Below are 56,746 nucleotides of genomic sequence, written 5' to 3'. Positions count from 1 at the left end.
CCGGCCGGCGCTCAGGGCCGCGACCAGGGCAGGCTCGTCGATCACTTCGCCGCGGGCGGTATTGATCAGCAATGCGTCCGCGGGCAGGGCGGCGAGTTCGGCGCTACCTATCAGGCCACGGGTTTGCGGCGTCAACGGGATGTGCAGCGATAGCACCTGGCTGAGGGGCAGCAGCTCCGCCAGCGTCGCGACCCGTCGCGCCCCCTGCAGATCGGCAGCGGCCGGTAGGAAGGGATCGTAGACGACCGCCTGCATCCCCAGCGCCTGGCAGGCGCGCCAGAGCCTACGGGCAACCTGGCCGAAGCCGACGAGGCCGAGGGTACGGCCGTTCAGTTCCAGGCCGTCCTGGGCACGCGACCAGCGACCGGCGCGGAGCTCGGCGTCCATCCAGCTGATCCGACGAGACGCGGCCAGGAGCAGGCCAAGCGCCATCTCCGCTACGGATTGGGCATTGGCGCCGGGGGTGACATAGACCGGAATGCCCCGTGCCGTCGCGGCCTCCACGGCGATATTGCTCACCCCGACGCCGTGCTTGCTGATCACCTTGAGGTGCCGGGCGGCAGCGATCGCGGCGGGGGTCAGGTCGAGGGTGCGGGAGATGATGGCGTCGACCGGCTCCTGGGCCAGTAACCGCTCGATATCGGCGGGGCCCTGTCCCTGGGGGATGTAGAGCACCCGATGGTGACCGGCGTCGAGCAGGGCGCGTCCGGCGGGCGCCAAGGTGGGCGCCGTGACGAGGAGGGTGTAGGGCATGAGTGAGCTCCGGCTGTCGTTCTTGTCAGCCGAGTATTGCGGCACTCATCCTTCGATTCCATTGGCGATTTCTCACTTAACCTTTCCTGCAGGGAAAGGGTCAGGCAGAGGCACTCAGTAATTCGATGAACCTGGTGGTCGCCGGGGAAAGGTAGCTGCCTGCTCGACGGAGGATGCCGAAGCGGCGTTCCAGGGTCAGGGCATTGGCTGCGACCGCCACCTCGACCAGGTCGTAGGCGCGGCCGAAGGTGCTGAGGTTGCGCCGCGAAATGAAACTCAGCAGCCCGGTTTCCGCGATCAGTTGCGGTGCGGCCGCGATCGAGTTGGTGACGATCGCCACGGCCGGGGGCGGCTGGCCGTGGCGGACGAAGGCCGCGTCCAGCCACTGGCGCGTGGCAACGGTGGGCGGCGACAGCAACCAGCGGTGGTGGGCGAAGCGGCTGAGCGCGACGGCTACGCCGGTCGAGAGTGGATGGTCGCGATGGGCGACCACCACCACTTCGTCCGCACTGATCGGCTGCTCGTGCAGCTCTTCATCATCCTGCCCGAGGGGACCGACCACGATATCCAGCAGGCCCTTGCGCAATAGATCGCGCAGCACATCGTTCATGCCGATCTGCAACTCGACCACCACCGCCGGTGCTTCCATCTGCAGCGCACTGCAGGCGGCGGGCAGCAGGTAGTCGGCGCTGGTGGCCGCGGCGCCGACGCGTACGCTGCCGCTCAGCCCCTGGCCGAGGGAAGCGGTCTGCCTTTGGGTCTGGTCCAGCAGGCGCTCCACCTGGACGGCATTGGTCAGCAGCAGGTGGCCGGCTTCCGTGAGGCGGATGCTGCGTCCGACGCGCTGGAAGAGCTCGGCGGCATACTGGGCTTCCAGCCGGTCTATGCATTTGGAGAGCGCCGACGGCGAGAGGTGCAAGGCTTCGGCGGCGCGGCCGAGATGGCCCAGCTGGGCCACCTTGATGAAATAGACGAGGTCGCGCATGGCATTGCCTTCGTTCGGCTGCAGGTCATGGCTTCCGAGTGTGCAGCCTGGATCGGTGTTGGGCCAGCCTGGGTCGCGTGGGGTCTTGGCCGGTTCGCCTCCTGGGGCATGCCGAATATTGTGGTGCGTTGGCCATTGCCGGCGTCCTCCATTCCTGGTCAGAACGCCGCGTCCGGGTGAGTCGCCACGCTGGAGCAGGCCAGTCGTCGCTCACGCGAAGGGGTAGGGCCCAGGGAAGTCACCCACCGGATACCAGTGGGTGATCAGCCCTGCGGAGGTCCAGTGGTGGAGGAGGAGCGCCGGTGGCTCGACATAGGAGGCTTCGGTCGCCCGCGCGTCCAGGCGCAGGGCGATCGCGGTGGTGGTACTCGGCGCCGTGCACAGCAGGGTGCCGGCGAAGCGCAGGGTCATGAAGCGATGGAGGTGACCACAGAGGATGCGCTCGACGACGGGGTAGTCGCGTACCACCTCGGCCAGCCGCTCGCCGTTCAGGCATTTGTAGGCATCGATGTAGGGGATGCCGCTGTCGACGGGCGGCTGGTGCATGAATATCAGGGTCGGGGTGTCCGGTGCCTCGTCGAGTCGCTGGCGCAGCCAGTGCGCATGGGCGGCGGTGACGTCGCCGTGATGCTGGTTCGGCACGCCGATATCGAGGGCGATGATACGCAACGGCCAGTCTGGACGCGCATGGACGGCGCTCCAGTCGAGCAGGTTTGGCGTAGGGCATTGCCCCGGGAAGTAGCGCGCCATCACCTGACGATCGTCATGGTTGCCCGGCAGCATCAGGATAGGCACCTGCAAGGGGGCCAGCAGCTGCCGGGCCTTTTCGTAGGCGGCCGGACTGCCGCAGTCGACCAGGTCGCCACTGAAGAGGATCACATCCGGTTGTGGTGCCAGCGCCAGCAAGGTCTTGACCGCCGCGTCGAGCATGGCGTTGGCATCGACCTGGTCCTGGTAGCGCTGGCCAGCCGGCCTGACATGGGTGTCGGAGAACTGGGCTATCAACATGCGGCTTCCTCTTCAATGGAGCTGGAGCAGTGGCCAAGGAGTCGGCGACGCAGCCGATGCTGCGCCGCCGGACGGTCAGCACGCCGGGCAGCGGGTAAGCAGGCAACCGTCGTCGGCGCCGGCTCGTCGAAGGACAGTAGCAGGATGGGGGCGACTACCGCTCCCGAGACGGACGCCAGGCGTTGAGCGGGTCTGGCAAGGCGGCATCGAGGGTCTCGCGGGGGGGGTCGATTTCTCGCGGCCAGGCAGGACCAGGAGTTCAGGCGTTGGGGCGGAAGGAGGTCCAGGAAGACCGAGCCCCCTCTCGCGACCCCTGTTGCCCAAGGAGCTCGCCGCGGTGATCCAGGGGCGGCCACTCCTGCGACGAGCGGCGTCGCTCACGTTCATCAGTGGAACCGGGCGCGGGAAGCGGCTTGGGCCCCGTCGCAGAGCCGTTCGTAGCCTTGCTGTCGGCACTTTTGCAATCAGCGCCTAGTCGTAACCTTGGCTCGCCTGGTCGGTGACTCGGCCCTGCGCCTTTCCTCTACGGTCCGCACTGAGACGACTACCATGAATATCGCGAATTCTGCTTACCTGCTCATCGTAGTTGCCGGGTTCCTGCAGGCCGCCGGCGCGGCGATGAACGGCTCGCTCAACAAGGCGCTGGTGAACCCCTGGCTGGCCACCTCGGTCTCCTTCGTGATGGTCACCTTCGTGTCCGTTGGCCTGCTGATCTGCATGCCCAAGCCCCTGCCGTCGGTCAGCCAGATTGGCGACATGCCCTGGTGGGCGCCGCTGGGGGGCATCGCCGGTGCCGTCGCGGTGTTTGCAGGGCTGATCTTCATCCAGCGTCTCGGCGCGGCACCGGTGAATGGCGTCACCATCACCGCAAACCTCATCGCCAGCCTGGTGATCGATCATTTCGGCCTGTTTTCCATGGAACAGCACGCGCTCAACGGCTGGCGGCTGCTGGGGGCGGTGTTCATGATTGCCGGTGTCGTCCTGATCGCCCGGTTCTGAACGACGAATTCCGCTACCTCGCTGGACGCCTTGGCAGCGCTGCCCGGTATTCCGAACTGGATAGCGCCGCGCCGCTATCAGGGCAAATCCGGCTTTAGTAGCAGCGACCTCAGTGCGCGCAGTTACCGGCCTTGGTGAAACCCGCCGCCTTCGCTTCGCCTTCCGAGGCGAAGGGGACCTGGTTCCTGGGCGAAACCTGGGTGTAGCCCGGGCACCCCGCGGGCAGGTGATAGACGTGGCTGTTGCGATTGCCGATGACCAGTCCCGGGTGGGCTTGCACGGGGCTATCCGGCTGCTTCGGCGCGACGGGCGCGGGTGTCTTCGACGGCAGGGGACTCACCACGCCGTCGCCGACCGGGGTATAGCCCAGGGTCCAATGCCGCTCGCCGGACACGAAGGGATTGGGGTGGCCCATTACCGCGGCGATTCGTTGATCACGCTCGCGCTCCCACGCCGTGACCGGGTGCTGCTGATCCCACGCCATGAGCAGTTGCTGCTGCTGGCGGGACATGTTCAAGGCGTATCGGTCGAACATGTAGAAGGTGACGCGGGCGACCAGCCCTTTGACGTCATCGCGCGGTTCCGCTGCGCGATCCTGGAAGTCGATCTTCGTCGCGCACCGACCGTACTGAGGCTGCACGCCCTGAGCCATCCCATAGTTGAAATTCGCCCGATCGCCGTTCACCTCGCCGACGGCGGGGTAGAGGTTGAACAGGTCGGCCTCCATGGCACGGAAGACCGGATCATCGGCCACGCAATGCTTCCGTCCGCCATTTTGCCAGCACTGCCGCTGATGGCCGAAGGTCCAGGCCGGCACCATGTGCTCCCACTCCGTGCGCTCGCCGCGAGTCTCCTGCTTGCGGGCCTGGTAGCCACAGGACGCGGCATCGACGCGTCCGCCAGACGCGCCGACCCACTGCCATTGGCAGCCGCAATACAGGTCGCCTTGGGCACTCGTGTTCTGGTCGAAATAGACTTTTTGTCTGGCGATTACCTTGGCTTCACCGAAGGTATCAGGCGCTGCCGCCTGAGCGGAGGCAGCGAGCAGGGTGGTCAGCAAGAGCGAAAGCAGAAGGCGCATGAATCTCTACAGCTCGAATAGGGCGCCGAATTGTATAGCTTTTGTTGGAGGGGCGCGGCTGGAGCTTAGCGTGGGCACCCTGTTGCCGTTCAGAGGTGCCAGGCAGCCGCAGATCGGGGTGAGACTGGCGTCTCAGACGAGGCGGGTGAATTATCCAGGGCAGGCAAAATCGTCTTACCAGTGACGGCGCTAGTAACGGTGTTAGGTGAGACCACTGTGTAGGTTCGGCAGGGAGCGAAAGCGCCCAGCTTCGCTCCATACCGCCATTCCGATGACCAATGCGCAACGTGAATCCAGCTTTGCCGCCTTGAGCTCCATGGATTCGACGGAGATCTATCGTTGGAATAGTTTTTCTATAGCGATCATTCAAGGCCTGGCGCCATTGGCCGAGATAGAGCGTATCGAAGCCCTCGTCCCGAAGGTGATGCCGCCACAGTGGAAGCCTGACCTTGATCAGCGTGTAGTGGCCCACCTCAAAAAATTCAACGAAACCCAAGACGCGCCGCTGTAAGGCGGCTCGCGCGCCGGCCGTAGCCAAGGAAAAGAAGATGCGACACGCAACCCTGAACCACATCTACCGTTTGGTATGGAGCGATCTGCACCAAACGTGGGTTGCGGTCTCCGAGCTCACCCGGGGTCAAGGAAAGAAAGTTACCCGTAAACTCAGCGCGGCAGTGGTCGTGACCGCCAGTATGGTGGCACCTCTCGCTCATGCAGGACCGACGGGGGGGCAGATCACCGCCGGCAGCGGCACGATCAATCAGTCTGGCTCGACCACCACGATCAACCAGGGCAGTCAAAATCTCTCGTTGAACTGGCAGTCGTTCAACACCAGCGCCTCAGAGACGGTCAACTTCTCGCAGCCTTCGACGTCCGCGATCGCCGTCAACCGCATCGGCGATCAAAACCCCACCCAGTTTCTGGGCAAGCTCAACGCCAATGGCCAAGTCTATCTGATCAACCCCAATGGCATCGTCTTCGGCTCTGGCGCTCAGGTAAACGTCGGCGGTTTGGTGGCCTCCACGCTGGATATCAACGACAGCGCCGCGTCGGGCAATGCGCGGACCTTCAGCGGTACAGGCGCTGGCAGTGTCGTCAACAAGGGCACCATCAACGCTGCGAACGGTGGCTATGTCGCGTTCGTCGGCAAGCAGGTCCAGAACCAAGGCACGATCACGGCACCCGGCGGCGCGGCGGCCTTGGCTGCCGGCAGTGAGGTGACCCTATCCTTCACTGGCGACAAGCTGGTGAATCTGCAGATCAACAAGAGCACTGTCGATACCCTGGCGGAAAACGGCGGCCTGGTGCAAGCCGACGGTGGTGCGGTGTGGATGTCCGCGGGCGCACGCGACACGGTCCTCGCCAGTGTGGTGAACAACACTGGCATCGTGCAGGCGCGCAGCGTGCAGAACGTCAATGGCACCATCGTGCTGGAGGCCGGCAGTGCAGGCACCACGACCAACGAGGGAACGCTGGACGTGGCAGGCGTAGCTGCCGGCCAGCACGGTGGTAGCGCCAAGGTCCTGGGCGGGACGGTCAATCTGACTGCCAACAGCCGAATCGATGCGTCCGGTGATACGGGCGGTGGCTCAGCGCTGATCGGGGGCAATTTCAAAGGTCTTGGATCTGAACAGCGGGCGACGAACACCACGGTCGCCGCGGGCAGTCGGATCGAAGCGGATGCGCGCAGCAGTGGAAATGGTGGTCAGGTTGCCGTCTGGTCGGACGGGGCGACCCGCTTCGACGGCCACATCAGTGCCCGTGGTGGTAGGGCGAGCGGTAACGGCGGCAGCGTCGAGACCTCCGGTAAGCACCTGACGATCGGTTCGAATGCCTCTGTCGTCACGCTGGCGCCTAATGGCCAGACCGGAGATTGGTTACTCGACCCAGACGACTTCACCATTTACTCCGACGGCAATAGTACCGGCGATATCAAGGATACCGATGTGACGGCCGCCCTGCAGTCGTCCAACGTGACCATCAAGACTGGCGCGACGACGACCTGTACTGGCGGCCTAACCTGCACGGGCCACAGCGGCAACGGCGATATCATCTTGGCTAATGGCGCGCTGATCGGCGGGTCGAACTGGACCAGTGGCACCACGCTTACCTTAAGCGCCTACCGAAACATCGAGCTGCAGGGTACCGCCAATCTTGATTCTGGCTCAGCCACCGGCAACATGATCCTGCGGTCGGATAACACGGGTACGGGCACCGGCACCGTCCTTCTTAGCAACGAATCAAATATCTTCGGGAATAGCACCGGCACGGTTCAGATCTACTACAACCCGAGCAGCTATACCTCGCCGACCAATTACGCGGGTCTCACCGATGTCAACGGTGATCCGCTGATCAGAATGCCGGATGCCAGCAAGCTCAGTACCTACATGTACGTGAACCTGGCAGCGGTCATCGGCAACAAGACCTACGACGGCAGCACGGCCGCTTCGATCAGCTCGGCTACCGTACGCGGTGGTGTCCCCTCGGACGTGACTGTCGACACCAGCGGTGCCACTGCGACATTCGCCGACAAGAACGTGGGCACCGGCAAAGCGGTTACGGTTTCCGGTATCACGCTGAGCGGTTCCGGCGCGTCTAAGTACGCGCTCAATGGTCTGGATAGCAGCACCGCCTCAATCAGCAAGCGCGACCTGAGCCTGTCCGGTATTTCAGCTAACAACAAAACCTACGACGGCACGACGAACGCCACGATCTCTGGCAGCGCCGTGGTATCAGCACTCGGTAGTGATGTGGTCAGTGTGTCGGGGAGCGGTACAGGTAGTAGCTTCGCTGACAAGAACGCCGGCACGGGCAAGGCGGTCACGGTGAGTGGCTACACCCTCACGGGCGCTGACGCGGGTAACTACAATCTGGTTCAGCCTACCGGCCTGACAGCGGATATCGCCAAAGCCAACCTCAGCGTGACGGGCGTTTCCGCGGCCAACAAAACGTACGACGGCTCCACCGCCGCAACCGTGGTGGGAACCGCCACCGTCAATGCCTTCGGCAGCGATGCGGTCGCCGTCTCGGGCGGCGCGAGTGCCAGTTTCGGCGACAAGAATGCCGGTAGCGGCAAGGCCGTCACGGTCAGTGGCTATACCCTGAGCGGCGCCGATGCGGGTAACTACAACCTGGTCCAACCGTCTGGCCTGACCGCCACCATTGGCAAGGCTTCCTTGGTGTTGGGCGGTGTGAGCGTCAGCGACAAGGTCTACGATGGCACCACGGCAGCGACCCTGTCGGGTACCGGCTCGGTCAGCGCGATCGGTGGCGATGTGGTGTCGGTGCAGGGTAGCGGCAGCGCCGTCTTTGCCGATAAGAACGCGGGCGCCAACAAGGCAGTGAACGTCAGTGGCTACAGCCTGAGCGGCGCCGACGCAGGCAATTACAACCTGGTCCAACCGTCTGGCCTGACCGCCACCATCAGCAAGGCTGATCTGTTGCTGACGGGCTTGGGCGTCAATAACAAGGTCTACGATGGAACCACCGCGGCAACCCTCTCGGGTACCGGCTCGGTCAGTGCGTTCGGTAGTGACGTAGTCTCGGTCGCCGGTAGCGGTAGCGCCGCCTTCACGGACAGGAATGCAGGCAGCGGTAAGGCCGCTACCGTCAGCGGCTTTACCCTGACCGGCGCCGATGCCGGTAACTACAATCTGGTTCAGCCTACCGGTCTGACGGCGGATATCGCCAAAGCCAGTATCAGCGTGACGGGAGTCGCCGCGGCCAACAAAACGTACGACGGCACCACCGCCGCAACCGTTGTGGGAACTGCCACCGTCAGCGCCTTCGGCAGCGATGCGGTAACCGTCTCGGGTAGCAGTAGTGCCAGCTTCGCTGACAAGAATGCCGGCACCGGGAAAGCCGTTACGGTCAGTGGCTACAGCCTGAGCGGCGCCGATGCGGGCAACTACAATCTGGTCCAGCCTAGTGGTTTGACCGCAAGCATCAGCAAGGCCTCCCTGGTATTGGCAGGGCTGGGTGTCAGCGACAAGGTCTATGACGGCACTACGGCAGCGACCCTGTCGGGTACCGGCTCGGTCAGCGCGATCGGTGGCGATGTAGTCTCGGTAACGGGCAGCGGTAGCGCCAGCTTCGCTGACAAGAATGCAGGGGCCAATAAAGCAGTGAACGTCAGCGGCTACAGCCTGAGCGGCGCGGATGCTGGCAACTACAACCTGGTCCAACCCTCCGGCCTGACCGCCACCATCAGCAAGGCTGATCTGTTGCTGTCGGGCCTGGGTATCAGCAACAAGGTCTACGATGGCACCACCGCGGCAACCCTCTCGGGTACCGGCTCGGTCAGTGCGTTCGGTAGTGACGTAGTCTCGGTCGCCGGTAGCGGTAGCGCCGCCTTCACGGACAGGAATGCAGGCAGCGGTAAGGCCGCTACCGTCAGCGGCTTTACCCTGACCGGCGCCGATGCCGGTAACTACAATCTGGTTCAGCCTACCGGTCTGACGGCGGATATCGCCAAAGCCAGTATCAGCGTGACGGGAGTCGCCGCGGCCAACAAAACGTACGACGGCACCACCGCCGCAACCGTTGTGGGAACTGCCACCGTCAGCGCCTTCGGCAGCGATGCGGTAACCGTCTCGGGTAGCAGTAGTGCCAGCTTCGCTGACAAGAATGCCGGCACCGGGAAAGCCGTTACGGTCAGTGGCTACAGCCTGAGCGGCGCCGATGCGGGCAACTACAATCTGGTCCAGCCTAGTGGTTTGACCGCAAGCATCAGCAAGGCCTCCCTGGTATTGGCAGGGCTGGGTGTCAGCGACAAGGTCTATGACGGCACTACGGCAGCGACCCTGTCGGGTACCGGCTCGGTCAGCGCGATCGGTGGCGATGTAGTCTCGGTAACGGGCAGCGGTAGCGCCAGCTTCGCTGACAAGAATGCAGGGGCCAATAAAGCAGTGAACGTCAGCGGCTACAGCCTGAGCGGCGCGGATGCTGGCAACTACAACCTGGTCCAACCCTCCGGCCTGACCGCCACCATCAGCAAGGCGGATCTGCTGCTGTCGGGCCTGGGTATCAGCAACAAGGTCTACGATGGCACCACCGCAGCGACCCTCACAGGCACCGGCTCGGTCAGTGCCTTCGGTAGTGATGTGGTCTCGCTCACGGGCAGTGGCAGCGCCAATTTTGCCGATAAGAATGCAGGCAGCGGTAAGGCTGCTTCCATCAGCGGCTTCACCCTCAGTGGTGCCGATGCCGGTAACTACAATCTGGTTCAGCCTACCGGCCTGACGGCGGATATCGCCAAGGCCAATATCAGCGTTACGGGTGTCGCCGCAGCAAACAAAACCTACGACGGCACTACTGCGGCGAACGTAGTAGGGACGGCCACCGTCAATGCCTTCGGTAGCGATGCGGTAACCGTCTCGGGCAGCGCGAGTGCCAGTTTCGGCGACAAGAATGCCGGTGGCGGCAAGGCCGTCACGGTCGGTGGCTACACCCTGAGTGGCGCCGATGCGGGTAACTACAACCTGGTCCAACCGTCTGGCCTGACCGCCACCATTGGCAAGGCTTCCTTGGCGTTGGGTGGTGTGAGCGTCAGCGACAAGGTCTATGACGGCACCACGGCGGCGACCCTGTCGGGTACCGGCTCGGTCAGCGCGATCGGTGGCGATGTGGTGTCGGTGCAGGGTAGCGGCAGCGCCGTCTTTGCCGACAAGAACGCGGGCGCCAACAAGGCAGTGAACGTCAGTGGCTACAGCCTGAGCGGCGCGGATGCTGGCAACTACAACCTGGTCCAACCGTCCGGCCTGACCGCCACCATCAGCAAGGCGGATCTGCTGCTGTCGGGCTTGGGTATCAGCAACAAGGTCTATGATGGCACCACCGCAGCGACCCTAACAGGAACCGGTTCGGTCAGTGCCTTCGGTAATGACATCGTCTCGGTAGTGGGCGGCGGTAGCGCCAGTTTTGCCGACAAGAACGTCGGCAATGGCAAGGCCGTAACGGTTGGTGGCTACGCCCTCGGCGGCGCCGATGCCGACAACTACCGACTTATCCTCCCCTCGAGCTTTACGGCGAACATAACGCCTGCCTCTCTTACCCTGTCCGGCATCACTGCCAGCGACAAAGCCTTTGACGGTACGCAAACGGCCAGCATCGATACCGGCAACGCGGTATTGGCCGGGCTCCTGGGTGGGGATGCCGTCGGCCTGGTTTCGAGTGGTGCCTTCGCGGACGCTGCCGTAGGCAATGGAAAGCTCGTCACCTTGAGCAACGGTTTGAATGGTCGCGATAGTGCCAACTACACCCTGACTGGCCAAACCACGACGCTGGCCAGCATTACCGCGATCCCTGCCGCCCCGGCTGCAGCTCAACCCGCAACGCCGCTCGTTACCACGGGCTCGCTCCAGACAACGCAGAACGCGGTCGCTCAGGTGCAGTCGGCAGTGCTGCCCGTCCAGGCCACTGCCCAGCCACGCGCGTTGAGCCTGTCGTCGACCCTGGAGGTACGTGAATCGCAACAGGACGGCGTTGCCGGTAATGCGCGCACCGGCAATAACGGCAATACGGCTTTCGTGAATACCTCCGTCGGCTTCGGTACCCAGGCACCGATGCTCAGTATCCAGAATGGCGGCGTTCAACTGCCTCCTGTCGCTGTCAGCGTCTCCCAGTAGGTCTTCATGAACAATAGAAACGTTTTCGCACTGGCCTATAAACCGCTGGTTGCCGCTGTCTTCCTGAATGGCCTCGCCGCGCCGGTTCACGCCCAGGTCCCGCCGGACGCCGGGACCATCCTGCAGCAGTTGCAGCCGACCTTGCCGTCTTCACCGCCGTCGTCCGCGCCTTCGTTGCAGACGCAGCCGAAGACCACTGCGACGTTGCCGGAGTCGGCTCCTTTCTTCGTCAAGCAGCTCCGGATAACGGGCAATACGATAGTTCCCACCGACGCTCTTCACGGCCTCGTCGTCGGCGAGGAAGGGAAGTCGTTGACCTTGCGCCAAGTGGGTGACCTTGCCGGTCGGATCACCGCCTATTATCAGAATCATGGCTACCAGCTGACGCGGGCGATCATTCCCGCGCAGACCATCCGAGACGGGGTGGTCACCATCCAGGTGATCGAAGCTCACTATGGCAAGGTGCAACTCGATAACCAGAGCGAGGTACGCGATAGTCTCCTGCAGGCTACGATCGCGCCGCTGCACAGTGGCTCGGTGATCGATGACGGCTCGCTCAACCGCAGCTTGCTGTTGCTGTCCGACATCCCTGGTGTCGGGGTCGCGGCGACCCTCAAGCCTGGTAGCGATGTCGCGACGTCCGACTTGACTGTCGCGACCAAGCAAAATCCCAGCGCCTTTGCCAACGTATCGCTAGATAACTACGGCAACAAGTACACCGATCGTGGACGCCTATCGGCCAACTTCAATGTACTCAATCCGCTTCACCTGGGGGACGTGCTCAGCGCTACGCTGCTGACAACCGGGAGCGGGATGAACTATGGGCGTTTCTCCTATGAGGCGCTGATGAATGGGCAGGGGACCCGCGCTGGCGCGTCCTATTCCTATCTTCGCTATCGATTGGGCGACAATATCTCGGACCTGGACGCCAATGGCACCGCCATGGTGGGGAGCGCCTGGGTACGGCATCCGCTGATGCGGAGTCGCACTGCTAACGTCTACGTCCAGGCGCAATTCGACCGGAAGCAGCTGGACGACCGTATCGATGCGACCGACTTGCGGACCGATAGGCATCTGAACAACTGGGTGCTGGGGCTCAATGGCGATCTCCGCGACGATGTTCTCGCGGGCGCCATCAACCTCTGGAGCGTGGGCGTCACGAGCGGGCGGGTCGTGTTCGACGAGGTCAACACGGCGGCGCAGGCGCAAGGTAGCTTCTCCAAGTTCAACCTCAATCTTTCCCGGCTGCAGGGACTCACGCCTACCAATGCGCTCTATGTGAACGTGGCGGCGCAGTGGAGTGATGTGAACCTGGATTCTGCGGAGAAAATGACGATTGGTGGTCCGTATAGCGTACGGGCGTATGACATAGGCGCGCTCTCGGGTGATACCGGCTACGCGGGTACTGTCGAACTACGCCATGACCTGGGCTCAGGTCCGGTGGGTTACTGGCAAGCGATAGCCTTCGTGGACAGTGCTTATGTGAAGGTCAATCGTCATCCAACCGGCAACGCCGAGAACAGTGGCAGCCTGTCCGGTGCCGGCGTCGGCCTCAATTGGCGGGGGCCGGATCAGTGGCAAGGATCGCTCTCCGTCGCCAACCGGATCGGTAGCGAGCCTTCCCTGGTGGTAGACCAGTCACCGGTGAGAGGGTGGGTCACGGTAAGTAAGGCGTTCTGAGACGCAGCGCGCCCTAGTCCGCTCAGCGCTCGATCGGCAGGAGCCGGCCCTGTCGATCGAATCGGCCCGAGTCTGCTTGTGCAGATCCCTGGTCGAGACGCAGCGGGCCGGTCCGCCTCGGAAAGGCTTTCGATCAGGTAGTTGGCCGGCACCTGGCATGGGCAAGGCGTCAATTCTCGTTGTAGCAACCAGTACCATACGCCAGGTAGTCCAGCACATGCTCCTGGCCGGCGTGATCCAGGTAATCGAGGTGGGCCGGGACGATGCCGCAGCGCGAAGCCAGGTCGGTCTGGCTGACGACCTTGTCGATGTCGAGGTGGGCGAAGAAGCCAGGCTTGTCGTGGATGGGGGTGGCACTGCTGGTATCCGCCAGCGCAGAGCCGCTAAGGATCAGGCCAACGATACCGAGAATGAGCGCTTTCATGGTGAGTCCTCTTGAGTGGGGCAGCGTTTTGCTGACCGGGCCACTGTAGGAGGGCAGGAGGGACTGCAGGCTGACCTGCGGATGACAAAAGCGTCATGGGTGCTGTCCTGCCGCGCGACACCAAAAGCCTGGGAATCGCGGCAACCGCCTGGTGGAGCGCGCGGTACCCTGGCTGAACAGGGGTGGCAGTGCCACAGCGCTGGACGAGCCTAGCGGGGCAGCGGATGGCTTGCCCCTGTTCCAGCGGCTAACGTGACAGCGGCGACCGCCTCGGTCAGTGCGAGGCGGCCGACCTTCACCGCTTACTGCTGCTCGGGTGGATAGCAGGATCCTGGCTGTCAGCTCGCTGTCGATGGAGATGCCGAGCGGGTAATCCCCAGGCGCGCCTGGGCACGTTCGGCTGCCATGCGCGCCTGTCCGTCCATCCAAACCCGCTGTCTGCGCTCCTCCGCCAGCTGTTGCTGCCTGGTACGGCTGAGTTTATTGATGCCGCTGCATCCATCGCTCCGCGGCCGCATGGGGCGAGAGGTCTTCGTAACGGCACCCATGGTCAAGCTGACTGATCACCGCATTGCCCGGTCGCAGCTGCCGCAGGTCTTCGATCAGGGGGCCGGGTAGTTTCTCCAGCAGATCGTTGGCGACAATCAGTGTCGCTTCGTCTCGTCCACCCAGAAGCCCAAGGGGATCCTCGAGTGCGCGGATGGCATAGCGATGATGAAGGAACTGGGGATGCCATAGCGGCACGACGAACCATTCCTTGGCTGCATAGGAGCGCTGGTATCTGTCGAAGCAGGTTGTGCCCGCACCCTCGGCAAAGAAATACCCTTCACTGTCGAGACCGTACTGCTGGATGATCGCTTTGGAAAATCGGCTGATTCCCGCCCCGGCGTTGATGCCCTGGATGCAGCGACTCGTTGCTTTCAGTATTTCCGGCTTCGTCAAGTCCGTTATGCTCTTGAGTGCATGCTCGGGTATGTAGTCAGGGACACCCCAGATGCAATAGGGCTCATAAAGAACGGTAACCTTGCTATTCGGTCGCTTCAGCGCTGCCAGATAGGCGCCATGACTGGCGGGTAACCAGGCCGAAACGAGAATGTCGACGCGAGCGGCATCGAATCGCTGAAACGTTTCTTCATGGGGAGCTTTGTCGATCTCCACCTGGAAGCCGTAACGCTCGAATATGACCTGAATGAGCGCGGCACTCACGGCATGAAAGCTGAGATCGATGCAGCCTAATCGAATGAGCTGGGTCATGGATGATTCCCGTGTGGTAAAGGATTCAGGGTGAGCTAAAAACCTTCGAGAACGATTTTTCCCCGCGATCTTCCGCTTTCGATGAGCGCGTGGGCGCGCTTGAGGTTCTTTGCGTTGATCCTGCCGAAATGCGCGGTGGCAGTCGTTTTAATGATGCCTTGGTCGATCAGCGCGGCGACCTTGTTGAGTAGTTCGTGCTGTTTTATCAGGTCGGGTGTCTGATAAAGGCCGCGGGTAAACATGAGCTCCCAGTGTAGAGAAAGACATTTTCTCTTCAATAATGAAACGTCGAGCTGCTGGGGGTCGTCGATCAGTGCAAGTTTGCCTTGGGGAGTGAGCAGGTCTACGATTTGACCAAGGTACTTGTCGGTATGCGTGAGGCTTACTGCGTAGTTGAAAAGGTGACCATCGGGTAGCGTCAGCTGATCGGCCAGCGGCAGATTGTGGTTGATGACATGGTGTGCTCCCAGTTCCTTTACCCACGCCGTGGTTTCCGGGCGTGATGCCGTCCCCACGATCGTCAGCTTGGTTAGTTTTCGAACCAGCTGAGTAAGTATCGAGCCGACTCCGCCCGCGGCACCAATGATAAGCAAGTATTGACCTTCTCCGTCGCCTTCCCTTATGGACAGTCGGTCAAACAGCAGCTCCCAGGCAGTGATCGATGTAAGCGGTAGGGCCGCCGCGTGGGCGTTGTCTATCGTCCGGGGTTTCCTTCCAGCCATTCGCTCGTCGACCAGGTGGAATTCGCTATAGCACCCAGGCCGATCGATGGCGCCCGCGTAGAAAACTTCGTCGCCCACTTTGAATAAGGACACATCCTTGCCGATTTCTCGGACGATACCGACGGCGTCCCAGCCCAGGACACGAGGACCGTTGGTAGCGCCGCCCTGTCTGACTTTCGTATCAACCGGATTTACCGAGAGGGCAGCGACTTCTACCAGCAGGTCTCTATCCTTCGGAACTGGCTTTTCGAGCGTTTCTTCATACAGGGCCTGCGGGTCTTCGAGCGGGAGACCTGCCTGCCGGAACACTATGGCTTTCATCGATTATCGCCTTGCAGAGTGGTGGGTGGCCCAAGACTAGCAGCACGACTCCAAAACGATTTTCAAGAAAACCGGGTAAATTCTTCTTGATTGTGAAGAAGCTGTTGGCCGTTTGAGTGGTGCCTGCTTGTTAGATTCAGGCTGCCGACTTATGGACTGCTAACCTTCATAGGCGCTGAACTTTTCTCCGAGGAATTGCTTGAGTTTTTGTATGGGCAAGGTAAGCGACTTTCTATGCGCGCACACGAGTTGCAGCGGTGCCGGCTGTCCCAGCACCTCAGGCAGGAGTTCGATCAATCTGCCGGCCTTTATATCTTCCAGTACGTCTATCCTCGATTTGTAGATGATTCCTCGCCCAGCGACCGCCCATCGCCTTACTACATCGGCGTCATTACTGGTTCTGTCACCGTTGACGTGTATGCTTTTCGTTTCCCCATTCTCCTCGAACACCCAGCGATCATGGGTCTGCTCTCCCATCACGTAGCGCAAGCAATTGAACCTGACGAGCTCCTCAGGACAGGACGGATAACCATGCTCTCTTAAAAAGCCGGGGGAGGCGCAGAGCGTTCGACGATTGAGCGGTGCCAGGGATAGCGATACCAGGCTGGAATCAGCCAGTTGGCCATATCTGAGGGTGGCGTCCAGGTGCTCGCTATAGAGGTCGGCAACCTGATCGCTTATTCGAAGTTGAAAACGAAGTTTAGGGTAGAGCGCTTGAAACTCGTCTAGCCAGGGCAGAATGACGTTACGACCAATATCCGAAGGCATGGATAGCTTGAGGGTTCCGGCAATCTCGGCTTGATCGGTTGCCAGGGCTTGTTCCCCATTGTCCAGTGCGCTCAGAACGTCCATCGCATGGGGAAGATAGCGTTCGCCATCGTCACTCATGCGTAGGCTTCGCGTTGAACGTACGAACAGCCTGACGTCCAAGATGCCTTCCAAACGCTGGATAGCGCCACTGGCCAGTGCTGGTGAAATGTTGAGTATACGAGCCGCAGCGGAAAAACTGCCTGCTGATGCACTCGTGACAAACACTTGAAGGTCATCGACGCGGACGATTTTATTCATTTTGTGGAAATTCTTTAGCGGCTGGAAGGGGTTTTTTAGTCTGTCTAGAAAGACAACCATTGCCTATTCATGTCAGGTGAGGAATATGCAGTGCGTAAGATCAAGAGAATTAGCCTGTTTGCGTTGTTCGCATCCTTTGGTGCCATGACTCCGGTCCTGGCTGAGACCGCTTCGCCAACCCTGCAGACCGTCGCGCAGTCGCATACGGATGTGTGGAATGCGGTCGCCGTGGATGCCAACGGCGAACTCTATGTGTCGGGCCCTACCTGGATGGGGGTGACGGGGCCGTCGGTATCCAAGCTGGACGCCGCCGGTAAGGCGACGCCGTTCCCCAATGCCCGGTGGAATAGTAGGTCCGGTGAGATACCTCCTGCGGAGAGGTTCATCAATGTGAACGCGATGCGCTTCGGCACTGATGGGAATCTTTGGATAGTGGATGCCGGTGTTACCGGGTTTGGTGGATCCGTGGTGCCGGGCGGTGCGAAGGTCGTGGTGATAAATCCGCGAACGAACGTCATCGTCAGGGTTTATACCCTCAGTGAGCACATTGCAAAAGACGGCAGCTATATCGATGACATTCGCCTGAACCAGGGTCACGCCTACTTGACCGATGCGGGTAATCCGGGCGTTGTCGTCTTGGACCTCAACACGGGTGCTGCGCGTAGGGTGCTCGATAATAGCGCCGCTGTTCGAGCGCCGGCCGATAGAAGGATCATAGTGGACGAAAAAATCCTCCACGCACCGAATGGCCAGCCACTCCAGGTTCATGCCGATCCGCTGGAAGTTTCTGGCGATGGCCAGTGGCTCTATTTCGCTTCTTTGGAAGGGCCTTGGTACCGCATTCGGACGGCGTTGCTTGATGACGCCACTCGAACCGATGCGGAGGTGGAGCAGGGCGTCGAGTTTTGGCGTGACCTTCCCCCGGTCGGCGGCACTGTCATGGATAAGCAGGGTAACTTTTATTATAGTGATCTCGCGGAGAACAGCGTAAAGCGAATTACTGTGGCTGGCAAAGTCGAGGTGGTTGTAAAGGATCGTCGACTTCACTGGGTAGATGCGCCCGCCATCGACAGTAAAGGGTTCTTGTATCTCCCCGCGGCCCAGGTGGATCGCGTAGGATTGTTCAATGATGGAGTTTCCAAGGTTGAATGGCCAATAAGGGTCTATCGAATTAACCTGAAGTAAAGGGCTATGTAGCGCATCGGTCTCGGTCGAGCCTAAGTATTTCTGCTCAGGCTCGACAGTTATTGTCGGGTTGCTAGGGAAGCCTGTCACCAATCCAGAAATGTGGCTCGTACACCGCGGGCTGCGCATTTGTGGACTCGATGGTCACTGCGACTACACAGCTGACACTCGCCTTGCTTTTGATCAGGCTATCGAGATCGGCTTTTTCTGGGCTCGTTTCATGGCGCGATAAAGCCTCCTCATTTCGCCATCCCTCGATCACGATCCACTCGTTTGTCTGGCTTAGGGTGGCGTAGAGTTGTGAGAAGGTGCAGCCCGGTTTGTTACCTGCGATCTGCACTAGTCGCATGAGGTTGGCAAATACTTCGCGGTTGCAATCGGAAGTTGCGGTAATCTTTCTTATTGCTATCAGCGTGTCTTTCATTCGAGCATCCGCCGTCGCCCAGGGGTACGTGAAGAGTGCCCTCCGGCGCTCCTCCTCGACACCAGCCCCTCGCTGAAACTGTTTCCTGGTTTTCTTGAAAGACCGCCGTTAGCTGCCGAGATGACCTCGAACTTTGGCGCCGAGTTGCGCTGACCTCGAACTATGAACATTCAAATTCTCAAGGTGCTGCTTGGTCAGCTTTCCTGGCGCTTATAACGTGGCGTGACAACCTGTACGCCTGCGGAGCGCGGTGGGGAACAGGACGCTCGGCACGATACGTCATGACTGGTCCGCGACGCGTCTAGCCTCGGGCCTACCGCGAAATGACCTGTCCTCGCGGCAGCCAGCGGCCTCTCTGCGGTCACAGCGCGATGGCGAGGAGTGCAAGGATCCAGAAAGGCGGCACTCCTGCCTGCCAGGTATCGGCAACGATGGGCGACTACAGCTCGATAAGAGTTCTGACGAACCCAAGACACTTAGTTGTTCAAGAGCATGTTTTGAGAGTACCGCGATCCTTCGATCCGGACCGGGTTGCCGCTGACCAGATTCACCTCCACCTTGCTGAGGAAGTAGCTGTCCGCGCCGCAGCTGCTCGATACCGGTACGCTATCGAGGGTGTGGTAGATCTTTTGATGATGGGCGTCAGTGGTGATCGCCGTGCGCTGGAACCCGCTGCTTGGGTAGTAGGACGTAGCACAGGGTACCGAGGAGCCGGTGGACATCTGATAGACGACCAGGCGGCTGTTGACCACGCTGCCGAGGCCTTTCTGGTCGGGCGTCCCGTAGGCATATTCCGGACAGGAGCCGGTGCCGTCGTAGCAGACGGTCATTTCGATGTCGCCTATGGCCTTGATCGACGTCACGCCGGGGGCGGGCGTCCAGCGCGCGGAGCGCAGTGCATACTCGTTCGAACCCGCAGGCAGCTTCAGGCCGAGGTGCACGGACTTCCTGCAGTAGGTGGTGGTATTTTTGTCATCATCCACATCGTCGCCCGCGCGGTTCCTGCATTGGCTGCCGGCGTCACCCAGGCGCCCCGCCTTTTGCGCGAGCGCATAGTCACTCTCGTCGTTCTCCGTTCCCCAGGCAGCGCCCTGGACACCACTGGCCCAGCTTAGGTAGGTGTTCGAATCGCCGCTGAGCAGCGTCCAGGAATTGCTGCTCAGAGCCCCATCACCTCTGAGGTTGCGACCCTGGAGCTTACAGGTGTAGGTGCCCGCGCTTGCCGGAACGAAGAGGTATCTCACGTCTTCCTGAAGTTGGCCCTTGGGGTTGCCGTAGGCGTCATTGCCTTCATGATTGCGCGTGCTCCACAGATACTCGGTGCCACAGGCGATCCTCAGCCCCAGCATCAGATTACCCGTCGTGTCGCTGGTGGCGGTCCCGCGGGCGAACAGGTAGAAGGGCTCGCCGGCAGCGAGTTTCTTGGTCACCTCGATATAACCATGGGCAGCGTCGCCGCCGACGTCCAGGGTTTGGCCATCGGCGCGATAGGCTTGGGGTTCCAGCAGGGCGAGTGCGGCATGGGCGGCAGGCGCCATGGCAGCGGCGGCGACGGCCAGCAGGCTGGCGGCCCGCCAGTACGGGGGAGGAGTGTCCATCGAGTTATCCCTTCATCGAGTGGGTCGGAGCGGTCCGTCCGCCTATGGAGCTAGCGCAACGATAGTCGTCAGACGAATCCCTTGCTAGCGACGAATCCTGCAGGCGCCGGGACGACGACCAACGGCGCGGATTTACCTGGTGCCGCTGGTTCGGGGCAAGAAGTCGGGAACAGGTATTACCACCCGGCAGGATGCTGGAGACCGGCGCACAGCCTGCTACCCCGCGTTGGATCGACAGCAGCGGTGGAGGTGAAGCTTCGCCGTTAGGAGCTGCTTCCTCTGCCACGGCTCTACGAGGACGAGGTCGGATACCACTTCGATAGCCCGGGCGCCTGATGATGATACGAAGGCGTTCCTCGAGCGGTGCGTCACACCGCCTTGGTCAACTCATACAGGGCTCTGGCGAGCGGTGACCGAGCCGATTGGCGTAGCCAGACCAATCCCACCCTGCGCGAAGGGTAGGGCGCTGGAAGCTTCCAGCGTTTCGTGCGGGCATCGGGTGACCCCGCTACCGGCCAGTCTGGAAGGATGGAAACCCCAAACCCCTCGGCTACCAATTGAGCAATATGCTCGATGCCATCCAGCTCGAAACGAACCCGTGGCTGGATGCCGTGGCCGCGCAAATAATCATCGGCCATTCGTCCGGCGACCACGTTTCTGTCGTACTGGATGAAGGGCTCCCGTGCCGCCGTCCGCAGGACGTCGCGAACCTTCATCTCCGCGGGCGTGAGCAGCATGAGTGGCTCTTCCCGTAGCGGCTGCCAGAAACAGGTCTTGTCCAGGGCGAAGGTGGGGTGGACCAGGATGGCTGCATCCAATTGGCCAGACATGACCCGTTGCAGCAGCGTGGCCGAGGTCCCCGGCTCGATGAATATCTGCGTTTCTGGATAGGCGCTCATCCATCGCCTGAGGATGGCGGGCAGCAACCCCGTCAGCGCGGTCGGTGTAGCGCCCAGTAGCAGGGGCCCTGCTGGCAGGGCCGTATCGGATGCCGCCGAGCGCAGATCCCTGACGCCCCGAAGGACATCACGCGCCTGCTCGACGATGCGCGCGCCCACCACCGTTGGCTTCACCGTACGCCCGACCCGCATGACCAGTTCGCAGCCGAGGTCGGCTTCCAGCGCCTTCATCTGCTGGGTGATGGTCGTGGGTGCCAGGTTCAGCCTGCGAGCTGCGCCAGCAATCGAGCCGCTTTCCACCACGGCGATGAAGCTATTGAGAAATCGGGTATCCATTCGACGTATTTTACGTCATCTGAACGCGCTGACTGCAGGTTTTTTGGATTCCTTCTGACGGGCAAAGTCTCTGGACCGAATCCGTTGAAGACCTGAGGAAAAACCGTGGCCATCATCCAATCCATCGACGTCTGTGTCGCTCGCATACCCCTCGACAAGGTCACCTACCTGGCCAATCGTACCGTGGTTGATCGTCACTATGGCCTGGTCAAGATCCGCAGCAGCGACGGCGTGGAAGGCATTGGCTTCTGCTATGTGGGCAATGCCGCTGGCGAGCTGTTCCGCGTGGCGGTGGAGCAGTTGCTGGCACCCGTGATCATTGGCCGCGACTCCCTGGCGGTCGAAGGGCTGTGGAAGGAGATGTACCAGGAAGCCTTGCTGCAGGGGCGCATGGGCACCGTGATGCGCGCCCTCAGTGCCTTGGACATCGCCCTCTGGGACCTGAATGCTCGGACTGCCAGTCTGCCCCTGCACCAGTACCTGGGTGCGGTCGAGCTGGAAACCGTGCCGGCCTACGCCAGCGGTGGCTACTATGTGGACGGCAAGACCGCGGACCAGGTTGGCGAAGAGATGGCCAGCTATGTGGAGCAGGGCTTCACGGCGGTGAAGATGAAGACGGGGCGCTGGAGTCCGGCAGGCGAAGAGTCACGGGTCAAGGCGGCGCGCGAGGCCATTGGCCCCGACGTCGAGCTGATGCTGGACTGCAACAATGGCTGGATCGATACCGTCCAGGCGATGCAATACCTGCGTCGCTTCGAGCAGTACGATCCCTATTTCATCGAAGAGCCCTTCAGCCCGGATGACATCGAAAGTCATGCGCGCCTGGCGAAGCTGACCCGCATTCCGGTGGCGACCGCCGAAATCGGTTATGGCCGCTGGTACCACAAACAACTGCTCGACATGGGCGGTGCCGCCATTCTGCAAACCGACGCCGCCGTCTGCGGTGGCATCACCGAATGGCGGCGAATCGCCGCGATGGCCTCCGGCTACGGAATCCAGATGTGCCCGCACTGGTTCCACGACGTGCATGCTCCCTTGGTCGCCGCGACCCAGAACGCGCGGTATGTCGAATTCTTCTGGGATGACCAGGTGCTGAATTTCCGGCGATTGCTGGATCGCCAGATGACGCAAAAGAATGGCCACGTCGTCCTGCACCAGACCCCGGGATTGGGCTTTGACTTCGATGAAGCCCAGGTTGCCAAGTACGGCCGCTGGACATCGGTCTCTTCATAAGATAGGCCACTGGGAGAACATCATGTCCCTACCAAACGTACTCCAGGTTGGCGAATTTCCCTCCGCGCAACAGCAGGTCATCGATGCCGAGCTGCAGCGCCATACCGAGGAGGATTTGCAGCGGAGTCCAGCGCTGGCAGACGTCATAGAGGCCGTCCTGACCCGGAGTAGTTATCAACTACCCGCTGGATTGGTGAGCCAACTGCCCAAGCTGAAGATAATTTCGACTTCGGGTGTGGGTTTTGACGGTATCCCGCTCGACGCGGCGCGTACTGCCGGTGTGGTGGTAACCCATACGCCAGGGGTGCTGGATGCAGCGGTGTGTGAACTTGCCATTGGACTGCTGCTGTCACTGTTGCGACGGATACCGTCCGCTGACCGATTTGTCCGCGACGGCAGTTGGGAACACCAGCTTTTTCCACTGGCGTCGAGTCTCGCTGGAAAGCGGGTGGGCATCGTGGGGCTAGGGCGTATCGGACAAGGGATAGCGCGTCGTCTGTCCACCTTCGACGTGGATATCGCCTACTGCGGAGAGGAGGTAAAAAACGCGCCCTATACCTTCATGAGTGATCTGCAAGAGCTCGCGACCTTTGCCGACATTCTCATCCTGTGCTGCCCTGGTGGGGAAAAGACCCACCACCTCATCAATGGCTCGATCCTGTCCTGCCTCGGTGCCAGGGGTGTGTTGATCAACGTATCGCGAGGCACGGTGGTAAATGAAGCTGATCTTATCGAGGCACTCGAACGCCGGTCGATACGAGGCGCCGCACTGGATGTTTTCGAGAAAGAGCCGCTAATCGGGTCCAGACTGGCCGCGCTGGATAACGTGATCCTCACCCCGCACCTAGGGTCTGCGACTGAAGAAACCAGGCACGCCAAGCTGCGCCTTGCCCTGGATAACATCCATCAGGTGCTGGCTGGGCAAGAGCCACTTACGCCCGTGCCGTAGCGGCGGCGTCTCGCTCGGTCAGTCCCTGCCCGGTCTTGATCATCGGAAAGCTACCAAACATAAGGTTTCGCCACCGCTTTACCCGCACCAGCGGCATCCAACAATGCTCACAAGGAAAATGCCCATGACCATCGGATTCAGAGTTCTCAACGCCCAACGCAAGGTCGCCGCCGATTGGGTGGCGCGCTACCGCGAGATCCCGGTCGCGAATGTCAGCGACTCCATGAACCGGATGACCGCCGGAGGCTCGCGCCTGCGCCCCATGCATCGGCAAGGCTTGCTGGCCGGACCGGCCCTGACGGTGAAGACGCGCCCAGGCGACAACCTTATGCTGCACTATGCCCTGAACATCGCCCAGCCAGGTGACGTCATCGTGGTGGATGCCGGCGGTGACCTGACCAACTCCCAGCTGGGCGAAATCATGGTCTCCTACGCGGTCAAGCGAGGGGTGGCCGGCATCGTGGTCGACGGTGCCATTCGCGATGTGGCCAGTATCGGCGCTGGAGACTTCCCGCTGTTTGCCGCCGGTGTTTCCCACCGGGGGCCGTACAAGGATGGTCCAGGGGAGATCAACGTGCCCATCGCCATCGACGGTATGGTCATCGAGCCGGGCGACCTGATCCTCGGTGACGACGATGGCCTGCTCTGCGTGCCCTACGATCACGTGGCCGACGTCTACGACCGCGCCTTCGCCAAGCATGCCGCTGAGGCGCAGCAGATGAAGCAGATCGCCGAAGGGTCGAATGACCGCAGCTGGGTATTGGCCGCGCTCAAGCAGAAGGGCTGCGCGTTACCCTAGTGCGGCTATGCGAGGAAAAGGCAGCCATGAGCTGCCTATTCTCAATGGCTAGCTAGCCGGTGGCGATAGCAGTTCCAGCGTGAAAGCTCGTTAATCGATCTACCCCTCGCGAAAATGAAGGGTGAGGCACTAACCGAACGAGCGATGAGTCGCTCGATTGCTGGAACCACCAGGCTTCTTTCAAGCCGCCCTTCAAGGCTATTACTTGCGCGGTTGAAGAGAGAGCTCAGGCAGCGCTTAGTCTTTGAGTGCCACTTTCTGGTCACTTTTTCGAAAGACGCCAGGGGCTACACCTACGTGACGTCGAAAGGCTTTACTGAAGCTACTTAGCTCGATATAGCCTACTCGTAAGGCAATGTGTTCAAGCCGTAGCGATGAGCCTCTTAGTAGTTGCATGGCCAAGAGCATGCGCCGCCGCGTCACGAACTGCATGGGGGAGCAGCCAACCAGGGTCTTGACCGCGACGAAGCAGTGGCTTTCGCTCAGGTAGAACGCCGCGGCTAGATCGGTGACGCCGATAGGCTCGGCGATATGAGCATCCACCCAGGCACGCAGGGCCTCCAAGCTGATCCTGGAGCGCTGCAGGCTTTGCCTGGTCGGCGAGCTTTCACCTACCACGATTTCGGTCAGCAGGCTGGCGATCAACTGGTTGCGCACGGCTGGTACCTGCAGCCGATCGAGTCGTCCTTGAGCGGCACTCCAGTCAAGCAAGCCAATCAAGGCCGCGGATGGTCGGAACAGACTGGCCGTGGCACCCAGGCCCAGGCAGTCAGCCGAGGCGCCAGACGCCTGACGCAGCGCCTGGATGAAAGGATCGTCCTGCTGATAATCCAGTACCAGTACGCGGCAGTTGGCATCGCGCCCGGCATAGCAGTGACGCTCACCTTGGGGAAGGAGGCCTACGGCGCCTCGTACCAGAGGCGCGGAGGCGGTGGCGAGCTCGCAATCCATCCGCCCACTCAGGCCGATCATCACCTGCTGGTAATCGTGGACGTGTTCGCCCGAGGTTTCGGCGATGGCATTGATATGAAGCGAGGTCTGCACGATGCATCCCAACGACGGCGAAAGGCCCGAGCCTGACTATATACCCCGTTCGGGCCAGGCCGGTCATCCATGCCGCGCCGCACGTCGGTCGCCGTATCGCCAGCGCACTCTCAGCTGAACCGAGCCAGGCGAAACGGCTGGCAGTCGATGGCCGGTGGCGTCGCCAGCAGCTTGCTGGCGATCAGCTCCGCAGTGATTGCGGCTTGCGTCAGTCCAAGATGCTGGTTGCCAAAGGCGAGGCCCACCCGGTCTGCCAGGACGTCGATGATCGGGAGGGAGTCCGGCAACGTGGGCCGCATGCCCATCCAGGGTGTGGCGCCTCCTAGCTCATGCTGCAGCTGTGGCAACAAGGATTGGGCATGATGTCTCAAGGTTGCCAGCCGTGCTGGCTGCGGGGGCAATAGCGTCCCGCCCAACTCACTGATCCCCACGACGCGAAGGCCAGTGTCCAGGGGGCTCAGAAAGATCCGTCGCTCTATCGGACAGACGGGGCGATTGATGACCCCTTTGCTGGTGCACTGCAGGTGATAACCCCGTTCGGCCATCAGGGGGATGTGTATACCCAGCGGGGAGAGCAGCGAAGCACTGTGGGCACCGGTGCAAACCGCTACTTTGGCGTAGGCTTCCCAACGCCCGTTCATTAACAGGCGCGGCGCCAGCGCTCCGCAGTCCAGCCGTTCTACCCGCTGTTGCGACCACCTTCCACCGTGCCCTATGAACGCCTCGAACAATGCCGTGCACAGCCAGGCAGGGTCGCGCATCCGCCAGGCGTGGCGAAAGTGGAGCCCATGGTGGAAGCGGCCTGCCAATGCCGGCTCCAGGGAGTCGATAGCCGCCGCATCGACGACCTCGACCTCAAGACCCCACCGCCGTAGGTGAGTGGCTTCATGCCGGGCGGCGCTCATCCCTTGCGCCTTCTCCCAGGCGAGTAGATAACCGGATTGCACGAGCAGGTCCTGACGACCGATGAAGGTCAAGCAATCGATCCAGCTTTGTACGGCCCGGCTGTTCAACGCGGCGAGCGCGTGACGATGCGCAACCACGCGCTCACCTTGAGCTGCCTGAAGGAAGCGTGCCAGCCAGGGCAAGGCCGCTAACCGGTTGCCGGACGGTACCTTCAACGGGCCGTGTGGATGTAGCAGGAGCTTAGGTGCGGTCTTGAGCGTGGCCCAGGTCGACAGTGGATCGATGGATTCCGTGGCCAGGAAGCCCGCATTGCCGGACGAAGCCCCCGAGCCCGGTGCATTGACGTCGATCAGCGTGACGGCTTGGCCGCGTCGTCGCAGCTGCAAGGCGGTACAGAGGCCCAGGAGTCCGGCACCGATTACCGCCACCGTATTCCTCGACGGAGTCTTCATGTTCTAGGCTCGATGCTATGGCGCTGGTAGGCGAGGATCGCCGCCGCCAGGTCCTCCAGGCTGGCGCCCACGGACTTGAACAAGGTCAAGGCGGTATCAGGATTCGGTAAGGCGGAACGTCCAAGATGCTGGCCTGCGCACAGCTGGCTCAGTTCTGCCTGTAGGTGGTCAGGCCCGATGACGCCCGCCGCGATCGGGATGATGAGGTCGCCGGTCTCGGCGAGGGCGCCTGCACGGGTATCGACGAACAGCGCGCAGCGCTGGACCGCCGTATCGTCCGCCTCTCGCATGTGCGGAGTGAAACTGCCGACGAGATCCAGATGCACACCTGGCTGCAACCATTCGCCCTGGATGATGGGATCGGTCGCCAAGGTCGCGCAGCTGATGATGTCCGCCGCCGCAACGGCCGTGGGCAGATCTTTCTGCTCGACGACGACCGCCTCGATACCCTCGCACTGCAGCTCTTGCACAAAGGATTGCGCGGCTAACCGTGAGCGATTGTAGACGGCGACCTTTTGGATGGGGCGTACTACCCGGTGGGCACGCACCAGATAGCGACCCATCCGTCCGGCTCCCACCATGAGCAGGTGATCCGCGTCCGGTCGGGAAAGAAAGCGTGATGCCAGGGCGGAGACGGCGGCGGTACGGCGCGCCGTCAGCTCGTTGCCATCGAACTGGGCTAACGGACGACCATCAACCGCGCTGCTCAACAGATAGTGGCTGCTGAGGCCCGGTAGGTTGCGCGTATTGTTTCCGGGAAAGACGGTGACCTGTTTGACGCCCAGGAAGACACCCTCTATCCACGCCGGCATGAGCAGCAACGTCGCGTCGGGTGCGCCAGGAACCTGGATACGGTGGTGGTGACGCACGGGTGATTGGACCGTCTTGGTAAAGGTCTCCGCCAAGGCCTCTATCAGTTCAGGCCAGGGCAGCGCGAGGGCGAGTTCTTGGGCGTCGAGATACATGGGCGGTTCGCTGTCCGAAGTGACGAGGTCCTCATACCTTCCCATCCGGCCCGCCTTGTGGCGTTGTCCGAACCTACCCTTTTCCGGGAGAAAACTACGGCGAGCGGAAGCCCGCTATCACGGTAAGCGGTTTTGGCCCTATAGGGGCCGGCCAAGTACCCCCTTCCAGCGTCAGCTGGCAGGCACTGGTGCTGCTGGACGATGGCCGCGGGTTGGGCACTGTCGGAGTTACCAGGCCAGGCGCCGAGCGGGGCCTTAGGATGCCTCGATAGAGAAAAGACACCGGCAGCGGACGCAGGCCGGGCCGGTGATGAGCAGACCGAGAAGATGCCGGGAATGAGCGCTTTCATGGTGAGTCCTTTTGAGTGGGGCAGCGTGTTGCCAACCGGGCCACTGTAGGAGGGCAGGGGGGACGTCATACTGACGGACGGATGAAAATTCCCTCACGATGGCCCCTCATCAAGGCGAGGAGTGGCCGTTCGCGTGAGGGCCGCTAACCGTGCAGGGAAGCAAGCTGGCTGACGAGGCGGTGACGGCAACCCACCTGCCAGGATCGGTAAGCGAAGCCCGCCACGGTGGGCGAGTCCGGTCAGCCCATTCGACGCCCCTAGGCCGATGGGCTCCGACCAAGACACGTCTCATATTGGTGTGCCGGACGCCCTGGTCACACCTGCGCCATACCACCGTCGACCGGCAGCTCAGCCCCGGTGATGAAGCTACTCTGATCGCTCACGAGGAATAGCGCGGCCGCAGCGACTTCGTCGGCGCGAGCCATTCGGCCGAGTGGGATCAGCTGCGTCAGCGTCGCGCGGATGTCATCCGATGCCGCCGCCATCATGGCCGTGTCCGTGGGGCCAGGCGCGACGACGTTGACGCGGATGTTGCGCGGCGCCAGCTCGTTGGCCCAGGTTCGCGCGAAGGAGCGGACGGCGGCCTTGGTCGCGCCATAGACGCCATAGCCTTGGGTGCCGATCGCTGCGGCGATCGAGCCCACCACTACGATGGCGCCACCATTTGGCATGATCGCGGTTGCGGCTTTGGCGGAGAACAGCAGGGCGCGTACGTTGAGGCCGAAGGTGCGGTCGAAGTGGTCTTCGCTGATGGCGTCGAGCATCGCGAATTCCGAGATGCCGGCGTTGAGCGCAAGGACATCTACTCGTCCCACCTCTTCGTTCACGGTCTCGAAGAAGGCGGTGAGAGCCGCCACGTCGGATGCATCGACGCGACGCTCACGGAGCCTGCCGGCGCCGACCTCGACGTCGCTCGCCTGGGCGCGCCTACTGGTCGCGTAGACAGTGGCGCCTTCCGCGGCGAAGCGTTGGGCTATGGCGCCGCCAATGCCGCCATTACCGCCGACGACCACTGCGATCTTTCCAGCAAGAGTGCTCATAAGTCCTCACGAGAGTGATGTGGCTGACCAGGAGCGACGGTATCATTCCTATATCTAATCACAAGAACTCACCTGCTGGTGCCTAGATATACAGGGGGATACTCATGGGCAAAGATGTGCTCGAACTACCGCTCGATGTCACCGCCACGCGGCCCATCCTCGAACATATCGCCAACAAGTGGACGGTGCTGATCCTCAGCGTCCTGTGCACGCAGCCGGCGCGGTTCAATGACCTCAAGCGCCGCCTCGATGGCATCACGCATAAATCGCTGTCCGATGCCTTGAAGCGGCTGGAACGCACCGGCTTGATCAGTCGCAAGGTGCTGCCTACGCAACCGATTGGCGTCGAATACACCATTACGCCGCTGGGCTGTTCGCTCCGTGAGCCCTTTGCGGCCCTTTACAGCTGGTCGCTGGCCAACGGGCCGGCGATGGAAGAGGCGCAGCGTGCTTACGATGCTTCCAGAGAGGATGCGGGGTAGGGTGAGGTGAGGTAGCAGGCCAGCCGAGTCGACATGGCCGAACCGTGTTTCGGGGAGTGAGCGTCGGCGCTCGGCGCTCGGCGCGCAGGAGCACCGGGAGCGGGCGGAATAGGAACGCTGACGATGGTGTCTGGCGAATTGCGCTCATCCAGCCTGCGACGCGCTGTGCTCTGCACCGCTCGGGTAATGATATCGACATCTCATACGATAACGGCTGCGACAAGATAGGGCCTCGGTAATGATGGCGTTACGCTATCTTTGGGTTGGCGGCGGCGCTACTGGAGTACGGGTGCCATGAGCATCAATGATGAAGAGCTGGGCAGGCGATTGAAGCTGGTCGAGGGGATGAGCGCGATCACGGTCATGGATCGCGCGCGGGCAGATCGAAACTTCATGAGCACAGTCATCCTGGCACTCGAAGAGTGTGGTGTGGATGATCGCACCGACGAGGAGAACGCCCTGCTCGAGTGGGCGCGCTCCTTTCAGCGTCAGCAGGAGGGCCGCGATGAGTGAGGCGGCTGGCCAGTCACCACCCGCCTGAACGGAGAGGCTGCCAGCACCCGCTCGCAGGGCTTCGTCCCTTGCCACCCTGGGCCTTCTCGCCGCATCCGCCGGCATGACTAGGGCGCGATGGTAGATCGCGTGCTCAACCTCAAAGGTGATCGAGCAGATTGGAGGGCTGATCCTGGAGAGGCTTTCAAGTACGTCTACAGTCAGCCTATTCGAGCTGGGCATGAGTGTTATGTCCCAGCCTTGCGTTCCGCTATCTTCCGCTGAGCGGCAGGATACGGTCCGCACCCGCTCAGCCGAGGACGCCACCATGATCACGGATTGCGCCGGGGCCGGCGCGTACGGACCGGCAATTGACTAACACTGGAGAGCGCCGCCATCGTCCAGCTCGGCGTGCCCGAGTATCGCCACCTGGGCGACAACGCCCCCGCCCAAGCTGGCTTGGCGCCCTTGGCCTTGAACCCCCAGCGCACCGCCGGTTATCCCGGCCGAGCAATAACGGCTGCACGTTTCAAAACGGCTACCGACTCACCTCATAGGCGCACATGTTCACCGTCGCCGCCAGATTCAGGGACTCGATGGCACCCGAGCCTCTGATCGTGAAGGGCTGGGCGTCCAGGGCCGTGAGCTGCTCGCGGGGAACACCGCGGGCTTCGTTGCCGAACAGGTAACAATCGAAGGTCTTGAACTCGGCCGCCTGCACGGGCGTGCCTTGCATGTCCAGGCAGGCCAGGCGCGGGAAGCGCTCCCGCAGGCCATCGAGTTCGACGTCCAGCTCCAGCGGGGTATGGAAGATGGCACCCATGCTGGCGCGAACGACCTTGGGATTGTAGGGGTCGACGCTACCGGGGCTGAGCAGGCAGCGAAAACCACCGAACCAAGCCAGGGTGCGCAGGATGGTGCCCAGGTTGCCCGGGTCCTGGATCTCGTGCAGATAGACGGCGCGCTCGCCTTCGGCCGCTGCTGCCAAGGGCTCCTGAGGCACCGGCACCACTGCAATGATGCCCTGCGGGGTCTTGGTGTCGGCGAGCTGTGCCATCTGGCGGTCGCTGATCAGGTGCGTCCGAAACGGACTCTTCCAGTGCTCGTAGGCGCCGGTCACATAGAGCTCGGCACGCTGCAACTCGGGATGCTGCAGGGCGGCCTTTCGCAGCTCCAGCGCCAGGTGCTCGCCCTCCACCAGGAAATGACCGAATTCGGCGCGGTACTTCTTCTGGTGGAGCTTCCTGATGTCGTCGAGCTTCATCAGCCAGCGGCCCGGGCCAGTGGAGCACCTTGCTCGCTGCCTTCCGACAGCATCGCCTTGGCCAGTGCCTCGGCGACCTTGATGCCGTCCACGCCGGCGGACAGGATGCCACCGGCGTAGCCCGCGCCTTCGCCAGCCGGATACAGGCCGCGCAGGTTCAGGCTCTGCAGCGTCTCGTTGTCGCGGGTGATGCGCACCGGCGAGGAGGTGCGGGTCTCGATGCCGGTCAGGATGGCGTCATGGCGGTCGAAGCCGCGGATCTGCTTGCCGAAGGCGGGCAGGGCTTCGCGAATGGCCTCGATGGCGTAGGCAGGGAGCGATGGCGCCAGGTCACCCAGGAGAACACCGGGCTTGTAGGAGGGCTCCACTTCGCCGAAGGCGGTGGAGGGCACGCCGCGAATGAAGTCGCCGACCAATTGGCCCGGCGCCGAGTAGTCGCTGCCACCCAATTCGTAGGCGCGCGATTCCAGGCGTTCCTGCAACTCGACGCCGGCCAGCGGATTGCCGGGGAAGTCCTGCTTGGGATTGATGCCCACCACGATGCCGGAGTTGGCGTTGCGTTCGTTGCGGGAGTACTGGCTCATGCCATTGGTCACCACGCGGCCCGGCTCGGAGGTGGCGGCTACCACGGTGCCGCCCGGGCACATGCAGAAGCTGTACACGGCGCGGCCGTTCTTGGCGTGATGGACCAGCTTGTAGTCGGCGGCGCCGAGTTCCGGGTGGCCGGCGTACTTGCCCAGGCGGGCCTCGTCGATCATGCCCTGGGGGTGTTCGATGCGGAAGCCGACGGCGAAGGGCTTGGCCTCGATATACACGCCCTGGCGGTGCAGCATGCGGAAGGTGTCGCGAGAGCTGTGGCCCAGCGCGAGCACCACATGGCGGCTGTGCAGCGTTTCGCCATTGGCGAGCACCACGCCTTCGAGCTGGCCGTCGTCGATCAGCAGATCGGTCACCTTGCTCTCGAAGCGGACTTCGCCGCCGAGGGCGATGATCTCCTCACGCATGGCCGCGACCACGCCGGTCAGGCGGAAGGTGCCGATGTGCGGCTTGCTGACGTAGAGGATCTCTTCCGGCGCGCCGGCACGGACGAATTCGTGCATCACCTTGCGCGCGTAGAATTTCGGATCCTTGATCTGGCTATAGAGCTTGCCGTCGGAAAACAGGCCGGCACCGCCTTCGCCGAACTGCACGTTGGATTCGGGCGTCAGCACCTTCTTGCGCCACAGCGCCCAGGTGTCCTTGGTGCGGCTCCGTACGTCCTTGCCGCGCTCGAGCACGATGGGCTTGAAGCCCATCTGGGCCAGCAGCAGGGCGGCGAACAGGCCGCAAGGACCGAACCCCACTACCAGCGGGCGCTCGGTCAACTGGGCCGGTGCCTGGCCGACCGGGTAGTAGCCGGTGTCCGGCGCCGGGCGTACGTGCAGGTCATTGGCGAAGCGCGCCAGCACCGCCGCCTCGTCGCGTACTTCCAGGTCGATGATGTAGATGAACAGGATGACACTGTTCTTCTTGCGCGCATCGTAGCTGCGCTTGAACACGGTGAAATCGAGGAGGTCGGCGTCGCGCAGCTTCAGGCGCTCCAGGATGGCCTGGCGCAGCTCGGCGGGGGTGTGGTCAAGCGGCAGAGACAGTTCGTTGATGCGAATCATGACAATAATCCTGGCCGGTGACTCCGGCAAAGGAAGGGACGAGGAGGGGTAGGGCGGCGATTGTACCCGGCGGCCCTGGCGCTGTCAGGCCGGGACGATGGGCGCTCCACTGGGCGGCCTGGCGGTCGTTCCGGCGATCCCCGATTCGTCCTGGGGCGTTATCGGCTTATAATCGCCGCCACTTTGCGGTCGGCCAGACCTGGCGCGCGTCCGCTCCTCACCCGCTTTTCCGTGGTAGCTCCAACATGAAAAGATCCAAAAGCAGTCGTCGCTGGCTGGATGAACACGTCAACGATCCCTACGTCAAACGCGCTCAGAAAGACGGCCTGCGCTCGCGCTCCAGCTACAAGCTGATCGAGCTCAACGAGAAGGACAAGCTGATCCGGCCCGGCATGCTGGTCATGGACCTGGGTTCGGCTCCTGGTGGCTGGTCACAGGTGGCCGGTGGCATCGTCGGCGACAAGGGCCGCGTGGTGGCGACCGACATCCTGCCCATGGGCGCGCTGGACAACGTCGACTTCGTCCAGGGCGACTTCACCGACGATGCCGTCTTCCAGAAGATCCTCGGCGTGCTCGATGGCCGCCAGCCCGATCTGATCGTCTCCGACATCGCGCCCAACATCAGCGGGGTCGCGGCCGCCGACCAGGCCGCCGCCATGTACCTGGTGGAACTGACCCTCGACATGGTGCGCCAGGTGCTCAAGCCCGGCGGCAACTATGTGGTCAAGGTGTTCCAGGGCGAAGGCTCCGATGTCTTCCTGAAAGACGTGCGCACCTCCTTCGAGAAGGTGTCGATCCGCAAGCCCGAAGCCTCGCGGCCTCGGTCGCGCGAGGTCTATCTGGTGGGCAAGGGCTTCAAGGGTTGAGCGAACTTCGTTGGCAAGTGCGCTGACTCCCAGCCGTCGCCGGTGAGTCAGCGAAACGGCAATCCGGCCGTTGGGTGCTGGCACTCAGTGGCCCAGGACCGGTGAGCCCATCGCCCGGGTGCCAGCGGGAAAGCCATGGCGACGAGCCGAGAAGGCAATCGCCAGAGCGCTCAAGGCCAGCGCCAGCACGACCCAGCTCAGGGATTGAGCGCCAAAGGTTTCCAGCAGTACCCCACCGAGAATGCCGCCCCCGGCGATGGCACTGTTCCAGGTCACGACGTTCATCGCCAGGGCCGCGTCGGCGCCCGAACCTGCCGTGTCGGCCAGGGCGGTCTGCAGCAGGGTAGCGGCGCCGCCGAAGGTCATCCCCCAGACGAATACGCCCAGGTACTGCACCAGGCTCGAATCACTCTTGAGCCCCAGCAGCAGCGCAACCGCGGCGAAGGTCGCCAGGCTGACCAGTACCGCCCGCCGCAGACGGTGGTCGACGATACGACCGGTTATCCAGATGCCCAGTAGCGACGCCGCACCGAAGGTCAGCAGGACCAGATCGACGTGCTCGCGCAGCCCGGCCTGGGCGACGAAGGGGGCGATGTAGGTGTAAAGGACGTTGTGCGCCAGCATCCAGGTGAAGACCACCGCCAGGATGGCGCGGATGCCCGGGGTCTGCAGCACCTGGCGCAGCGGTAGCCGCTGGCCTGCGGTCTGGCCGGGATAGTCCGGTACCTTGGCCATCACCCAGACGATCAGGCCCAGGGTGAGCACGGACATCGCCGCGAACGCGAGGCGCCACCCCAGCAGGCCGCCCAGCCAGGTCCCCAGCGGCACGCCCAGCGACAAGGCCACGGGCGTGCCGATCATCGCGACGGCCATCGCCCGGCCCTGGAGGCGAGGCACCACCATCCGCCTGGCATAGCCGGCCAGCAGGCTCCAGGCGAGTCCGGCAGCCGCCCCGGCGGCGAGCCGCGCGATCAAGGTCAGGGTGTAGCTGGAGGACAGGGCGGTCAGGGTATTGAACAGCAGGAATCCCAGCAGGGTGGCGAGGAGCACGCGACGGCGCCGCCAGCCGGCCGTGGCGATGGTCAGCGGGATCGCCGCCACGAGTGAACCGACGGCATAGGCGGTCACCGTTTGTCCGGCCAGGGCGTTCGACACAACGAGCCCCTGAGCGATCTCGGGGAGCAATCCAGCCGGGAGGGTCTCGGTCATGATGCAGATGAAGCCGGTCATGGCGAGGGCCAGCAGCGCGGCGATGGGGAGCCGTTCGAGGGTAGCGTCTGAGTTCACGAGGAATACGTCCTTAGATATGTATCGGTCGGTACATATCTAAGCAGTGGCGTCCGCCGTGGTCAATGATTTCTGTATCGATTAGTATTAAAGTCTGGTGAAGCGGGAGGTCTGGCATGGCTCAACTGGGGCGTCCGCGGTCGTTCGATCGCACCGAGGCAATCGACGCGGCAATGCTGCTGTTCTGGCGATACGGGTACGAAGCGACCTCCCTGGCGCGGCTCAAGGGCGCGATTGGTGGCGGCATCACGGCGCCCAGTTTCTATGCGGCCTTCGGTTCGAAAGAGGAACTGTTCAAGGAGGTGGTCGCCCGCTACATGGCGACCCACGGACGGGTGAACGACCCCTTGTTCGATGAAGCGCTGGCACCCCGCGAGGCTATCGAGACGGCCTTGCTGCGGTCGGCACGGATGCAATGCGATGAGCGTCTGCCCAAGGGCTGCCTGGTTGCGCTCGGTATCCTGGGGTCCTATGCCGACGAAGAGAGCGGCGTGGCCCTGCCTCTGCGCCAGGCGCGCGCCCGCACGCGGGCTGGCCTGCTGGCTTGCGTCAGGCGAGGCATCGCCCGGGGCGATCTCGCGGCGGGTACCGATGCCGACGCCTTGGCTGCCCTGTTCGAAGGCTTCATGCTGGGCCTTTCGCCGATGGCGCGCGACGGCGCACCGCTGGCGGTGATCGAGGGCGCCGTCGGTCAGGCGATGCGGCTGTGGGACCTAAATTCCCTCGCTGGGAAAAGCGCAGCGCCTTACGGCTGATGGCGGTATGGCGTGGCGCCTGGACTTCTACCGCGGAAACCAGCTGCCGCCGCCGTTGCTACCCTTCCGCGTTCAGGGTATGGCGAATCTAGACGGCTGAGGCTCCGTGTAGGGCACCTGCGGAACGCCTTCATATAGCCACGACTGTCTTGGCTAAGCCTGCCGGTGTCATGGCAATGCCCGTGGCTAACGGTTGTCCGCCAGGGAGATGCGGTCGATGACAGCCTGATAAGCCGCCAGGTCGAGAAACGCCTCGACGCGGGTCGCTCGGCCATCCCGTAGCTCGAAGATCCAGACGTAATCGTTGCTATAGGGCGCACCATCGACCGCGGTACCCTTACCGTCCCAGCGCACCACCACCGTGTCGCCCTGCGCCCAGATGGCGTGCACGTTAGGCACGATGGGCGCGGCCAGGCGCTGCGCGAAAGGCCGTACGGCGCGCTGGAGAAAATCCTCGCGTCCTCGATAGACACCCGCGGCCGGCCCGCTGCCTTGAATCGTCCAGACCACGTCGGGCGAGAGCACGGCATCGAAGAAGCTGCCGCGGCCCGCCTGCCAATCGTTGAAGGCCTGCTCGATCAGCGTGCGGTTACGTTCCGGTGTGGAGTCGGCGTGCGCGTTGCTCAAGCCACCAGAGAGTAAGGCGCAAGCCAGTAGCCCGCTCAGGGTCAAATGTTGTGCAAGGTTCATGACGGTAGACTCCTGCAGCCTGCCCAGAGCGATGGCCGCAATGAAGGGGTTCGTTCCGATCGCCTGTGCCATCGGTAGAACACACCTTAGCGATACCCGCCTGGATGGATAACGGGTCGCCTGCTGGACGACGTGGTTAGCCCGTCTTACCAAGGGTTGGGCTACCCGACCGCAGCTGGCGCTTAGCCGCCTGGCCTGGGGGCGTGCCAGGCGGGTCCGGTGGTGTCCGAGGCCCTGCGAGCGCCTGGTAAGCGGATCAGCCGTGACGAGATCAGGCGCTCGGCGACGCTACTGTCTCCGTCCTTCCCGGCAGGTACTCCAGCATCCAATCGTTGCTGGATGTTGCGACGATAATTACCTGTGCGATAACAGTAGGGCGGCGGTTTCTGGGCAGGTATTGGCGTTGCTCTCCGCTTTTTGACGGTTGCCGGATGTAGCCCTGCCGGCGATTGAAGGTGGAGCGGCTCTGGTTCAGGGATCTCACCGGATCCGCGTGAACATCGTTTTAGTTATCTCGGGTAGGATCAAATAAGTCCTACCTTTGTTTATTAGCTCCTATGCAACAGGCATTGGTTTCCAGTTCTGCTTCATCGCTCAGGCTGATTAGTCCTACCTTTGCCTAGTAGCTACTGGCCATTATGATTGGTTGATTCGTGCAGCCACGGGCGGCACGAACTCAGGGCGTGATGACGTCTGTCATGCACCTTTGGCGAGCGGCTTTGGTGGTCCTGTGCGGTAGTGACTCCAGACGAGTCCATGGCAGGAGGCGCACTCCGCTGGGCATCTATTCAAGGATGAAAGGGCACTGGCGGAGGAAGCACAGTGAAGTTCAATGTCATCTCCAACACGGCTTCACTGGGCTTCCAGCGACAGCTCGCGGCGACCAACAGATCCCTCACCCAGTCCTTGGAGCGGCTTTCCTCCGGCACTCGCCTCAACAGTGCTCGGGATAACGCCGCCGGCCTGCAGATCTCCAACCGGTTGACGAGCCAAATCAATGGCCTTGGTGTCGCCATACGAAATGCCAGTGACGGCAATTCCGTTGCCCAGACGGCAGAGGGCGCGCTTCAAGAGTCGACCAGAATGCTGCAGCGCCTTCGCCAACTAGCGCTGAAGTCCGCTAATGGCTCGAACAGCGATGCGGACCGTACCGCGCTGAATGCTGAAGTCGGGCAACTCAAGAGCGAGCTCGACCGGATCAGCGACACCACGACCTTTGGCGGTCGTAAGCTGCTCGATGGATCCTTCGGTACGGTGGGTTTCCAGGTTGGTGCAGGGGCCAACCAACTCATCAACCTCAGTCTTGCTCAAACGAATGCGGCGGCACTCACCGGTAGCCTCTATGAAGGGCGAAGCAACAAGGTGGAGCTCGCGGTCATCGTTGAAAGTGCTGGGGGGCAGTTGCGTCAGGTGCCTTTCCAGGCGGGACGTGTCGACATCACGCTAGGCTTCGATCAGGGCGAGAAAACCGTCTCGATCAACGTGGCCGAGAACGAAGACCAGAAGGTCGTGGCGCGCAAGATCACCGAAGCGATCAATGGCGCCAGTCTCGGTGTCGGTAGCTACCTCAACAGCGACAACTCGATCAGCTACGTGTCCGGTGCAGGATGGTACGGTGGTTCATCCTTACAGACCGTGAAGCTCAGCGTTCCCGCGCAAGGCGGTCTCGACGGTATCGCGATCCTCGGCGCAGAGATCGCGAACGCGGGACCGGGGATCACCAATGCCATGCAGAAGGTGGCCAACAACCGGGTTGCCGACATCGACATCAGCACAGCCCGAGGCGCACAGGCTGCCATCTACGTGGCGGACGGCGCCATGAAGCAGATCGACGATCTCCGCGCGAGGCTGGGGGCTACCCAGAACAGATTCGACAGCGCGGTCTCGAATCTGCAGAACATCCGGGGCAACGTGATGGCGGGCCGAAGCCTGATCAGGGATACCGACTATGCCGCCGAAGCGGGGCGGCTCTCGCGCGATCAGATCCTTCAGCAGGCGTCGATTGCCATGATCGCGCAGGCCAATCAGCAGATGAAAGGTGTCCTGAGACTGCTGGGCTGACCGGCGACCGTGAGCGCCTGGCGTCTGCCTGAGGCAGCCGTTTTCGACTAGCCCTTGCGTTTCGCCGTTGATGCCCCCTGCCGTCTGGAGCGACACCTCCGTCATACCTCTTTTCATCACTCATCATTCCCGCCTACGCGTATCCGATGGCAAAATCCTTGAAGACCTCAGGCTGGAACGGGTGCATGTCCATGGCGAGCCCCTTCTAGAAAGCACGCGGGGGACCTGTGCTCCCACGTTGGCCCTGAGTAGGAGAGGGAGGCACATCCAGCTGGGCTGTCACGCGACCAGCGACGTTGGGTAGCTAACGCCTGGTCGTTGGATGGTACCCAAGGCGATCGTCCTCGCTGCGCCAACGCCCTTCGTTAACTCTTGAACTGCTACAGAGTTCGCCATGCCCATCGAAGTCGACGCTATTCCAGACAGCCCCACCTTTACCAAGGAGGCAGACGTCGTGGTCATCGGCGGGGGGATCGTGGGGGCCTGCACCGCCTACGAGCTTGCCCGTGCCGGCGTCTCCGTGGTCCTGGTGGAAAAGGGGCGGGTAGGGTGCGAGCAATCCGGGCGCAACTGGGGTTGGGTACGCCAGCAGAATCGCGACCTGTTCGAGCTGCCCTTGGCGATGTACAGCCTGCGGCGTTGGGGTGAGCTGGGCGCCGAAATCGGTATGGACCTTGGCTTCAGGCGGGAGGGCATTCTCTACGGCACCCGGCAGGAGGCCGACGTGGCGCGCTGGGAGCGTTGGGGGCAGGGCGCCAGGGAGCTCGGTTTCGTCAGCCACCTGCTCTCGGCCGAAGCGACCACGCGGCGCCTGGGCAGCGCGACCTCCAGCTGGGTAGGCGGGCTCTGGTCGCCGGACGATGGCCGCGCCGAGCCCTCGAAGGCCGCGCCGGCGATTGCCAGGGGCGCCCAGGCCCTCGGCGCGGGCCTCCACCAGCAGTGCGCGGCGCGGGGCCTGGAGATCACCAATCGCCGGGTGGCCGGGGTCTGGACCGAGCATGGCTTGATCAAGGCTGCCACCGTCGTCTGCGCGGGCGGCGCCTGGAGCTCTCGCCTGCTACGCCAGTATGGTATCGAGCTGCCGGTGGCCAATATCGTCGGGACCGCCTTGCGGACTACGGTCGCCCCGGAAGTCTTCGCCGGCTGCCTGAGTACGCCGGATTTCGCGCTCAGGCGGCGGCTCGACGGCGCCTATACCGTGGCCATTCCCGGCTTCGGGCGAATGGAGCTGGCTCCGCAGGGCATCCGCTATGCCACCAAATTCCATGAGATGTACCGAGCCAAGCTGGCGAAGAAGTTGAAGATCCGGATCGGTCGCAGTTTCTTCTCGGGACCCGAGGCGTTGGGTAGCTGGCCCCTGGACCAGGTGTCGCCCTTCGAGAAGATGCGCATCCTCGATCCGGTGCCTGATCGCGAGTTTCTGGCCATGGCGATCAAGCGCCTTACCCGCGAGTTTCCGCTGCTGGCCGGGATCAAGGTAGCCCATGCCTGGGCCGGATTGATCGATACGACGCCGGACATAGTGCCGGTGATCTCCCCGGTGGCGACGCTCCCGGGCCTGGTCATCGCAGCGGGTTTCAGCGGCCACGGCTTCGGTATCGGACCGGGCGCGGGGCGCCTGGTCAAGGAGCTGGTGCTGGAGCAGACGCCCTTCGTCGATCCCGCACCCTACCGATTGGCGCGCTTCAGCGACGGCTCGAAAATCCGACGACCCGAGATGCTGTAAGGGGCGTCCTGGACCAGGCATGCCTGGCTACGCGACCTGGCGAGTTGCCGCAAGGCGTTCGAGCAGGGCGCCCGGCTCGGCTAGCCAGGGGCACGACGCCGGCAAAGGTCTAGCGCCGCAAGGCGCGCAGCGGACGCCCCGCCAATTGCCTGGCCAGGGCAATGAAGTTGCGCGAGGCCGGTGAGGGATTGAAGGCGCGGCAGGCGAGGGTGATGGGTGCCACCAGCCTGGGCCGTGCTTCCCGAATGGCGCAATAGCAGATGCTGTCCCTATGCACCTCGGCCATGGAGGCGGGGACGGCTGAAATCCCGGCTCCGGCGGCGACGAGACTGAGATTGGTCAGCATGCGGTCCACCTCGAAGGCGATTTTCGGTTCGAACCCGGCGTGACGACAGGCATTCAGCAGGTTGGCGTACATGCCTGGTGCGCCGGGTTTGCGGACCAGGATGAAGGCCTCGTCTGCGAGGGCCGGCAGAGGAAGTCCCTGTTGCCTTACCCGTTCCAGGGCTGCGGGTGAGAGCCCTTCCAAGAGGCGATGACGGGTGGGCAGGGCCAGGAGCATCGCCTCGTTGAGCAATCGGTGATAGGCCACCTCCTCGGGCGCGTCGACCGGTGCACGCAGGATACCGATGTCCAGGTGCCCCTCCGCGACGCCATGGGTGAGTCCTTGGGCGTTGTCCTCGGCGATCGCGATGTCGACCTCTGGATAGCGCTCCCGGTAGCCACGAATGATGCGGGGAATCATCGCGTGAGCGGCCGCCGAACTGGTGAAGCCGAGGGCCAGCGTCCCGTGGACGCCCTGCGCGACGCGTGCGGCACGATGAGCCCCCTGGTCGACGCGGGCCAGGATGTCGCGCGCATCCTCCAGAAAGGCGGCGCCGCCGGCGGTGAGCGCCACACCCCGCGGATGGCGCAGGAACAGCGCGAAGCCGAGTTCCTCCTCCAGCGCCCGGATCTGCTGGCTGAGCGGGGGCTGCTGCATGTTCAGGCGCGCGGCCGCCCGGGTGAAGTGCTGTTCTTCGGCAACCATGACGAAGTAACGCAGATGCCGCAGTTCCATGGGTTCGCCTGATCTCTTGGGCGCCGGCGTACCCGGCCGATCGGTTAGGATGGTGACGCGCGGTGGGCGCTACCACCCCTACAATAACAACAACTCCGGAGTTCGAATGGTCGCGAGGCTCGCTCGCAACGGCACCGTGCAGATCATGGTGGCGGTTACCGGTGGTGTCCTACTGGGGCTCTGGCATCCCGCATGGGCGGTCGCCATGAAACCCATGAGCGACCTGTTTCTGTCTACCCTCGGCTCGCTCGTACCCCTGGTGATGTTCACCCTGATCGTGTCGGCGATCGCCCGGCTGGAGCGGGGTGCCGGTGTCCTGGCCACGCGGATGGGGCTGTACTTCCAACTGATGTCCTTGCTGTCCCTAGTGGTGGGGCTCCTCGTCGGCGGATTGATCCTGCCGGGCGCTTCGGCAGGCCTCGACCTGGTACCGATTGGGTGGGAGGGCGTAGAGCAGGCCGATACCCTGCTTGCCGCGCCCGTCGCTCCGCCTTCCTCCCTCGGCAATACGCTTCCAGGAATGGTGATAGCGGCCTTCACCCAGGGCGTCGTGCTACCGCTGCTGTCACTCGCCGTCGTGCTGGGTCTCACCTGGCGCTATCTAGGCGACTGGGGGTTGCCCTGGCTGGTCGGTATCGAGCGGGTCGCGGCGCTGCTCTTGCGGTTGCTGCGGCTGTTCATCCGGCTAGCGCCCCTCGCTGCCTTCGGGGCGATGGCCTATACCGTGGCGCACTATGGCGGGGCTTCGCTCTGGCCACTCCTGACGTTCCTGTTCGCTGTCTATCTGGCTTCCTTGGTGTTTGTCTTCGGCGTGCTGGGCCTGGTTGCCCGGTTGAGCGGTTTTTCCCTGCTGCGCCTGGTGTTCTGGCTGAGGCGCGAGTTGTTGCTCGTGGTGGTCACCGGTTCTTCGGTCGCCGCCTTACCGGCGCTGATCGGACGTCTCGAACAGGCAGGTTGCCCACCAGGGCTCGTGCGCCTGTCGCTCACCACGGGCTATACCTTCAACCTGGCTGGCTCGAACCTCTATATGGCGGTCGCCCTGCTGTTTCTCACCCAGTTCGTCGGTGTCGAGCTGTCGATGGCGCAGTTGGCACTCTTCGTACTCGTTGCACTCATCACCACCCTGGGGTCGACGAGCGTGGCGGGCTCGGCCTTCCTGACCCTGGCGGCGACGCTGGCGATTCTGCAGTTCATCCCACTGGAAGGGATTGGCCTGCTATTGGGGGTCGAGCGTCTGCTGAAATGCCGCTCCATCACCAATGTGTTGGGTAACTGCGTCGCCTGCCTGGCGCTGGCGCGCTGGCAGGGAACGCTCGATGACCAACGGCTGGAAGCTGCCCTGGCGTCCTGAAAGACCGGATGCATCAATTCTTCAGCAGCTTGGCGAAGGCCTGGTCGAGGTTGGTATCGGCGTCGGCCAGACGTTGCCGGCGGCCTTTGGTCCAGTCGACATCGGCCTGCAGGGTCTTCTTCGCCTCACTCAGCATGCGCTGCACTTCGGCGGGCTGTGGGCCACCCGTACCGACCCGCGTCCTGACCATGGCGACGGGGGACAGCGCCGCGCGGAACTCGTCTTCCCCGAGGGGCAGCTTGGTGTCCTTCCACTGGTACTTCTCGGCAGCCTGGGTATAGAGCTGCTGGGCCTTGGCGAAGGGGAAGGTCTTGGGCGTGAAACCTTCGTTGCGCGCCTCGGTGACGATCAGCGAGGCGAAGCTGTGGCCAATGCGGAAGGGCACCTGATGGCCGCGTTCCAGGGTGTCGGCCAGCTCCATCGACGTGGTCCATTCGTTCTCGAGTTCTTCCAGGGCGCGTTGCGGATTGATGGTGAGGGCATCCAGCACGTGGTCCATGCTGGTGAACATACCTATGGCGGAATCGTAGAAATTCAGGTCGTCGAAGGCGAACTTGTAGTCCGTCATGCCCGTGGTCACGTTGTGCGCGCGCAAGGTGATGGTTTGGGCCAGGCCGATGGTGTCCGAGGCCGCTTCGCGGGTGCGCATCAACAGTCCAGGGTTACGCTTCTGCGGCATGGCGCTGCTGGTGTAGGTGGAGCCTTCGTCCAGCAGGAGCCAGGGGCGGATCTGGTGGTACTGGGTATGGATGTCGCCAATCATCGCGCCGAGACGGATTGCCGAGGAGGCAGCGATGTCGGCCGCTTCGATGGGAATGTCGTAGGTGGACACCTGGCTGGAATCCAGCGAGTTCTGGCGCACGCCGTCGAAGCCGAGCAGCGAGGCGAGCCGTTCACGATTGAGGGGATAGGCGGAGTTGGCCAGTACCGCGGTACCCATGGGGCTGAGATTGAGGCGCTCGTAGAGCTGCGCGAGGCGTTGGGCGTCGCGGGCGAAGGAGTCGGCGTAGGCGAGCAGGTAGTGGGCATAGGAGATCGGCATCGCCTGGACGCCGTTGGTATAGGCCGGCACCAGCGTGTCGACGTTCGCCGCCGCAAGGGCGAGCAGCCGCTGGCGGGTCGCGTTCATGGCGTCGCTGTAGGCCAGTACCTGGCCGCGCAGGGAGGCCAGGCGATAGGTCGCGTAGATATCCTGGCGACTGCGCCCCGAGTGGATCAGCGAGGCCTCCGGGCCGATCTTGTCGGTCATGATGCGTTCCAGCTGGAGAATGTCGCTGGGCCGTTTACCGTCCGGCTGGCCGCCTTGATCGATGGCGTACGCGACGCCGCCAGCGATCTTGCGTCCCATCTCCGGGGCGACGATGCCTTCCTCGGTCAGCATCACGATGGATGCCTTGTTGATGCGGTTCAACCAGTCGAATTGGTCTTCGACGCCGCCCGCCCGCGCGCCGCTGTGCTCGACGGTGGCACCGATTCGGGCCACTTGCGCCTGGCACTCGGCGGTGGTTTTACAAGAGGTATCGGCGGTATTGGCCGCCAGGGCCAGGTTGCCACTGGCCAGCGTAATGAGTAGGGCAAGGGGTAGCAGACGCGGGATGGCGAGCATGGCAGGTGATCCTCTCAGCTAGGAAAGAGCGCAGACGCCTGGCTGCGCAAGGCGCCCGGGGTGGGCATCAGAGCAGGGGCAGGGTGTAGCTGAGAATCAGCCGGTTCTGGTCGATCTCGGTGTCGTTGTGACTGCGATAGGTGCCATTGCGCCAGCGCACCTTGAAGTGCTTCAGGGCGCCGCTCTGGAAGCTGTATTCCAGCTCGGTATCGCGCTCCCACTCCTGGCCGGCGACGCCATTCGGCCCGTTGAAATGGTCACCCCTGAGATAGCGCGTCATGAAGGCGAGCCCCGGGATTCCCCAGGCGGCGAAGTCATAGTCGTAGCGCACCTGCCAGGAGCGCTCGCCTGGATTGGCGAAGTCCGGCGACAGCATCACGTAGTTGACCAAGTACGAATCGGTGCCATTGAGGTGAGGAAAGCCGGTCTCGCCGTCCATTCGCTGGTAGGCGGCGCCAAAGGCGTGATGACCGAGGTTGTAGGTTAGTTTGATGCCGTAGGCATCGTTGTCGACATTGGTGCTGCCGGCCTTGCGCGAGCGCGCGTAGCGCAGGTCCGTTTCCAGCGACTGGTCCTTGCCGACCGGCAGGACGTGCAGGACGTTGAACATATGCTGTTCGTAGTTCTGGTCGAGGCGGCCATAGTCGTAGAGCGTGGAAAGTGCCTTGCTCCAGCGATAGCTCACGCCAGCGAAGTCGAAGCTATCGCTGGTCCGGCCGCCGGTGATGCCGCTGCCGGTGACGCTCATGTCTTCGTTCGCGCTGTCGTTGCGGACACGGTTCTGGGTGAGGCGCCCGGCGTTGAAGGTCAGTCCCTCGAATTCCTTGGACAGCAGGTGGGCGCCCTGGAAGGTCTGCGGCAGCAGGCGCGAATTGCTGCTGCGGACCGTCTGCATCCTGGGGATCAGGGTGCCCACCTTGAGGGTGGTCTGGGAGACCCGGACCTTTCCGGTCAGGCCGAGCTTGCTGTAGTCGTCGGGCGCGCGATCATCGCCAACCGGGAGCAGGCCGGTGTTCTGCCGGTCGGGGCCCGAATCCAGCTTCAGGCCCAGCATGCCGAGGGCATCGACACCCACGCCGATCGGCCCGTCGGTGAAGCCCGACTCGTAATCGAGGATGAAGCCCTGGGCCCATTCCTCACGCTTGGACTGACGGGCGCCGGATTCGCGGTAGTCGCCATTGAAGTAGAAGTTGCGTAGTTCCAGTTCGGCCTTGCTGTCGGCGAACAGCTCGGCGAAGGCATCCACGGGACAGAAGGAGGCGAGGGTGGCGGTGCCAACCCCGGCAGCGAGCGGTGACAGGCGCATGGTGGATTCCTTGACGCGTAATTGTTGTTGGGCGCGTTGGTCGTGAGCCGATGCGAGCTCACGGAAGGAACCTTAGCGGCTTCACCGAAGGATTAAAAATATATGAAATATCACCTATCAATACTTTGTGAGTATCAGATAGTGCTGCGGGGAGGCTGTAAGGAGGTTCTGCCCTTGCTCGCGTTCGTGTCCGAATAGCCCGCGAGACAGTCGGGCAGGGATGTCCTTTGGCCGGACGTATTCACCGTCAATCCGCACTGTATGGATCGGTGGCCGAACGATCGGCACCAGCCGGCGACGGAGCCTGAGTGAGATCCGGGCGAAGGCGAGGGTCAGACTCTTTCCGGCTTGGAGGGAAGCCTCCGTCCGTGACGCAGCGGATGGGTACCGGTGCAATCAGGGCGCCAGGTGTGCGGGTAGCCAGGGGCCACGGACAGGAATGTGGGAATAGGCGTCATCGAGAATGCGTAGTTCGGCATCCTTCGGCGTGTTGTCTCCTTCCCCCTGGATGCTGACGATGTCCTGCGGGCAGGCCGAGAAGGCGACGAAGCAGTCCATTTCCGCGCGTAGGGTGATGAAGTCACCCGGGCGGGTGACCGTGGGTAGGGTATCCAGATGGATATTGTCCGGCCGCACCCTGATGTTCATGAAGATATTGAACGAGGCGAGGTTGCGTCTTGGCGGAGTGACGCCCAGTTCCAGCATGCCCTCGAACAGATTGTCGGCGCAGTTCCTGTGGTAGTGGGTGCAACCGAGCAGCTCGTAGCGCCGCCGGTCGCAGGCGGCCATGAAGGTGTCGTGAACGCCCGGGGAGGTGTCTTCGACCACGGTCAGGATCGGATGCCGCTCGCTGGTGACGAAGCTGTCGCCGACCACCGGATTGAGGTGCTGGGTATAGACCCGTGTGGTCTCCATGCACATGTATTCGTTGAGGTCGTAGGCATTCCAGGCCCAGCAGTCGACCACCTGGGTACCGTGGGTATTGATGACCTGGACGCTCTGGCCAGCGCGGAGGCGGACCGCCTTGCCGTGGCCGGCGGGAATGACGATGGAACTGGACGGATGGGACATGGACGATCCTCGAGAATGACTAGAGAAGGCGATGGCGAGTGAGGCGGCGTTCCCAGGCGCCCGCGGCGGCATCGATGGCGAGCGTGACCAGCCAGTAGCTCAGGGCCACGGCCAGGTAGATTTCCAGCGGGGCATAGCTTTCCGAAATGGCCTGCTTGGCCGCGTACATGAATTCCTCCACGGACACCACCGAGAGCAGCGCGGAATCCTTCAGCAGACCGATGAAGAGTCCCGTCGCGGGTGGAATGGCGACCGGCAAGGCCTGATGCAGCGCTACATGACGAAAGCTCTGCCAGGGCGACATTCCCAGGGCGCTGCAGGCCTCGAACTGGCCTGCGGGAATGGCCGCGAAGGCGGCGCGCAGCACCTGTGCCAGGTAGGGGCCGTAATAGAGGGCCAGGGCCGTGACGCCTACCACCGGCGAGGACAGCGTGAGCCCATATTCCGGCAGGATGAAAAAGAGCATGTAGATCAGCACCAGCAGGGGCATCCCGAGGATGAAGTTGGTGTAGCTGCGCGCCAGGCCCCTGAGCACTCGGCTGTGGCTGCGCAATCCGATCCAGGCCAGCAAAGCCGCGAAGACCAGTGCGGGTACGGCACTGATCAGCGCCAGCTGCAGCGTGTACAGCAGTCCTTCGAACAGCGAAGGGAGATATCTAGCGAGAATGTCCAGGTCCATTTCAGGCGCTCCTCGGCGGATTGAAGCGAAGCTCCAGGCGGCGCGCCAACAGCAGGATCGGCCAGCAGATCAGCAGGTAGCCGGCCACGATCGGCAACATCACCGGTGTGGCGTCGTAGGTGCGGGCGATGATGAGTTGCCCCGCATAGGTCAGCTCCGTGACCGCGATGACGGAGGCCAGCGGTGTCGTCTTGACGATCAGGGTGAACTCGTTGACCAGTGCGGGCAGGCTGGCACGCAGGGCCTGCGGAGCCAGCACGTGGCGCCAGCACTGGAAGGGCGACATGCCCAGCGCCAGGGAGGCTTCGCGCTGTCCGCCGGAGAGGGTGCGATAACTCGCCCGCAGGATTTCCGCGGTATAGGCCGCACTGTTCAAACCGATCGCCAGGATCGCGGCGAGCAGCGGCTTGCCACCCAGCCCCAGCAGCGGCAGGGAGAAGAACACCAGGAACAGCTGGACGATGGAAGGCGTACCGCGCATCAGGCTGACGTACAGCCGTCCCAGGCGACTGGGCAGCCAGGCGCGGCGCTGCCGCAGCCACCAGATGACATGGCCCACGACGAAACTCAGGGCCGCGGCCGCGAGCGTCAACTCCAATGTGACCAGGAGTCCTGGCCCCAGCGCCGGCAGGGTCTTGAACAGCTGCTCCAGCACGGGCTACTCCGGAAAATCGCTCAGGCTTTCCGCGACCGACAGGGCGACGGCGGCGACCTGGTCATTGCCGGGAATGCCCGTGCAGCAGGTGGAGACCACGAATAGCATGTCCTGCACCACCCGGCAGGTGATCCGGTCGCCGGCTTTGGTCTTGTTCGGCTGCGGGCGGATGCTGCCGTCACGCTCCAGCACCACGTGCATGAACAGGTTGATCGGGTCCGGCAGCTTGGGCTGCTGCCGACCCAGACGTTCCAGTTCGGCCTGCAGCGCCTCGATGCTGCCAGTTCCCGTGTAGCCCTCGCTGCGCAGGAAGGCGGTGGTGGACGCCGGCAGCAGCAGGTCGTGGGTGCCCAGGCTGTCCTTGCCGAGCACCATCACCGGCCGGCGCCTGTTGTTCACCAGGCGCATGCCCGAGCCGAGCACATAGGAATTGCTGAACACCCGGGTGTGATGGACGGAGAGATGCACCTGCGGGTCCGCTTCGCTGAAGCCGAACAGGCTGGCGACGGCGCCGTCTTCCAGCGCCTCGATCCGCAGCAGCTGGCCGCGCTTCACGGCGATGGAGCCTGCGCTGCCCGCCGCGACGTCGACGCGCTGGGGTGGGCGGGGCGCACGATCGCCCTGGGGTTCTTTCATCAGCAGCATGGTCGGTCCTCAGACAGGCGTGGGAAGGGTGTCGGTGACCCGGATATCGATGGGGGTCACGTGCAGGCCATTGCCGGGGATGATGTCCTGCGGGCAGGACGAGACGGCGCATACCAGGTTCTTGAGCACCTTGAACACCACGTGATCACCGGCCCGGCTCTTCGGGTCGGTCACCTGCATGCGGCCGTCCGCGGTTACCGGGCCGTTCTGGAACAGGTTGAAGGGCTCCGGCACGTTCACGGCCAGGACGCCGTACTCCGCGAGGCCTTCGTGCAGGTTGTCCAGGCAGTTGCGATGGCCGTCCACGCCGAAGTCGATGCTGAAGCGCGTCGGATCGCAGGCGGGTACGTTGGCATCATGGACACCGATGCTGTCGGCGATGACTTCAAGCAACGGTTCGCCGGTGTTGGAATAGAGGTGGTCGCCGACCGCAAAGAAGAGCGAGTTCAGCGCCCGGCGAGTGTGGACCGGCGACAGGTGTTCGCGGGTATCACCCAGGACCATGGCGACGAAATCGGCCGCCTGCTGGCCTTCGGTGTCGATGATGGTGAGGTATTGGCCGGCACGGACTTCGAAGGTCCGGCCGTGTCCGGCCGGTACGTGCACCTGATGGGCGTTGCAAGACATGGAGAGACTCACTTGCTGGGGATGAAGTCGCTGGAGGGCAGGTCGAAGGTGACCCCGAGATAGCGTTGCTGCAGGGTTTTCAGTTCGCCGGATTGCTTGAGTGCGAGGATTTCGTCGCTGATCACCTGGTTCAGGCGCTCGTCGTTCTTGCGAGTTGCCCAGGCAATCCATTGGCTGTCGCCGAGTTCGCCGGCCTGCCTCACCTTGTCCGGCAACTGCTTGGCGAGCCCGCCCAGGACCGTGATGTCGTCGAAGACGAAGTCGGCGCGGCGAGTCATCAGTGCCGCCAGGGTCTGGTCCACGCTGTCGACGCTGATCAGTTTGATCGGCGCAAGATTCTTGGCCTTCAGCTCGCTATTGAACTGTTTGAGCAACTGTTCGGGGGCGGTGGTGGACTTGACGGCCCCGGTCAGGCCGGACAGCGATTCGATGCTCAGTTGGCCGGCCTTGAGCCGGCTGTCATCGGCGCGGGTCAACACGGCGTTGACGCTCTTGCCGAAGGGTACGGTGAAGAGCACCTTCGCTGCCCGCTCTGCCGTGACGTTCAGCGAAGACCCTTCCGCATCCACCGAGCCGGCGATCAGCGCAGGGATGATCCCGCTGAACGCCATTTTCTGATAGTCGAGCTCGACGCCGAGCTTGGCGGCCACGCGCTGCATGATTTCCGGCGTGTAGCCAACGATCTTGCCGCTTTCGTCGGTGTATTCGTAGGGCGCGAAGGTGGGGTCGATGGCCACCACCAGCTTGCCCTTGGCCTCCACGTCATCGAGGGTATCGGCGCTGGCAGAGCTCAGCAGGCCGAGCCCAAGGAGCACGGCCGAGAGGGTCAGAGCACAGGGAAAGCGAAGCGTCTTCATGGGGTGCCTTGGTCGTGGAGAGGGACTCAGGCGCCATCGCAGAAAGCATGCCATTCCCGGGCGCCGGACCAGCAGGCCGAGGCAAGTCATTGAAGAAACACTTGTTTCAGTTATTGTTTTAGTGAAATTAATTTTTCTTTGGCTGTCGTACCGTCGCCTATCCCTGCTTCACCTTGGTGCGGTCTGGATGTCAGTGGTGCATCAGTGGCCGATATCCAGCTCGTCGAGCTCCTGGTGCAGGCGTTCGACACGCTCCAGGTGGGAGGGCTTGCCGCCGGACAATTCCCGGCCAACCAAGGAGCAGAGGAGGTTGGTAATGGCCGAGACGCTGGCATTGCTATCGAACATCAGGGTGCTTTCGGTATGGCAACGGATCACCCAGGTGGCGAGGCGGGCCGGGCTGCCCGCCAGGACGTCGGCGAGATAGAGAAGGCGTACGCCGCTGTCGCTCATGACGCCCATGGCTTTCTCCAGCGAAGGCATTCGCCGCCGGACGCCGATGCAGATGGCGACGTCGTCCTTGCCGAGCGCGGCGAGATATTCGGCCAGGCTGTCGCCCGGCGAGGGCAGCAGCAGGACGTCCGCCCGTACCTGGATCAGGTGGGTTCGAAACATCTGGGCGATGGTCTGGCCATGGCGAAAGCCGATGACCACCACCCGGCGAGCTCCGGCAATGGCCTTCACCGCCTCGAAGAGTTCGGCTTGGTCCAGCGACTGGTAGGTCTGGCGAACATTGGCGACCTCACGTTCGAGATGCTGCGCGAGTAGGTCTGCAGCCGTATGCGCGCCCGTGCCGCAGTCCTGCAGATACAGCGGCGAACCGCCGCCGCGCAGCTCCCGAACCTGGCGACGCGCCTCGTCGTACGAGATGTAACCCAGGGAGCGGAAGAAGCGGGTGGCGGTAGCCTTGGATACCCCAGCACTCGTTGCCAGCTCCGTCGCGGTCTGCATGGCGAGCTGCCCAGGCGCGGCGAGGATCACGTCGGACAGCTTCCGCTCGACTGCGGACATCTGGTCGTAGCGCGCCTTGATCCGACTTTCCAGTGAAGTCGAGGTCCTTGGCTGGGGCTGGTCGGAGAGAGGCATCGAAGAGTTAGGGTCCGCAGGGCGTTCCCGGCAGTCTAGCGGGAAGCCTGAGGTGAGCGTAGCCCTCACAAGTCCAGAGCATGACGGCCAGGCCTGGGCCTGGCACGGAGTGGGACCGGGTCGCGGGCGCAGCCGGGCCGCGACGAGGTTCAGCGGAGCGCCGGGGTCTCTTCGAGCACGTCACGGGGGTGGCGTCGCCGATAGAGCACCAGCGTTGCTCCCAACCCACACAGCGCCGCGAACATCAGCCAGAAGGCCGGCGAGGCCTTGTCGCCCGTGGCGCTGACCAGGAACGTCGAGACCGCTGGCGTGAAGCCGCCGAACAATGCCGTGGCGAGGCTGAAGGATAGCGAGAAGCCCGCGACTCTTACCTCGGCTGGCATGACCTCCGTCAGGGCCGCCACCATGGCGCCGTTGTAGCAGCCGAAGAACATCGAGAAGTAGAGCAATACCGTCAGCAGTCGCTCGAAGCTGGGTGCGGCGGCGAGCCAGGCCATCGCGGGATAGGCCGTGAGCAGGGCGAGGGTGGCGATGCCCAGCAGCAGCGGACGGCGGCCGATACGGTCGGAGACGCTGCCACCGATGGGCAGCCAGATGAAGTTCGACACCCCCACGAACAGGGTGACGACCAGGCTGTCGCTGGCGCTCAGGTGCAGCACGGTACGGCCGAAGGTAGGGGTGTAGACGGTGATGAGGTAGAAGGTGGTGGTGGTCATGGACGCCAGCAGGCCGCCGGCCACGACCAGGACCCAGTTCTGCTTCATCGAGCGAAACACGTCGGCGGCGCTAGGGTGATGGCGACGCTGCTTGAAATCTTCGGTTTCCGCCAGCGAGCGACGAATGAAGAAGATGAAGGGAACGATCAGGCAGCCGACCACGAAGGGCAGGCGCCAGCCCCAGTCGGTCAGCTGGTCGGCGCTGAGGGTCGCGTTGAGGGCGTAGCCCAGCCCGGCGGCGATCACGATGGCGACTTGCTGGCTGGCGGATTGCCAACTGGTATAGAAGCCACGCCTTCCCGGCGTGGCGATCTCAGCCAGGTACACCGAGACGCCGCCGAGCTCGGCACCGGCCGAGAAGCCCTGCAGCAGTCGGCCGAGCAGGACCAGAGCCGGTGCCCAGAGGCCGATCTGCGCATAGCCCGGGATCAGGGCGATGAGTACCGTGCCGCTGGCCATGATCGCCAGGGTGACGATCAGCCCGCGCCGGCGACCGACCTGGTCGATATAGGCGCCCAGCACGATGGCGCCTAGCGGACGCATCAGGAAGCCCGAGCCGAATACGGCGAAGGTCATCATCAGCGAGGCGAACTCGCTATCCGCGGGGAAGAACACCCGGGCGATGTAGGTGGCATAGAAGCCGAAGAGGAAGAAGTCGAATTGCTCCAGGAAGTTGCCACTGGTGACGCGCAGGATCGCGCCGATCTTCGACGGGTTGCGGGTGCTGTCTGGGGAGGTCATGAGTGCTCCATCTTGTTGTTGTGATAGGGACGAGCGATTCAGTCGGTGCCGAGGCGTAGGCGATCCGGCTGGCGTTTCTCGATGGCGTGCTTGAGCAAGGCCGCGCTACGGAAGATGCCGTGGGCGAACTTGCCGTAGGGCATGGTGAGGAAGAACGCCATGACGGCACCCAGGTGGATGGCCAGCAGCGCGGCCATGGCGCCGGTGTCCCGCCCGGCCAGCAAGGCCAGTCCGGTCAGGCTGACCAACAGCAGCAGCAGGATGAAGGCGCGATCCATCGGTCGTTGGGCGACGTCACCCTGCTGTGGGTCCCGACGTAGACCGAGCCAGAGCAGGCCCAGCGGGCCTATCACCAGGCCGATACCGCCGGCGGTGCCGAGCAACACGGGCGCGCTGAGCAGCGGATAGGGCGCTTCCCAACCCAACAGGTAGTGGTAGAGGGTGGCCACCGAGGTGGCGGCGAAGCACAGCAGGAAGCCGTAGAAGGTGAAGTGGTGGAAGCGCCGCCGCCACAAGGTGAAGCGGTCGCTTTCGTTGTTGCAGCCCTCACCGTGACCGCCATCGAGGTATTTCAGCCGTAGCACGGCATCGGCGGCTTCCGCGCCAGCGGCCAGGTGCGACACCGGGTCGTTGGCGGTCGTGGGCGGACTGATACCACGCCAGAAGCGCCCGACGCCGATCGCCAGGGCCAGCACCACCAGGGCGAAGACCGCGCCGAACATCGCTGCCAGCAGGTTGTGCGGGAAGATCGCATAGAAGTTGCCGGCGAGAGGTCCGGGAAACAGCGTGCCCTGCACGGCGAGGGTCAGCAGCAGGAACAGGGCCAGTCCACCGGTGGTCGCCGCTGCCAGGGTGAGACCGTTACGTTGGTAGAGCCGACCGAAGGCGGCCGGCCAGGCGTACTGGGCGTAGGTCTGGCCGCGGACCTTGGCCATGGCCTGGGGGACGTTCACCGCAAATTCGTGCGGCGGCGCGTACTGGCAGGCATGCAGGCAGGCACCACAGTTGTGGCACAGGTTGGCCAGGTAGTGGACGTCCGCGCGGGCGAACTCCAGACGCCGGGTCATGGCGGGAAACACCGCGCAGAAGCCTTCGCAGTAGCGGCAGGCGTTGCAGATATGCAGCTGACGGTCGACTTCGCTTTCTTCGAGGGTGAGCAGGTCGATCAGCTGGGGCGCCTGCTCTTGCAAGGGGCGGGTATCAAGCGGCTGCATGATCGTAGCCTCGCTCGACGAAGGTGGAGGGGTGGCCTGCGGCAGCGGCGGCGCGCGCGCCGGCGATGCGGCCGAAGGCGGTGCCGATGCTCATGCCCACGCCGGCGGTGTAGCCCTTGCCCAGCACGTTGCCGGCCATCATCTCGCCGGCCACGAACAGGTTGGGGCTGGGGTGGCCTGCGAAATGCACCGCGGCGGTGGCGTCGGTCTTGAGGCCCAGGTAGGTGAAGGTCACCCCAGGGCGCAGGGCATAGGCGTAGTAGGGCGGCGTATCCAATGGCCGGGCCCAGTGGGTCTTGGCCGGGTTGATCGCCTGGGTATGGCAGTCGTCTAGCTGGGTATGGTCGAAGCTTCCCGACTGGCAGGCGGCGTTGTAGGCGGAGATGGTCGCGAGAAAGCGCTCGACCGGTACCTCGAGTTTGCTGGCGAGCTCTTCCAGGGTGCCGGCCAGCGTGCCGGGAAAGACGGGCGGCATGAAACGGCCGATGGCCTTGCGATCGATGATGGAGTAGGCGATCTGGCCCGGTTGCCCGGCCACCAGGCGGCCCCAGATGGCATAGCGCTTGGGCCAGAAATCCTCGCCTTCGTCATAGAAGCGCTCGCCGTCGCGATTGACCACGACCCCGAGCGACACGCAGTCGATGCGGGTGCAGATGCCACCGTCATAGAGGGGCGCGCGGGCATCGATGGCGACCATGTGCGCCTGGGTGGGGTCGCCGATGGCGTCGGCACCCTCGGCCAGCAGCTGCTTGAGCAGCACGCCCTGGTTGAAGCGGGTGCCGCGGATGAGGAAATTGTCCGCCGGCCATTCGCCGCGCTCGTTCTGCCCCCAGGCCTCGCGCAGCCAGTCGCGATTGGATTCGAACCCCCCCGCGGCCAGCACGCAGGTGCGCGCCTCGATGCGCTCGGCGAGCAGGGTGACCCCCTCCACCTCGCGCGCCGCCAGATGGGCGGCGACGAAGCGACCGTCCTGTAGCTCGACGTGGGACACCGGGGCATCGTAGCGGATGCCGACTCCGAGCCGGGCAGCGCTACGGTAGTAGGCGTTCATCAACGCCTTGCCACCGCCCATGAAGAAGGCATTGGTACGGGCGACGTGCAGGGCGCCGGAGAGCGGGGGTTGGAAGTGCACGCCATGGCTGCGCATCCAGTCGCGGCAGGTGGCAGAGGCACGAATCACCAGCCGCGCCAGGGCTTCGTTGGTGAGGCCACCGGTGACCTTGAGCAGGTCCTGCCAGAACTCCTCTTCCGGATACGCCTCGACCAGCACGTCTTGCGGCGCCTCGTGCATGCAGCGCAGGTTGCGGGTGTGCTGGGAATTGCCGCCACGCCAGGCGCGGGGTGAGCCCTCCAGCACCAGGACGCTGGCCCCGGCCTCCCGTGCCATCAGCGCAGCGCAAAGCGCAGCGTTGCCACCCCCGACCACCAGAACGTCGATCATCTTGGATCCTCATTGGCTGGCCATTGCGGCCTTGTTGGCCGAGGACCTTAGCCAAGAGGGGAAGGGGCCGACAGCGGCCGCCCGAGGGGAGGTCTTTAGTTTTACTAAAGGCTGGGGGCGCCGGCATCCAGCAGCGTGGCGCCCGGCCAGCGGCCGGCGCTGACCAGTTGTCGTACCACGTCCAGGATCACCACCCGGGTCGCCAGGGCGGCCGGGGAGAGTTCGTCGTCCGCCAGGCTGGCGAGCAGGTTGCGTCTCTGCAGCGGGTGATCGAGCAAGGGAAGGATACCCAGGCCCTCGGCGTAGGCGTGGGCCGCGGCGGAGCCCGGCTGGATCGTCGCCGCCAGGCCCTTGCGGACGGCCTTCATCAGGGTGGCCAGGCCATCGATCTCCATGACCACGTTGACCTCGAGCCCCAGGGTTTCCAGCGCCGCCGCCAGGCCGCTGCGCAGGCCATGCTGCATGCTGGGCAGGACCAGGGGCAGGCGGCCCAGCGCGGCCAGTGACAGGCTCGTGCCCTGGGGCACGCCGGTGAAGCCGGGTGCGTGCAGGAGAATCAGAGCCTCGTCGAGGAGCGGGTGTACCGTCCAGCGTCGACCGGGATCGGGTTGGAACACCACGGCGAGATCGAGCTGGCGCGCGTTGAGTTGGGCCCCCAGATACCCGGACAGCATTTCCACCACGTGCAACTGGATGTCCGGATAGCGGATCTGCAGGGCTTCGATCAGGGGGAGGGCGAGCACGCTCGCCACGGTCGGCGGCAGCCCCACGCTGACATAGCCCCGGAGTCGGTCACGCTGGGCCGCCTGCACGGCGTAGTCGGCCTGACGCAGGGTGAGCTGAGCGTGGTGCAGGAAGGCCAACCCCGCGGGCGTGGGCGAGACGCCCAGCGACGTCCGGTTGAGCAAGCGGATACTGAGTTCCTGCTCCAGCCGGGTGAGCTGCTGACTCAACGCCGAGGCGCCCACGCCAAGCTCCAAGGCCGCGCGTCCGAGGCTCCCCCGCTCGACGACCTTCGTGAAGTAGCGCAGCTGACGGAGCTCCATGACTGTTCGCAACCACCTGGTTGTTCTGGAGCCAGCTGTCGCTATTCCTGACGCCCGGCTCGAGGAGGATGATGGGTAGGGCCAACAGCATCGCAGATGGTAGTCAGGTAAAGCTCCACTTTTCACGCCGCCAGCGACGACATCGCTGCTTCAGGCCAGCTGCAGGGCGGCCGGCGGAGCTAGCGCTATTTTCCGGTGAGAGCGCGGCTGGTCACCCAGCCGACCCAGCGGCGAGCTGGGCGAGGTCGTCCCCGCCCAGTACCCGCTCCAGG

Annotated in this window: 49 protein-coding genes (2 of these 49 running past the window's edge); 15 read left to right on the top strand and 34 right to left on the bottom strand. The window is 63.3% G+C overall.

Going from position 1 to position 56,746, the window contains the following annotated elements:
* The 3 genes from FSV73_RS03920 to FSV73_RS03910 form a co-directional block, all read right to left on the bottom strand.
* Positions 1-753 carry the 5' portion of a hydroxyacid dehydrogenase gene (locus FSV73_RS03920; protein WP_145004099.1) on the bottom strand. It extends 219 nt beyond the left edge of the window, so 753 of the gene's 972 nt are visible here — the first part of the coding sequence; it begins with the start codon at positions 751-753; its stop codon lies beyond the left edge, outside the window.
* Positions 754-853: 100 nt separating this feature from the next.
* The gene (locus FSV73_RS03915; protein WP_145004095.1) at positions 854-1,738 is read right to left on the bottom strand and encodes a LysR family transcriptional regulator; all 885 of its coding nucleotides are present in this window, start codon (positions 1,736-1,738) and stop codon (positions 854-856) included.
* Positions 1,739-1,948: 210 nt separating this feature from the next.
* Positions 1,949-2,746: a phosphodiesterase gene (locus FSV73_RS03910; protein ID WP_145004092.1), complete on the bottom strand. Its 798-nt coding sequence runs from the start codon at positions 2,744-2,746 to the stop codon at positions 1,949-1,951.
* 549 nt (positions 2,747-3,295) lie between these two features.
* Here FSV73_RS03910 and FSV73_RS03905 point away from each other — a divergent pair.
* Entirely contained in the window at positions 3,296-3,745 is a 450-nt protein-coding gene (locus tag FSV73_RS03905) for a DMT family transporter (protein WP_145004089.1), read from the top strand.
* 109 nt (positions 3,746-3,854) lie between these two features.
* On the opposite strand, the gene FSV73_RS03900 is transcribed toward FSV73_RS03905, so the two are convergent.
* The gene (locus FSV73_RS03900; RefSeq protein WP_145004086.1) at positions 3,855-4,826 is read right to left on the bottom strand and encodes an endonuclease; all 972 of its coding nucleotides are present in this window, start codon (positions 4,824-4,826) and stop codon (positions 3,855-3,857) included.
* A 271-nt stretch (positions 4,827-5,097) separates the two neighbouring features.
* Between FSV73_RS03900 and FSV73_RS03895 the strand changes: the two genes are divergently transcribed.
* From FSV73_RS03895 to FSV73_RS03885, 3 genes are read left to right on the top strand one after another with little or no spacing between them, the layout of a single operon-like run.
* Positions 5,098-5,337, top strand: coding sequence for a hypothetical protein (locus tag FSV73_RS03895; protein ID WP_145004083.1), 240 nt, complete (start codon positions 5,098-5,100; stop codon positions 5,335-5,337).
* Positions 5,338-5,374: 37 nt separating this feature from the next.
* On the top strand, positions 5,375-11,452 hold the full coding sequence (locus FSV73_RS03890; protein ID WP_186309143.1) for a YDG domain-containing protein: 6,078 nt from the start codon (positions 5,375-5,377) through the stop codon (positions 11,450-11,452).
* A gap of 6 nt (positions 11,453-11,458) precedes the next feature.
* Entirely contained in the window at positions 11,459-13,132 is a 1,674-nt protein-coding gene (locus FSV73_RS03885; RefSeq protein ID WP_145004080.1) for a ShlB/FhaC/HecB family hemolysin secretion/activation protein, read from the top strand.
* A 169-nt stretch (positions 13,133-13,301) separates the two neighbouring features.
* On the opposite strand, the gene FSV73_RS03880 is transcribed toward FSV73_RS03885, so the two are convergent.
* The 4 genes from FSV73_RS03880 to FSV73_RS03865 all read right to left on the bottom strand — a co-directional run bounded on the left by FSV73_RS03880 (position 13,302) and on the right by FSV73_RS03865 (position 16,912).
* Positions 13,302-13,556, bottom strand: coding sequence for a DUF2790 domain-containing protein (locus FSV73_RS03880; protein WP_145004077.1), 255 nt, complete (start codon positions 13,554-13,556; stop codon positions 13,302-13,304).
* 480 nt (positions 13,557-14,036) lie between these two features.
* Positions 14,037-14,810: a glycine betaine ABC transporter substrate-binding protein gene (locus FSV73_RS03875; RefSeq protein ID WP_145004074.1), complete on the bottom strand. Its 774-nt coding sequence runs from the start codon at positions 14,808-14,810 to the stop codon at positions 14,037-14,039.
* A 35-nt stretch (positions 14,811-14,845) separates the two neighbouring features.
* Positions 14,846-15,853, bottom strand: a complete 1,008-nt coding sequence (locus FSV73_RS03870) for a zinc-binding alcohol dehydrogenase family protein (protein ID WP_145004071.1) — start codon at positions 15,851-15,853, stop codon at positions 14,846-14,848.
* 159 nt (positions 15,854-16,012) lie between these two features.
* Positions 16,013-16,912, bottom strand: a complete 900-nt coding sequence (locus FSV73_RS03865; protein WP_145004228.1) for a LysR family transcriptional regulator — start codon at positions 16,910-16,912, stop codon at positions 16,013-16,015.
* A gap of 99 nt (positions 16,913-17,011) precedes the next feature.
* On the opposite strand from FSV73_RS03865, the gene FSV73_RS03860 reads away from it, so the two are divergent.
* A complete protein-coding gene (locus tag FSV73_RS03860; RefSeq protein ID WP_222119436.1) occupies positions 17,012-18,106 on the top strand; it encodes an SMP-30/gluconolactonase/LRE family protein in 1,095 nt (364 codons plus the stop codon).
* A gap of 73 nt (positions 18,107-18,179) precedes the next feature.
* On the opposite strand, the gene FSV73_RS03855 is transcribed toward FSV73_RS03860, so the two are convergent.
* From FSV73_RS03855 to FSV73_RS03845, 3 genes are all read right to left on the bottom strand, one after another.
* Positions 18,180-18,530 (bottom strand): putative quinol monooxygenase, encoded by a 351-nt coding sequence (locus FSV73_RS03855; protein WP_145004065.1) that lies wholly within the window; start codon positions 18,528-18,530, stop codon positions 18,180-18,182.
* A 476-nt stretch (positions 18,531-19,006) separates the two neighbouring features.
* Positions 19,007-20,128 carry a hypothetical protein gene (locus tag FSV73_RS03850; RefSeq protein ID WP_145004062.1) on the bottom strand — a complete coding sequence of 374 codons (1,122 nt, stop codon included), beginning with the start codon at positions 20,126-20,128 and terminating at the stop codon, positions 19,007-19,009.
* 368 nt (positions 20,129-20,496) lie between these two features.
* A complete protein-coding gene (locus FSV73_RS03845; protein ID WP_145004059.1) occupies positions 20,497-21,363 on the bottom strand; it encodes a LysR family transcriptional regulator in 867 nt (288 codons plus the stop codon).
* Between the two features lie 105 nt (positions 21,364-21,468).
* Between FSV73_RS03845 and FSV73_RS03840 the strand changes: the two genes are divergently transcribed.
* From FSV73_RS03840 to FSV73_RS03830, 3 genes are all read left to right on the top strand, one after another.
* Positions 21,469-22,596, top strand: a complete 1,128-nt coding sequence (locus tag FSV73_RS03840; RefSeq protein WP_145004056.1) for a mandelate racemase/muconate lactonizing enzyme family protein — start codon at positions 21,469-21,471, stop codon at positions 22,594-22,596.
* Between the two features lie 22 nt (positions 22,597-22,618).
* On the top strand, positions 22,619-23,545 hold the full coding sequence (locus FSV73_RS03835; RefSeq protein WP_145004053.1) for a 2-hydroxyacid dehydrogenase: 927 nt from the start codon (positions 22,619-22,621) through the stop codon (positions 23,543-23,545).
* Positions 23,546-23,669: 124 nt separating this feature from the next.
* On the top strand, positions 23,670-24,344 hold the full coding sequence (locus FSV73_RS03830) for an RraA family protein (RefSeq protein ID WP_145004050.1): 675 nt from the start codon (positions 23,670-23,672) through the stop codon (positions 24,342-24,344).
* 237 nt (positions 24,345-24,581) lie between these two features.
* Here FSV73_RS03830 and FSV73_RS03825 read toward each other — a convergent pair whose 3' ends face one another.
* The 4 genes from FSV73_RS03825 to FSV73_RS03810 form a co-directional block, all read right to left on the bottom strand.
* On the bottom strand, positions 24,582-25,388 hold the full coding sequence (locus FSV73_RS03825; protein ID WP_145004048.1) for an AraC family transcriptional regulator: 807 nt from the start codon (positions 25,386-25,388) through the stop codon (positions 24,582-24,584).
* 110 nt (positions 25,389-25,498) lie between these two features.
* Entirely contained in the window at positions 25,499-26,746 is a 1,248-nt protein-coding gene (locus FSV73_RS03820; protein ID WP_145004045.1) for an NAD(P)/FAD-dependent oxidoreductase, read from the bottom strand.
* Positions 26,743-27,711, bottom strand: coding sequence for an ornithine cyclodeaminase family protein (locus FSV73_RS03815; protein WP_145004041.1), 969 nt, complete (start codon positions 27,709-27,711; stop codon positions 26,743-26,745). The genes FSV73_RS03820 and FSV73_RS03815 overlap by 4 nt, the downstream gene beginning before the upstream one ends.
* 664 nt (positions 27,712-28,375) lie before the next feature.
* On the bottom strand, positions 28,376-29,101 hold the full coding sequence (locus FSV73_RS03810; RefSeq protein ID WP_145004038.1) for an SDR family NAD(P)-dependent oxidoreductase: 726 nt from the start codon (positions 29,099-29,101) through the stop codon (positions 28,376-28,378).
* Between the two features lie 104 nt (positions 29,102-29,205).
* Here FSV73_RS03810 and FSV73_RS03805 point away from each other — a divergent pair, with 104 nt between their 5' ends.
* Both FSV73_RS03805 and FSV73_RS03800 read left to right on the top strand, forming a co-directional pair.
* On the top strand, positions 29,206-29,583 hold the full coding sequence (locus tag FSV73_RS03805) for a winged helix-turn-helix transcriptional regulator (protein WP_145004036.1): 378 nt from the start codon (positions 29,206-29,208) through the stop codon (positions 29,581-29,583).
* 294 nt (positions 29,584-29,877) lie between these two features.
* Positions 29,878-30,096: a hypothetical protein gene (locus tag FSV73_RS03800; protein ID WP_145004033.1), complete on the top strand. Its 219-nt coding sequence runs from the start codon at positions 29,878-29,880 to the stop codon at positions 30,094-30,096.
* 517 nt (positions 30,097-30,613) lie between these two features.
* Here FSV73_RS03800 and FSV73_RS03795 read toward each other — a convergent pair.
* Positions 30,614-31,339 (bottom strand): TrmH family RNA methyltransferase, encoded by a 726-nt coding sequence (locus tag FSV73_RS03795; protein WP_145004030.1) that lies wholly within the window; start codon positions 31,337-31,339, stop codon positions 30,614-30,616.
* Complete coding sequence (locus tag FSV73_RS03790) at positions 31,339-32,988, bottom strand: NAD(P)/FAD-dependent oxidoreductase (protein WP_145004027.1); 1,650 nt, start codon at positions 32,986-32,988, stop codon at positions 31,339-31,341. Before FSV73_RS03790 ends, FSV73_RS03795 begins: the two co-directional genes overlap by 1 nt.
* A gap of 245 nt (positions 32,989-33,233) precedes the next feature.
* On the opposite strand from FSV73_RS03790, the gene rlmE reads away from it, so the two are divergent.
* Complete coding sequence (gene rlmE / locus FSV73_RS03785; protein ID WP_007158737.1) at positions 33,234-33,854, top strand: 23S rRNA (uridine(2552)-2'-O)-methyltransferase RlmE; 621 nt, start codon at positions 33,234-33,236, stop codon at positions 33,852-33,854.
* Positions 33,855-33,938: 84 nt separating this feature from the next.
* Here rlmE and FSV73_RS03780 read toward each other — a convergent pair whose 3' ends face one another.
* Positions 33,939-35,084 carry an MFS transporter gene (locus FSV73_RS03780; RefSeq protein ID WP_145004225.1) on the bottom strand — a complete coding sequence of 382 codons (1,146 nt, stop codon included), beginning with the start codon at positions 35,082-35,084 and terminating at the stop codon, positions 33,939-33,941.
* Positions 35,085-35,257: 173 nt separating this feature from the next.
* On the opposite strand from FSV73_RS03780, the gene FSV73_RS03775 reads away from it, so the two are divergent.
* Entirely contained in the window at positions 35,258-35,896 is a 639-nt protein-coding gene (locus FSV73_RS03775; protein WP_145004024.1) for a TetR/AcrR family transcriptional regulator, read from the top strand.
* A gap of 186 nt (positions 35,897-36,082) precedes the next feature.
* Here the strand turns inward: FSV73_RS03775 and FSV73_RS03770 are convergent, their stop codons facing one another.
* Positions 36,083-36,658: a nuclear transport factor 2 family protein gene (locus FSV73_RS03770; protein WP_260856015.1), complete on the bottom strand. Its 576-nt coding sequence runs from the start codon at positions 36,656-36,658 to the stop codon at positions 36,083-36,085.
* 750 nt (positions 36,659-37,408) lie between these two features.
* On the opposite strand from FSV73_RS03770, the gene FSV73_RS03765 reads away from it, so the two are divergent.
* Both FSV73_RS03765 and FSV73_RS03760 read left to right on the top strand, forming a co-directional pair.
* Entirely contained in the window at positions 37,409-38,647 is a 1,239-nt protein-coding gene (locus FSV73_RS03765; protein WP_145004021.1) for a flagellin, read from the top strand.
* Positions 38,648-39,041: 394 nt separating this feature from the next.
* Positions 39,042-40,373 (top strand): NAD(P)/FAD-dependent oxidoreductase, encoded by a 1,332-nt coding sequence (locus tag FSV73_RS03760; protein ID WP_145004019.1) that lies wholly within the window; start codon positions 39,042-39,044, stop codon positions 40,371-40,373.
* 109 nt (positions 40,374-40,482) lie between these two features.
* Here FSV73_RS03760 and FSV73_RS03755 read toward each other — a convergent pair whose 3' ends face one another.
* Positions 40,483-41,433 carry a LysR family transcriptional regulator gene (locus FSV73_RS03755; RefSeq protein WP_145004016.1) on the bottom strand — a complete coding sequence of 317 codons (951 nt, stop codon included), beginning with the start codon at positions 41,431-41,433 and terminating at the stop codon, positions 40,483-40,485.
* Positions 41,434-41,539: 106 nt separating this feature from the next.
* Between FSV73_RS03755 and FSV73_RS03750 the strand changes: the two genes are divergently transcribed.
* The gene (locus FSV73_RS03750) at positions 41,540-42,784 is read left to right on the top strand and encodes a cation:dicarboxylate symporter family transporter (RefSeq protein WP_145004014.1); all 1,245 of its coding nucleotides are present in this window, start codon (positions 41,540-41,542) and stop codon (positions 42,782-42,784) included.
* Between the two features lie 13 nt (positions 42,785-42,797).
* On the opposite strand, the gene FSV73_RS03745 is transcribed toward FSV73_RS03750, so the two are convergent.
* The 14 genes from FSV73_RS03745 to FSV73_RS03680 form a co-directional block, all read right to left on the bottom strand.
* Positions 42,798-44,390: an argininosuccinate lyase gene (locus FSV73_RS03745; protein ID WP_145004011.1), complete on the bottom strand. Its 1,593-nt coding sequence runs from the start codon at positions 44,388-44,390 to the stop codon at positions 42,798-42,800.
* A 67-nt stretch (positions 44,391-44,457) separates the two neighbouring features.
* Positions 44,458-45,696 (bottom strand): OprD family porin, encoded by a 1,239-nt coding sequence (locus FSV73_RS03740; RefSeq protein WP_145004008.1) that lies wholly within the window; start codon positions 45,694-45,696, stop codon positions 44,458-44,460.
* Between the two features lie 396 nt (positions 45,697-46,092).
* Positions 46,093-46,767, bottom strand: coding sequence for a DUF1989 domain-containing protein (locus tag FSV73_RS03735; protein ID WP_145004006.1), 675 nt, complete (start codon positions 46,765-46,767; stop codon positions 46,093-46,095).
* Positions 46,768-46,786: 19 nt separating this feature from the next.
* Entirely contained in the window at positions 46,787-47,446 is a 660-nt protein-coding gene (locus FSV73_RS03730) for an amino acid ABC transporter permease (RefSeq protein ID WP_145004003.1), read from the bottom strand.
* Position 47,447: 1 nt separating this feature from the next.
* Positions 47,448-48,101 carry an amino acid ABC transporter permease gene (locus tag FSV73_RS03725; RefSeq protein WP_145004000.1) on the bottom strand — a complete coding sequence of 218 codons (654 nt, stop codon included), beginning with the start codon at positions 48,099-48,101 and terminating at the stop codon, positions 47,448-47,450.
* 3 nt (positions 48,102-48,104) lie between these two features.
* Positions 48,105-48,746 (bottom strand): urea carboxylase-associated family protein, encoded by a 642-nt coding sequence (locus tag FSV73_RS03720; RefSeq protein WP_145003997.1) that lies wholly within the window; start codon positions 48,744-48,746, stop codon positions 48,105-48,107.
* A 9-nt stretch (positions 48,747-48,755) separates the two neighbouring features.
* Positions 48,756-49,373 carry a DUF1989 domain-containing protein gene (locus FSV73_RS03715; RefSeq protein WP_145003995.1) on the bottom strand — a complete coding sequence of 206 codons (618 nt, stop codon included), beginning with the start codon at positions 49,371-49,373 and terminating at the stop codon, positions 48,756-48,758.
* A gap of 8 nt (positions 49,374-49,381) precedes the next feature.
* Positions 49,382-50,230 carry a transporter substrate-binding domain-containing protein gene (locus FSV73_RS03710; protein ID WP_145003992.1) on the bottom strand — a complete coding sequence of 283 codons (849 nt, stop codon included), beginning with the start codon at positions 50,228-50,230 and terminating at the stop codon, positions 49,382-49,384.
* 201 nt (positions 50,231-50,431) lie between these two features.
* Positions 50,432-51,241 (bottom strand): MurR/RpiR family transcriptional regulator, encoded by an 810-nt coding sequence (locus FSV73_RS03705; RefSeq protein ID WP_222119435.1) that lies wholly within the window; start codon positions 51,239-51,241, stop codon positions 50,432-50,434.
* 224 nt (positions 51,242-51,465) lie between these two features.
* Positions 51,466-52,773, bottom strand: a complete 1,308-nt coding sequence (locus tag FSV73_RS03700) for an MFS transporter (protein ID WP_145003986.1) — start codon at positions 52,771-52,773, stop codon at positions 51,466-51,468.
* 38 nt (positions 52,774-52,811) lie between these two features.
* Positions 52,812-53,987: a tricarballylate utilization 4Fe-4S protein TcuB gene (gene tcuB, locus FSV73_RS03695; protein WP_145003983.1), complete on the bottom strand. Its 1,176-nt coding sequence runs from the start codon at positions 53,985-53,987 to the stop codon at positions 52,812-52,814.
* Positions 53,974-55,428, bottom strand: a complete 1,455-nt coding sequence (gene tcuA, locus FSV73_RS03690) for an FAD-dependent tricarballylate dehydrogenase TcuA (protein WP_145003980.1) — start codon at positions 55,426-55,428, stop codon at positions 53,974-53,976. The genes tcuB and tcuA overlap by 14 nt, the downstream gene beginning before the upstream one ends.
* Before the next feature lie 104 nt (positions 55,429-55,532).
* The gene (locus tag FSV73_RS03685; protein WP_145003977.1) at positions 55,533-56,474 is read right to left on the bottom strand and encodes a LysR family transcriptional regulator; all 942 of its coding nucleotides are present in this window, start codon (positions 56,472-56,474) and stop codon (positions 55,533-55,535) included.
* 211 nt (positions 56,475-56,685) lie between these two features.
* On the bottom strand, positions 56,686-56,746 hold the 3' portion of the coding sequence (locus tag FSV73_RS03680; protein WP_145004219.1) for a chemotaxis protein CheW. 410 nt of this gene lie beyond the right edge of the window; 61 of the gene's 471 nt are visible here — the last part of the coding sequence; its start codon lies off the right edge, out of view; its stop codon occupies positions 56,686-56,688.

Origin of the sequence: Pseudomonas oryzihabitans (assembly GCF_007665395.1) — a bacterium.
Lineage (GTDB): Bacteria > Pseudomonadota > Gammaproteobacteria > Pseudomonadales > Pseudomonadaceae > Chryseomonas > Chryseomonas psychrotolerans_C.
This window is presented reverse-complemented; position numbering and strand designations above follow the sequence as displayed.

Excerpts from the sequence above, each read along its gene's own strand:
- FSV73_RS03850 (WP_145004062.1), bottom strand. The coding sequence starts at position 20,128 with ATGGACACTCCTCCCCCGTACTGGCGGGCCGCCAGCCTGCTGGCCGTC.
- tcuB (WP_145003983.1), bottom strand. The coding sequence starts at position 53,987 with ATGCAGCCGCTTGATACCCGCCCCTTGCAAGAGCAGGCGCCCCAGCTG.
- FSV73_RS03710 (WP_145003992.1), bottom strand. The coding sequence starts at position 50,230 with ATGAAGACGCTTCGCTTTCCCTGTGCTCTGACCCTCTCGGCCGTGCTC.
- FSV73_RS03800 (WP_145004033.1), top strand. The coding sequence starts at position 29,878 with ATGAGCATCAATGATGAAGAGCTGGGCAGGCGATTGAAGCTGGTCGAG.
- tcuA (WP_145003980.1), bottom strand. The coding sequence starts at position 55,428 with ATGATCGACGTTCTGGTGGTCGGGGGTGGCAACGCTGCGCTTTGCGCT.
- FSV73_RS03855 (WP_145004065.1), bottom strand. The coding sequence starts at position 18,530 with ATGAAAGACACGCTGATAGCAATAAGAAAGATTACCGCAACTTCCGAT.
- FSV73_RS03775 (WP_145004024.1), top strand. The coding sequence starts at position 35,258 with ATGGCTCAACTGGGGCGTCCGCGGTCGTTCGATCGCACCGAGGCAATC.
- FSV73_RS03815 (WP_145004041.1), bottom strand. The coding sequence starts at position 27,711 with ATGTATCTCGACGCCCAAGAACTCGCCCTCGCGCTGCCCTGGCCTGAA.
- rlmE (WP_007158737.1), top strand. The coding sequence starts at position 33,234 with ATGAAAAGATCCAAAAGCAGTCGTCGCTGGCTGGATGAACACGTCAAC.
- FSV73_RS03795 (WP_145004030.1), bottom strand. The coding sequence starts at position 31,339 with ATGAAGCTCGACGACATCAGGAAGCTCCACCAGAAGAAGTACCGCGCC.
- FSV73_RS03895 (WP_145004083.1), top strand. The coding sequence starts at position 5,098 with ATGACCAATGCGCAACGTGAATCCAGCTTTGCCGCCTTGAGCTCCATG.
- FSV73_RS03740 (WP_145004008.1), bottom strand. The coding sequence starts at position 45,696 with ATGCGCCTGTCACCGCTCGCTGCCGGGGTTGGCACCGCCACCCTCGCC.
- FSV73_RS03880 (WP_145004077.1), bottom strand. The coding sequence starts at position 13,556 with ATGAAAGCGCTCATTCTCGGTATCGTTGGCCTGATCCTTAGCGGCTCT.
- FSV73_RS03915 (WP_145004095.1), bottom strand. The coding sequence starts at position 1,738 with ATGCGCGACCTCGTCTATTTCATCAAGGTGGCCCAGCTGGGCCATCTC.
- FSV73_RS03835 (WP_145004053.1), top strand. The coding sequence starts at position 22,619 with ATGTCCCTACCAAACGTACTCCAGGTTGGCGAATTTCCCTCCGCGCAA.
- FSV73_RS03720 (WP_145003997.1), bottom strand. The coding sequence starts at position 48,746 with ATGCTGCTGATGAAAGAACCCCAGGGCGATCGTGCGCCCCGCCCACCC.
- FSV73_RS03770 (WP_260856015.1), bottom strand. The coding sequence starts at position 36,658 with ATGGCACAGGCGATCGGAACGAACCCCTTCATTGCGGCCATCGCTCTG.
- FSV73_RS03900 (WP_145004086.1), bottom strand. The coding sequence starts at position 4,826 with ATGCGCCTTCTGCTTTCGCTCTTGCTGACCACCCTGCTCGCTGCCTCC.
- FSV73_RS03730 (WP_145004003.1), bottom strand. The coding sequence starts at position 47,446 with ATGGACCTGGACATTCTCGCTAGATATCTCCCTTCGCTGTTCGAAGGA.
- FSV73_RS03870 (WP_145004071.1), bottom strand. The coding sequence starts at position 15,853 with ATGAAAGCCATAGTGTTCCGGCAGGCAGGTCTCCCGCTCGAAGACCCG.
- FSV73_RS03700 (WP_145003986.1), bottom strand. The coding sequence starts at position 52,773 with ATGACCTCCCCAGACAGCACCCGCAACCCGTCGAAGATCGGCGCGATC.
- FSV73_RS03790 (WP_145004027.1), bottom strand. The coding sequence starts at position 32,988 with ATGATTCGCATCAACGAACTGTCTCTGCCGCTTGACCACACCCCCGCC.
- FSV73_RS03750 (WP_145004014.1), top strand. The coding sequence starts at position 41,540 with ATGGTCGCGAGGCTCGCTCGCAACGGCACCGTGCAGATCATGGTGGCG.
- FSV73_RS03715 (WP_145003995.1), bottom strand. The coding sequence starts at position 49,373 with ATGTCTTGCAACGCCCATCAGGTGCACGTACCGGCCGGACACGGCCGG.
- FSV73_RS03745 (WP_145004011.1), bottom strand. The coding sequence starts at position 44,390 with ATGCTCGCCATCCCGCGTCTGCTACCCCTTGCCCTACTCATTACGCTG.
- FSV73_RS03705 (WP_222119435.1), bottom strand. The coding sequence starts at position 51,241 with ATGTCCGCAGTCGAGCGGAAGCTGTCCGACGTGATCCTCGCCGCGCCT.
- FSV73_RS03685 (WP_145003977.1), bottom strand. The coding sequence starts at position 56,474 with ATGGAGCTCCGTCAGCTGCGCTACTTCACGAAGGTCGTCGAGCGGGGG.
- FSV73_RS03845 (WP_145004059.1), bottom strand. The coding sequence starts at position 21,363 with ATGGATACCCGATTTCTCAATAGCTTCATCGCCGTGGTGGAAAGCGGC.
- FSV73_RS03805 (WP_145004036.1), top strand. The coding sequence starts at position 29,206 with ATGGGCAAAGATGTGCTCGAACTACCGCTCGATGTCACCGCCACGCGG.
- FSV73_RS03735 (WP_145004006.1), bottom strand. The coding sequence starts at position 46,767 with ATGTCCCATCCGTCCAGTTCCATCGTCATTCCCGCCGGCCACGGCAAG.
- FSV73_RS03810 (WP_145004038.1), bottom strand. The coding sequence starts at position 29,101 with ATGAGCACTCTTGCTGGAAAGATCGCAGTGGTCGTCGGCGGTAATGGC.
- FSV73_RS03820 (WP_145004045.1), bottom strand. The coding sequence starts at position 26,746 with ATGAAGACTCCGTCGAGGAATACGGTGGCGGTAATCGGTGCCGGACTC.
- FSV73_RS03905 (WP_145004089.1), top strand. The coding sequence starts at position 3,296 with ATGAATATCGCGAATTCTGCTTACCTGCTCATCGTAGTTGCCGGGTTC.
- FSV73_RS03830 (WP_145004050.1), top strand. The coding sequence starts at position 23,670 with ATGACCATCGGATTCAGAGTTCTCAACGCCCAACGCAAGGTCGCCGCC.
- FSV73_RS03760 (WP_145004019.1), top strand. The coding sequence starts at position 39,042 with ATGCCCATCGAAGTCGACGCTATTCCAGACAGCCCCACCTTTACCAAG.
- FSV73_RS03910 (WP_145004092.1), bottom strand. The coding sequence starts at position 2,746 with ATGTTGATAGCCCAGTTCTCCGACACCCATGTCAGGCCGGCTGGCCAG.
- FSV73_RS03885 (WP_145004080.1), top strand. The coding sequence starts at position 11,459 with ATGAACAATAGAAACGTTTTCGCACTGGCCTATAAACCGCTGGTTGCC.
- FSV73_RS03755 (WP_145004016.1), bottom strand. The coding sequence starts at position 41,433 with ATGGAACTGCGGCATCTGCGTTACTTCGTCATGGTTGCCGAAGAACAG.
- FSV73_RS03890 (WP_186309143.1), top strand. The coding sequence starts at position 5,375 with ATGCGACACGCAACCCTGAACCACATCTACCGTTTGGTATGGAGCGAT.
- FSV73_RS03780 (WP_145004225.1), bottom strand. The coding sequence starts at position 35,084 with ATGACCGGCTTCATCTGCATCATGACCGAGACCCTCCCGGCTGGATTG.
- FSV73_RS03875 (WP_145004074.1), bottom strand. The coding sequence starts at position 14,810 with ATGACCCAGCTCATTCGATTAGGCTGCATCGATCTCAGCTTTCATGCC.